The 57,671-nt window shown below is 36.3% G+C and carries 44 protein-coding genes, 14 pseudogenes, 2 riboswitches and 1 other annotated feature (2 of these 61 only partly in view); of the genes and pseudogenes, 16 read left to right on the forward strand and 42 right to left on the reverse strand.

The features are described 5' to 3' along the window. From msrA (JCM21714_RS01545) to JCM21714_RS01560, 4 genes and pseudogenes are all read left to right on the forward strand, one after another. On the forward strand, positions 1-407 hold the end of the coding sequence (msrA, locus tag JCM21714_RS01545) for a peptide-methionine (S)-S-oxide reductase MsrA (protein ID WP_035721173.1). Its footprint begins 559 nt before the window's first position; only the last 407 of its 966 coding nucleotides appear in the window; its start codon lies beyond the left edge, outside the window; it ends in the stop codon at positions 405-407. A gap of 171 nt (positions 408-578) precedes the next feature. Then, positions 579-782, forward strand: coding sequence for a DUF6501 family protein (locus JCM21714_RS01550; RefSeq protein WP_035721176.1), 204 nt, complete (start codon positions 579-581; stop codon positions 780-782). A gap of 99 nt (positions 783-881) precedes the next feature. Then, positions 882-1,454 (forward strand): histidine phosphatase family protein, encoded by a 573-nt coding sequence (locus tag JCM21714_RS01555; RefSeq protein WP_035721179.1) that lies wholly within the window; start codon positions 882-884, stop codon positions 1,452-1,454. A 112-nt stretch (positions 1,455-1,566) separates the two neighbouring features. After that, positions 1,567-1,807: pseudogene (locus JCM21714_RS01560) on the forward strand (ferredoxin family protein). 129 nt (positions 1,808-1,936) lie between these two features. On the opposite strand, the gene JCM21714_RS01565 reads toward JCM21714_RS01560, so the two are convergent. Continuing rightward, complete coding sequence (locus JCM21714_RS01565; protein WP_369403379.1) at positions 1,937-2,116, reverse strand: acylphosphatase; 180 nt, start codon at positions 2,114-2,116, stop codon at positions 1,937-1,939. Between the two features lie 289 nt (positions 2,117-2,405). Here JCM21714_RS01565 and JCM21714_RS22645 point away from each other — a divergent pair, with 289 nt between their 5' ends. Together JCM21714_RS22645 and JCM21714_RS22650 are read left to right on the forward strand one after the other, a co-directional pair. After that, the gene (locus JCM21714_RS22645) at positions 2,406-2,543 is read left to right on the forward strand and encodes a hypothetical protein (RefSeq protein WP_268748271.1); all 138 of its coding nucleotides are present in this window, start codon (positions 2,406-2,408) and stop codon (positions 2,541-2,543) included. Next, a complete protein-coding gene (locus JCM21714_RS22650; protein WP_369403414.1) occupies positions 2,515-3,771 on the forward strand; it encodes an FAD-dependent oxidoreductase in 1,257 nt (418 codons plus the stop codon). The genes JCM21714_RS22645 and JCM21714_RS22650 overlap by 29 nt, the downstream gene beginning before the upstream one ends. Before the next feature lie 420 nt (positions 3,772-4,191). On the opposite strand, the gene JCM21714_RS17930 is transcribed toward JCM21714_RS22650, so the two are convergent. After that, positions 4,192-4,569, reverse strand: a complete 378-nt coding sequence (locus JCM21714_RS17930) for an RNA polymerase sigma factor (RefSeq protein ID WP_052000322.1) — start codon at positions 4,567-4,569, stop codon at positions 4,192-4,194. A 175-nt stretch (positions 4,570-4,744) separates the two neighbouring features. Here JCM21714_RS17930 and JCM21714_RS01580 point away from each other — a divergent pair, with 175 nt between their 5' ends. Continuing rightward, a complete protein-coding gene (locus tag JCM21714_RS01580) occupies positions 4,745-5,878 on the forward strand; it encodes a CAP domain-containing protein (RefSeq protein WP_035721180.1) in 1,134 nt (377 codons plus the stop codon). Positions 5,879-5,929: 51 nt separating this feature from the next. On the opposite strand, the gene JCM21714_RS01585 is transcribed toward JCM21714_RS01580, so the two are convergent. The 5 genes from JCM21714_RS01585 to tenA form a co-directional block, all read right to left on the reverse strand. Further along, positions 5,930-6,661 (reverse strand): YkgJ family cysteine cluster protein, encoded by a 732-nt coding sequence (locus tag JCM21714_RS01585; protein WP_035721183.1) that lies wholly within the window; start codon positions 6,659-6,661, stop codon positions 5,930-5,932. A gap of 85 nt (positions 6,662-6,746) precedes the next feature. Further along, complete coding sequence (locus JCM21714_RS01590) at positions 6,747-7,541, reverse strand: energy-coupling factor transporter transmembrane component T family protein (RefSeq protein WP_035721186.1); 795 nt, start codon at positions 7,539-7,541, stop codon at positions 6,747-6,749. Continuing rightward, positions 7,531-8,976 (reverse strand): ABC transporter ATP-binding protein, encoded by a 1,446-nt coding sequence (locus tag JCM21714_RS01595; RefSeq protein ID WP_035721189.1) that lies wholly within the window; start codon positions 8,974-8,976, stop codon positions 7,531-7,533. Before JCM21714_RS01595 ends, JCM21714_RS01590 begins: the two co-directional genes overlap by 11 nt. A 4-nt stretch (positions 8,977-8,980) precedes the next feature. Next, entirely contained in the window at positions 8,981-9,577 is a 597-nt protein-coding gene (locus JCM21714_RS01600) for an ECF transporter S component (RefSeq protein WP_035721192.1), read from the reverse strand. Beyond that, a complete protein-coding gene (gene tenA, locus JCM21714_RS01605; protein ID WP_035721195.1) occupies positions 9,577-10,269 on the reverse strand; it encodes a thiaminase II in 693 nt (230 codons plus the stop codon). Before tenA ends, JCM21714_RS01600 begins: the two co-directional genes overlap by 1 nt. Before the next feature lie 80 nt (positions 10,270-10,349). Next, a riboswitch (TPP riboswitch) is annotated at positions 10,350-10,457 on the reverse strand. Positions 10,458-10,639: 182 nt separating this feature from the next. Then, a riboswitch (Lysine riboswitch) is annotated at positions 10,640-10,822 on the forward strand. A gap of 136 nt (positions 10,823-10,958) precedes the next feature. Here tenA and dapA point away from each other — a divergent pair. Continuing rightward, positions 10,959-11,858 (forward strand): 4-hydroxy-tetrahydrodipicolinate synthase, encoded by a 900-nt coding sequence (gene dapA, locus JCM21714_RS01610; RefSeq protein WP_035721817.1) that lies wholly within the window; start codon positions 10,959-10,961, stop codon positions 11,856-11,858. A 75-nt stretch (positions 11,859-11,933) separates the two neighbouring features. Here the strand turns inward: dapA and JCM21714_RS23430 are convergent, their stop codons facing one another. The 3 genes from JCM21714_RS23430 to JCM21714_RS23440 are packed head-to-tail and all read right to left on the reverse strand — an operon-like array spanning position 11,934 to position 13,080. Next, positions 11,934-12,485: a M20/M25/M40 family metallo-hydrolase gene (locus tag JCM21714_RS23430; RefSeq protein WP_369403415.1), complete on the reverse strand. Its 552-nt coding sequence runs from the start codon at positions 12,483-12,485 to the stop codon at positions 11,934-11,936. Positions 12,486-12,508: 23 nt separating this feature from the next. After that, positions 12,509-12,838, reverse strand: coding sequence for a M20/M25/M40 family metallo-hydrolase (locus tag JCM21714_RS23435; RefSeq protein WP_369403380.1), 330 nt, complete (start codon positions 12,836-12,838; stop codon positions 12,509-12,511). An 11-nt stretch (positions 12,839-12,849) separates the two neighbouring features. Continuing rightward, positions 12,850-13,080: a hypothetical protein gene (locus JCM21714_RS23440; protein WP_369403381.1), complete on the reverse strand. Its 231-nt coding sequence runs from the start codon at positions 13,078-13,080 to the stop codon at positions 12,850-12,852. A gap of 115 nt (positions 13,081-13,195) precedes the next feature. Between JCM21714_RS23440 and JCM21714_RS01620 the strand changes: the two are divergent. After that, positions 13,196-13,630: pseudogene (locus tag JCM21714_RS01620) on the forward strand (YaiI/YqxD family protein); the annotation flags it as partial. On the opposite strand, the gene JCM21714_RS20350 reads toward JCM21714_RS01620, so the two are convergent. Genes JCM21714_RS20350 through JCM21714_RS20725 form a run of 3 tightly spaced genes read right to left on the reverse strand, consistent with a single transcriptional unit; the run spans position 13,627 to position 14,591 of the window. Next, entirely contained in the window at positions 13,627-13,776 is a 150-nt protein-coding gene (locus tag JCM21714_RS20350) for a hypothetical protein (protein ID WP_162833694.1), read from the reverse strand. The pseudogene JCM21714_RS01620 and the gene JCM21714_RS20350 sit on opposite strands and share 4 nt — an antisense overlap. Before the next feature lie 13 nt (positions 13,777-13,789). Then, positions 13,790-14,305 (reverse strand): alpha/beta hydrolase, encoded by a 516-nt coding sequence (locus JCM21714_RS20720; protein WP_369403416.1) that lies wholly within the window; start codon positions 14,303-14,305, stop codon positions 13,790-13,792. Then, positions 14,271-14,591: an alpha/beta hydrolase family protein gene (locus JCM21714_RS20725; RefSeq protein WP_235182536.1), complete on the reverse strand. Its 321-nt coding sequence runs from the start codon at positions 14,589-14,591 to the stop codon at positions 14,271-14,273. Before JCM21714_RS20725 ends, JCM21714_RS20720 begins: the two co-directional genes overlap by 35 nt. Before the next feature lie 217 nt (positions 14,592-14,808). Here JCM21714_RS20725 and JCM21714_RS01630 point away from each other — a divergent pair, with 217 nt between their 5' ends. Beyond that, positions 14,809-15,084 carry a hypothetical protein gene (locus JCM21714_RS01630; RefSeq protein ID WP_035721198.1) on the forward strand — a complete coding sequence of 92 codons (276 nt, stop codon included), beginning with the start codon at positions 14,809-14,811 and terminating at the stop codon, positions 15,082-15,084. A gap of 61 nt (positions 15,085-15,145) precedes the next feature. Here JCM21714_RS01630 and cysK read toward each other — a convergent pair. From cysK to JCM21714_RS01700, 14 genes and pseudogenes are all read right to left on the reverse strand, one after another. Beyond that, positions 15,146-16,062, reverse strand: a pseudogene (gene cysK, locus JCM21714_RS01635) (cysteine synthase A). Between the two features lie 153 nt (positions 16,063-16,215). Next, complete coding sequence (locus JCM21714_RS01640) at positions 16,216-16,920, reverse strand: LutC/YkgG family protein (protein ID WP_035721200.1); 705 nt, start codon at positions 16,918-16,920, stop codon at positions 16,216-16,218. After that, a pseudogene (locus JCM21714_RS01645) lies at positions 16,907-18,345 on the reverse strand (LutB/LldF family L-lactate oxidation iron-sulfur protein). The gene JCM21714_RS01640 and the pseudogene JCM21714_RS01645 overlap by 14 nt, the downstream one beginning before the upstream one ends. Continuing rightward, entirely contained in the window at positions 18,345-19,073 is a 729-nt protein-coding gene (locus tag JCM21714_RS01650; protein ID WP_035721203.1) for a (Fe-S)-binding protein, read from the reverse strand. Before JCM21714_RS01650 ends, JCM21714_RS01645 begins: the two are co-directional and overlap by 1 nt. A gap of 327 nt (positions 19,074-19,400) precedes the next feature. Then, positions 19,401-21,476, reverse strand: a complete 2,076-nt coding sequence (locus tag JCM21714_RS01655; RefSeq protein WP_035721206.1) for a bifunctional rhamnulose-1-phosphate aldolase/short-chain dehydrogenase — start codon at positions 21,474-21,476, stop codon at positions 19,401-19,403. 126 nt (positions 21,477-21,602) lie between these two features. Further along, the gene (rhaA, locus tag JCM21714_RS01660; protein WP_035721209.1) at positions 21,603-22,865 is read right to left on the reverse strand and encodes an L-rhamnose isomerase; all 1,263 of its coding nucleotides are present in this window, start codon (positions 22,863-22,865) and stop codon (positions 21,603-21,605) included. A gap of 13 nt (positions 22,866-22,878) precedes the next feature. Next, a complete protein-coding gene (gene rhaB, locus JCM21714_RS01665; RefSeq protein ID WP_035721211.1) occupies positions 22,879-24,270 on the reverse strand; it encodes a rhamnulokinase in 1,392 nt (463 codons plus the stop codon). A gap of 171 nt (positions 24,271-24,441) precedes the next feature. Continuing rightward, the gene (locus JCM21714_RS01670) at positions 24,442-25,419 is read right to left on the reverse strand and encodes an AraC family transcriptional regulator (protein WP_035721214.1); all 978 of its coding nucleotides are present in this window, start codon (positions 25,417-25,419) and stop codon (positions 24,442-24,444) included. 17 nt (positions 25,420-25,436) lie between these two features. Beyond that, positions 25,437-26,705 (reverse strand): threonine ammonia-lyase IlvA, encoded by a 1,269-nt coding sequence (gene ilvA / locus JCM21714_RS01675; RefSeq protein WP_035721217.1) that lies wholly within the window; start codon positions 26,703-26,705, stop codon positions 25,437-25,439. 73 nt (positions 26,706-26,778) lie between these two features. Next, positions 26,779-28,797 (reverse strand): beta-galactosidase, encoded by a 2,019-nt coding sequence (locus tag JCM21714_RS01680; protein WP_052000324.1) that lies wholly within the window; start codon positions 28,795-28,797, stop codon positions 26,779-26,781. 123 nt (positions 28,798-28,920) lie between these two features. Then, a complete protein-coding gene (locus tag JCM21714_RS01685; RefSeq protein ID WP_035721220.1) occupies positions 28,921-29,847 on the reverse strand; it encodes a manganese-dependent inorganic pyrophosphatase in 927 nt (308 codons plus the stop codon). Positions 29,848-29,921: 74 nt separating this feature from the next. Then, positions 29,922-31,170: pseudogene (locus JCM21714_RS01690) on the reverse strand (glutamate-5-semialdehyde dehydrogenase). Beyond that, positions 31,163-32,290: pseudogene (gene proB / locus JCM21714_RS01695) on the reverse strand (glutamate 5-kinase). The pseudogenes JCM21714_RS01690 and proB overlap by 8 nt, the downstream one beginning before the upstream one ends. A gap of 53 nt (positions 32,291-32,343) precedes the next feature. Beyond that, positions 32,344-32,564: a binding site (T-box leader), on the reverse strand. A gap of 55 nt (positions 32,565-32,619) precedes the next feature. Then, a pseudogene (locus tag JCM21714_RS01700) lies at positions 32,620-33,700 on the reverse strand (branched-chain amino acid aminotransferase). A gap of 142 nt (positions 33,701-33,842) precedes the next feature. Between JCM21714_RS01700 and JCM21714_RS01705 the strand changes: the two are divergent. Beyond that, positions 33,843-34,577 (forward strand): CBS domain-containing protein, encoded by a 735-nt coding sequence (locus JCM21714_RS01705; protein ID WP_035721223.1) that lies wholly within the window; start codon positions 33,843-33,845, stop codon positions 34,575-34,577. A 70-nt stretch (positions 34,578-34,647) separates the two neighbouring features. Here the strand turns inward: JCM21714_RS01705 and JCM21714_RS01710 are convergent, their stop codons facing one another. Together JCM21714_RS01710 and gltB are read right to left on the reverse strand one after the other, a co-directional pair. Further along, positions 34,648-36,150, reverse strand: a complete 1,503-nt coding sequence (locus tag JCM21714_RS01710) for a glutamate synthase subunit beta (protein ID WP_035721227.1) — start codon at positions 36,148-36,150, stop codon at positions 34,648-34,650. Positions 36,151-36,166: 16 nt separating this feature from the next. Continuing rightward, positions 36,167-40,728: pseudogene (gene gltB, locus JCM21714_RS01715) on the reverse strand (glutamate synthase large subunit). Between the two features lie 137 nt (positions 40,729-40,865). Between gltB and gltC the strand changes: the two are divergent. After that, positions 40,866-41,770: pseudogene (gene gltC / locus JCM21714_RS01720) on the forward strand (glutamate biosynthesis transcriptional regulator GltC). 62 nt (positions 41,771-41,832) lie between these two features. Here gltC and JCM21714_RS01725 read toward each other — a convergent pair. After that, entirely contained in the window at positions 41,833-42,732 is a 900-nt protein-coding gene (locus tag JCM21714_RS01725; RefSeq protein WP_035721230.1) for a 5'-3' exonuclease, read from the reverse strand. A 97-nt stretch (positions 42,733-42,829) separates the two neighbouring features. Between JCM21714_RS01725 and msrA (JCM21714_RS01730) the strand changes: the two genes are divergently transcribed. Continuing rightward, entirely contained in the window at positions 42,830-43,366 is a 537-nt protein-coding gene (gene msrA / locus JCM21714_RS01730) for a peptide-methionine (S)-S-oxide reductase MsrA (RefSeq protein WP_035721233.1), read from the forward strand. A gap of 235 nt (positions 43,367-43,601) precedes the next feature. Then, the gene (locus JCM21714_RS01735; RefSeq protein WP_052000345.1) at positions 43,602-43,892 is read left to right on the forward strand and encodes a PadR family transcriptional regulator; all 291 of its coding nucleotides are present in this window, start codon (positions 43,602-43,604) and stop codon (positions 43,890-43,892) included. Positions 43,893-44,012: 120 nt separating this feature from the next. On the opposite strand, the gene hisIE is transcribed toward JCM21714_RS01735, so the two are convergent. The 8 genes and pseudogenes from hisIE to JCM21714_RS01770 form a co-directional block, all read right to left on the reverse strand. Next, positions 44,013-44,663, reverse strand: coding sequence for a bifunctional phosphoribosyl-AMP cyclohydrolase/phosphoribosyl-ATP diphosphatase HisIE (hisIE, locus tag JCM21714_RS01740; protein ID WP_035721240.1), 651 nt, complete (start codon positions 44,661-44,663; stop codon positions 44,013-44,015). Continuing rightward, positions 44,653-45,412: pseudogene (hisF, locus tag JCM21714_RS01745) on the reverse strand (imidazole glycerol phosphate synthase subunit HisF). Before hisF ends, hisIE begins: the two are co-directional and overlap by 11 nt. Continuing rightward, entirely contained in the window at positions 45,409-46,026 is a 618-nt protein-coding gene (gene hisH, locus JCM21714_RS01750) for an imidazole glycerol phosphate synthase subunit HisH (RefSeq protein ID WP_035721243.1), read from the reverse strand. The pseudogene hisF and the gene hisH overlap by 4 nt, the downstream one beginning before the upstream one ends. Next, entirely contained in the window at positions 46,023-46,616 is a 594-nt protein-coding gene (gene hisB / locus JCM21714_RS01755; RefSeq protein WP_035721245.1) for an imidazoleglycerol-phosphate dehydratase HisB, read from the reverse strand. The genes hisH and hisB overlap by 4 nt, the downstream gene beginning before the upstream one ends. Next, a pseudogene (gene hisD, locus JCM21714_RS01760) lies at positions 46,616-47,902 on the reverse strand (histidinol dehydrogenase). The gene hisB and the pseudogene hisD overlap by 1 nt, the downstream one beginning before the upstream one ends. After that, positions 47,899-48,518: pseudogene (gene hisG, locus JCM21714_RS01765) on the reverse strand (ATP phosphoribosyltransferase). The pseudogenes hisD and hisG overlap by 4 nt, the downstream one beginning before the upstream one ends. Beyond that, complete coding sequence (locus JCM21714_RS20730; RefSeq protein WP_235182537.1) at positions 48,515-48,823, reverse strand: ATP phosphoribosyltransferase regulatory subunit; 309 nt, start codon at positions 48,821-48,823, stop codon at positions 48,515-48,517. Before JCM21714_RS20730 ends, hisG begins: the two are co-directional and overlap by 4 nt. After that, on the reverse strand, positions 48,786-49,640 hold the full coding sequence (locus JCM21714_RS01770) for an ATP phosphoribosyltransferase regulatory subunit (protein ID WP_235182538.1): 855 nt from the start codon (positions 49,638-49,640) through the stop codon (positions 48,786-48,788). Before JCM21714_RS01770 ends, JCM21714_RS20730 begins: the two co-directional genes overlap by 38 nt. Positions 49,641-49,822: 182 nt before the next feature. Between JCM21714_RS01770 and JCM21714_RS23445 the strand changes: the two genes are divergently transcribed. Together JCM21714_RS23445 and hisJ are read left to right on the forward strand one after the other, a co-directional pair. Beyond that, positions 49,823-50,083, forward strand: coding sequence for a PHP domain-containing protein (locus JCM21714_RS23445; RefSeq protein WP_369403382.1), 261 nt, complete (start codon positions 49,823-49,825; stop codon positions 50,081-50,083). A gap of 17 nt (positions 50,084-50,100) precedes the next feature. Beyond that, on the forward strand, positions 50,101-50,646 hold the full coding sequence (gene hisJ, locus JCM21714_RS01775) for a histidinol-phosphatase HisJ (RefSeq protein WP_369403417.1): 546 nt from the start codon (positions 50,101-50,103) through the stop codon (positions 50,644-50,646). Positions 50,647-50,787: 141 nt separating this feature from the next. Here the strand turns inward: hisJ and JCM21714_RS01780 are convergent, their stop codons facing one another. From JCM21714_RS01780 to parE, 4 genes and pseudogenes are all read right to left on the reverse strand, one after another. Then, complete coding sequence (locus JCM21714_RS01780; RefSeq protein ID WP_235182539.1) at positions 50,788-53,625, reverse strand: dynamin family protein; 2,838 nt, start codon at positions 53,623-53,625, stop codon at positions 50,788-50,790. Further along, a complete protein-coding gene (locus tag JCM21714_RS01785; RefSeq protein WP_035721251.1) occupies positions 53,622-54,386 on the reverse strand; it encodes a dynamin family protein in 765 nt (254 codons plus the stop codon). Before JCM21714_RS01785 ends, JCM21714_RS01780 begins: the two co-directional genes overlap by 4 nt. A 178-nt stretch (positions 54,387-54,564) precedes the next feature. Next, positions 54,565-57,018 (reverse strand): annotated as a pseudogene (parC, locus tag JCM21714_RS01790) (DNA topoisomerase IV subunit A). Positions 57,019-57,039: 21 nt separating this feature from the next. After that, positions 57,040-57,671 (reverse strand): annotated as a pseudogene (gene parE / locus JCM21714_RS01795) (DNA topoisomerase IV subunit B); it runs 1,328 nt beyond the window's last position.

Raw genomic sequence — 57,671 nt, forward strand, 5'->3', positions numbered from 1 at the left:
AGTTATCACCTATTCAATATCATGTAACACAGGAAAATGGAACAGAAAGACCATTTGAGAATGAGTATTGGAATAATCAACAAGATGGGATTTACGTGGATATCGTAAGTGGAGAACCCTTATTTACAACAAAAGATCAATATGATGCTGGCTGTGGTTGGCCAAGCTTTACTCAACCAATGAATAAAAATTCGGTAGAAGAAAATTTAGATACATCTCACGGTATGCGTCGTGTTGAAGTGAGGAGTGAGAAGGCAGATTCTCACCTGGGGGGGCATATTTTTGATGATGGACCAAAGGATAAAGGTGGAATGAGATACTGCATTAATTCAGCAGCCTTACGTTTTATTCCGAAAAATAAATTAAAAGATGAAGACCTTGAACAATATCTAACATTATTCGAATAACTTCCCATTAGTAGTGGGAAGTTTTTTATTTGAACTTATAAACGTATTTGCCTTTCATATTATTATAGTATCTCCAAATAAAGTTAACAGTAATTTTATTATGTAAACTTTATAGAAATTCTTGTATAATCGTCCAATAATGTTTATGATATTGGTAAGGAGGGACAATAAATGATACATCAAAATTGGGAAAATAATAAAACCATTAAAAAAGTAAAATGTTTACACACCAATGCTAAAAAATTTAAAGTGAATTCTGTTTTAACCGAGGGAAAAACATATGATGTAAAGAATGAAACAGAAGAGTTTTATTTCTTGATTGATAATACAAATCGCATTGCTGGTTTTAAAAAGGATTATTTTGAACTTATTTAACCACTGTTTATATATTAGAATGATTGGGAATAAATAGTTAATAAACATTGAATGTAAAATAAACTTACTTTTCAAAGATTCTCCATGGGAGCTGATAAAATGAAAAGAATTCTAATAATTCGTCATTGTCATGCGTTAGGCCAACATAGTGATTCGCCTTTATCTAAAAGAGGGAATCAACAGGCATATGAACTGTCAAGAAAGTTAGAACGTTTAAGCTTTCCTATCCATCGTATCATTACGAGTCCATTTCTGCGAACGAAAGATAGCATTAAGCCTTTTGCTATTCGCCAAAATATAACGATAGAAACAGACGATCGCCTAAAAGAACGTTTATTGAGTGAACAACCAATAGATGACTGGATCGATATCTTAGAAGAGTCTTTTCAAAACTTCTATTTTAAACTTCCTGGAGGTGAATCTTCAAGCGACGCATATAAGCGTGCAGAAGAACTGTTAAAAGAATGTATCAATGACGAATTAAATGAGAATATTATTATTGTTACCCATGGTAATTTACTTGCATTAATGCTTAAGAAATTTAATGTCGAGTTTGGATTTCATGAGTGGAAAACACTTACCAAGCCGGATGTGTTTTTAATTGAACGAATTGGTGGAGAATACATTTCAGAACGAATCTGGGAAGAAAATCAGAAACAAGATCTTTTATAGTTAGTGCTATTTCATGAATTAAGATATAATGGTATTCGAAGTTTTTAAAATATGATAGAATATATATGTATAGAGATACATAACGATTAATCGTTGAAGGAGGGGATCAATCTTGGCATTTGTCATTACATCACCTTGTAAAGAAGAAAAAGCAGGGGGAATGCGTTGAAGTTTGTCCTGTAGATTGTATAGAGGAAGGAAAAGATATGTTCTATATCGATCCGGATATTTGTATTGATTGTGGAGCATGTGAAGCAGTATGTCCTGTAGAAGCAATCTATATGGAAGATGAAGTACCGGATAATGAGAATGAGTATATAGCATTAAATCATAAATTCTTTGAAGAAAAATAAAAGTATTAAAAAACCGCTATATTCTAGCGGTTTTTTAATACTTAATTTCAAAATTACGATAATCTTTTTCTGAATCCACTTCGGTTATTTCTATATTTTTAACTTTTGCAAAGAAAGATGGCCCTTTTTTTACTTTCTCGAGAATTGATCAATTTGTAGATCGTTTCCAGCTGCTTCAATTTCAACTGAGCCATTCTTATGGTTTCGCACCCAACCAACTATATCATTTTCTACCGCCACCTGTTGTGTAAAAGCACGAAATCCAACGCCTTGTACTCTGCCTGCAACAACAATATGAATATGTCTCAATTCCATCACCTCTTATCAGAAATACTATCATTAATTATATTCCATTTCAAAAATTTAAAAGAAATGTGCTATTTAACAAATATTCTTAACCTCTTAGGTGAAACTAAATGTAACTTATCTGAAAAGGATGAATATTAAAAATGAAAAAACCAATCTGGTTAGAAACTATCTCACTTCCATCATTTGATACATTAAGCGGGAGCATTACAACGGATATAACCATTGTAGGGGGGGAGGTATAACAGGTATACTTGCAGCCTATTTTTTAAGTGAAACAGGAAGGAAGGTAATTTTATTAGAAAAAAATATTCTAGCAAATGGCACCACTGGTCATACAACGGGAAAAGTAACAGCACAACACGGGTTACTCTATCACGAATTAATAGAACATTTCGGAACTGAAAAATGCTCAAAAATATTATTATAGTCAACAAGAAGCCATGGATATTATGAAACAACTAATAGAAAAATATAACATCGATTGTAATTTTGAATCGCAGCAAGCAATTTTATATACGAATGAAGATGCAAAAGAAAAGAAGTTAGTACTAGAAGCGGAAGCCTATCAAATGTTAGGCATAAAGGGGGGGCATTTAGTGGAATCCATTCCTTTCCCTATTCCTATGAAAAAAGCATTAGTAATGGAGAATCAGGCGCAATTCAATCCCCCCCTTGCATTTACAAAGGTTATCATTGATCAATTGTTGAAAAACAATGTAAAAATTTTTGAAAATACAACAGCTATTGATATTGATAATAACGAAAATACTATTGTTAGAACAGCAAAAGGTTATAATGTTATCTGTAAAAATGTAATCGTTGCTAGTCAGTTCCCATTTTATGAAGGTCAGGCATTCTATAGTACAAGGATGTATCCATCACGTTCCTATGTCTTAGGTTTTACTTCAAAGAATACTTATCCTGGTGGAATGTATTTAGATATAGACCAACCTAAACACTCGATTCGATATGCAAAACATAATGGGGGGGAAGATGTATGGCTATTAGGTGGAGAATCACACAAAACAGGCCAATACCATAAAGAAGATGATGATCCTTATAGCAGCTTAATGAAATATGGTTCCAGGTATTTCTCTATAAAGGAATGGCAATATCAATGGTCTGCACAGGATTTTACAACCTTAGATAAAGTTCCTTATATAGGTGTTTTAAATAATAAACATCCGAATATTTATGTAGCTACAGGCTATCGAAAATGGGGAATGACAAACAGTATAGTTGCTGCACAATTATTAACTGATATCATTACTAAGACGCACAATCCATTTCAACAATTATATCAACCACAAAGATTTCATGCTGATCCTGATTTAAAGAAATTTATAAGTAATAATACAAACGTAGCAAAAGAATTTATCAAAGGAAAAATAGCGAATAAATCTCATGAACAACTAGAACCAAATAAAGCAACAAAAACAAAAATAGATGGTCAAACAATTGGAGTATTTAAAGATAATAACAATCATATCCATGCAGTTGATACCACATGTACACATTTAGGCTGTGAATGTAATTGGAATCAAGTAGAACTAAGTTGGGATTGTCCATGTCATGGATCAAGATTTTCATACGATGGAAAAGTAATCGAAGGTCCAGCAACAAAAGATTTAAAAAAAATTGATTATAAAATTTAAATTCCGTCTCATTATCTTAAGTATACTTACTATTTGAGATAATGAGTTGCGTTTTATTATAGATTCCTATAATTTATATTATGTAAAGTAGATAATTTGCAAAACATGACAACATTCCAGCCCCTACCAAAGAATGGGTATCTAGGAACCGTAGTTGGGGGGGTACGGCAACGATTCGTTCTTTTTCATGTCACAAGACATTATTTTACAAATACAACCCTCAGTTGAAAAAGAAATATCCGTAAGGCGTATCATTGTTTATCCTACAACTGATTCAATTTATCCATCATTTTTTACCTAGATGGATTAGTATAAGTCAACGTAGTATGGATATTTGAATGACCTGCAATATTTGCTATGGTCCATGCTATGGCCAATTGTGAAGAAGTACAATTCTTTTCTTTTGCGATTTCCTTAATTTTAATCGGTTGGTATATATTGCTGATATTCCATTTGGATTAACAGTTTCCTGACGGACCCCCCCAAATAGTAATAATGTACAACCAATCGTAACTTGTCTGGTATTTGTTCAATCGAATTCCGTACCCGCTTTATTTTCTCATTCTCTAACAGTGTTTTGAAGCCTTGTGATTGATAGGTAGAGAGTGCATCGATCATCTTTATAAATGTCTCTTGTGCAAGATCTTCTGCATCCTGCTGATTATGTACCACACTTAACGTTACTTTAAATACATGATGTTTATATCTTTCGATTAGTATTCTTAACGCTTGGTTATTTCCTGATTTAATCATTTTGATTAATTGTTCATCATAAATAGCACTCTCCCCCCCTTTCACTAATCTCCCACTTTTATAGACGAAATGAATTATAAAAGTACTACACTTTTTTAAAAAATTTTTGTCTTACTTGATTTATCTTAGTATGCTTCAAAGTTCAAAGGCGCTATGCTTATATTTATAGCAAAACATGATATAATGAAATAATAGATTATTGGAAGTCAGGAGTGAGGATTTGCCCAAACTAAGAAGCATTCTCTTTTTGTTACTTATTGCTGGCCTTGTTTGGTTTCGTTACGGTGATGACTATCAACAGTCTGGCGTAGGAAATGTTTGGCAGGAGATGCGAAGTGACGTACAAACGGTAAAGAATAGTCCTATTGTGAGCAATGCGATGGAAACTGCTCGTGTTGAGCTCAAACGTTTATATAGACAAATTAGAGGTTTTGCAGAAGATCATACGGAAAATACAAAACTACCTCAAGTGGAATCACCAAAATTAGATCAACCTGAAGAACAGACCTTTTCGATCCATAATATCGAAATAATGGATACAAAGTCGACAGTTGAGTCACAACTTGGTGATGCCAATCGTTCTACCCTTAACGAATATGGAGTGGAATGGCATACGTATCATGAACAATATCGAAATTTCGTAATGGTTGCTTATAACGATGATAATCATGTAATTGGTTTGTTTACCAATCAAGATTTAATTAGTTCCACCAATGATATTAGCTTAGGAACTGAAAAAAGTGTAGTGAATCAGCAACTTGGTGAACCACTCACTGCCATAAAAAAAGGATTTGTTAACTATCAAATTAATGATAATCAGGAACAGGATACGTATTTACTTGAAGATAATTATGTAACGATTTTTTATGATGTTCATCAAAATAACACGGTTGCAGCTATCCAGATTATTACGAAGAATTTAGAAAATAAGAAAAAAGAATATTTTGCTAGCGCAAGTGATGGCTTAGCAGAAGGTTTAGAATATCAGTTGTTTGACTTAACAAATGCTGCTAGAGCTAAGTTTGAAAAACCGTTATTAGATTGGCACGAACCATCAAGAACTACTGCACAAGAGCATAGTCAGGATATGGCGGATGAAAATTATTTCGGACATACTAACTTGGAAGGTCAATCACCTTTCGACCGTCTGGAGAACGACAATATTGATTTTCGTATGGCAGGAGAGAATTTAGCTACAGGACAGCCTAGCAGCATTTTTGCTCATCAAGGTTTAATGAATTCCAAAGGACATCGAGACAATATCCTGCACAATGATTTTCGTTTAATGTCAGTTGGAGTAGCATTTAATCAACAGGCACAACCATTTTATACAGAAGCCTATCTCACAAAATAATGCTTACTATTCAGGTAAGCATTATTTTTATTAATAAATTTTATTAAGCTCTCACCTAAGCTGAACACCCTTCATCCAATTAATTAGCAAATCTTCACGATATAAATCATCGGGATAAGTCACCATGCCTGTATCCTCTTCTTCATATAAATATTGTAAAAATTCATTAAGTGCGCCCATATATTCCTGATAAAGAAATTCATAACTTATTGTTTCTTTGGGCATCACATTTTCTTCACAAACTTTCGGAGTTATATAATTGACGTAAGTTCTGCAAGGCATCGGTCTAATTTCATACGCCAAACATTTATTTTCCTCGGTATCTAACATGACACAAGGTAGCATTTTCTTTTTATAGCTATATTTAAAATCATCATTAACATCCTCAACAGTGTCTAACTCTGATAATTGCTCTTTATAGGTTTTATAATAGCTATCAAAATGTTTCTGTAATGCATGTTTACGTTCTTCTGGGAACTGATTCATTGCTGCTTTCATCATTTTTGCTTCCATCTCATTGATAACTATTGGGAAATAACAGCAAAAGGCACACCCCCCCATCTGACACGTTGGCTGTAAATCTACCATTTCTTCCATCACGATAATTTCATTACTAACTACTTGCAATAATTGCTGATAACTGGCAACTAACTTTTGATCTGTTGTCAAATCTGTATTTGCCAACTGATCGATTACTGTATAAAATTTTTCTTCTTCTATTTGGTATTTCTCATTTAATTGCTGGCATTTATCGATGACTTCCTGATAGTCCATATAACACATTCTCTATTCTCCTAATTTATAAAATTAATATTCTATCGTTGCTTTTCCTATTATAACAAAAAAGCCACCACTTGAGTGGCAGCTTTTAACGCATTCTTACATTATCAATTGGAAATACTGAATAGATCGTGCTTACCCAGAACGAAGTAGCCATAATTGCCAAAATTAAAAAGGTGAAATACAGATCCTTAAGCGAGTATGACACTTGGTAATAGTATGTTCTATCATTAGAAAATTGTTTAGCTTCCATTGCAATTGCCGTGCGATGTGCTCTGCGAATACTTTGGGCTAGTAGTGGAATCGAAAAATATTGTATTCGTTGATAAACACCCTTTATCCCGCTGTTATACGTAACACCTCTGACTTTTAAAGCATTACGTAAGGTTTGAAACTCACTTACCATAATAGGTAAAAGATTGATAGCAGCCATAAAGGCATAGGCATATTTTGGTTTTAACTTTAGTGTTTGCATTGCTGAATAGAATAATAATACTGGTCTCGTTGTTAATGCAAAAAGTAATCCTAATAAACCAAACAATATTCCTCTTAGCCCTAAATGAACACCACGATAAAAACTTTCCTCTGTAATATGAATCAATCCGATTTTATACCAAGTGTTAGTGCCATCACCAAAGAACATCATGGATGTCGCAGAGGAAACAAATATAATTAAAAATGGACTCGACAAAATGCTGATCAATTTAAAGGAATGACCAGTCCATCCGATATATAAGAAACCAAATCCTATCAGCATATAAAATAAGAAATTTGGATTATGGATGAACAATATAGCAACAAACAGAACAATCACCATGACAAATTTAAAGACCGGATGAAGAGCATGCAGCCATGTTTGTCGATAGGTTAATTCAAAGTGCATGTGTACTGTCACCTACCTCTTTCGATAAAAATGAACATGGATATCTTTCTTCGGCTAACTGGCCTTGCTCAATGATCCATTCCTTCGTTGCTAGATGATCAACAATTTGCTGATCATGTGTCACCATCACAATCGTAATACCCTGTTGGCGAAGTTCTTCTAAACAATCTAACATCATAAATGTGTTAATAGCATCCTGCCCAAAGGTAGGTTCGTCCAAGATGATAATATCTTCTGCCATAATGGTTGCTGTCGCTACACTAAGTCTGCGTTTTTGACCCATCGACAATTGATACGGATGAAGTTCACGTACGTGCGCTAATCGATATCTCATTAAATGGTTTTCGATTATAGTATGGTTACTATTCCCTTTATTTTTCAATGAAAAAGCTAATTCATGATACACACTATTCGTTACAAATTGTAGTTCAGGATTTTGAAATACAAAGGCAATTTTTTGATAAATAGGGAGTCTACCGTCAGCAAAATGATAATGTATGGTTCCTTTTGTTTTGATTAATTGCATGATCGTCTGAACCAGGGTACTTTTTCCAGAGCCATTAGCTCCAGTTATTGCTATCCAATCGCCTTTATTAATTACAATATTTTCCACAAATATTCTTCTGGTTTTTTGATAATAACCGCTGACCGATTCTAATTCAATCAATTTTTGATTTGATCTGTTAGTCTGAATTGCTTTGAATGATTTGGAAGCGAGATAATCTGACCATGAGGTCGGATGCCAAATCCCATATTGATCAAAGTCTTGCTTATAATGTTGAAAGACGTATGATGGTGAGTTATCAGCTACGATTTTACCTTGATCATCCAGCATGATCACTCGATCCACGATATCACTGACAAACTCCATTTTATGTTCAATAATCACAATGGTTTGCTCACCCTGAATCGACGTAATCGTATCCCATACCTGCTTGGACCCTTCTACATCTAATAAAGCAGTCGGTTCATCTAAAAATAACACCTGTGGCTGTAATGCTAAGGCACTGGCGATAGCCAGTCGCTGTTTCATTCCGCCAGACAACTGATGAATGGGTGTATGAATATTTTCAAACCTTACATTTACCTTTGCTAGTAAATCATAAATAATTTCAGTCATTTCCACTGCAGGCACTTGGTTATTTTCAAGAACAAAAGCTAGTTCTTCATCTACATATGGCATACAAAATTGAGAGTCAGGGTCTTGAAAAACAATACCATAATTGGACGTAATCTGCAGTTTCTCAGCTTTTAACGGAACTTCAATAATATTAGGTATAAGCCCTGCTAATATCTGAAGTAATGTTGACTTTCCTGATCCAGATGGACCAACAATCAATACTTTTTGTCCAAATGGAATCGATAGTGACAAATCTTTGAACAGGAAGTGATCACTGTCAGGAAATTTGACTCGTAACTTCTCAACTTCTAACATATTCTCACCTTATTTCTTCTTCTAAAGATTGATAATCGTCGGCAGATAACGGACGGATTATTTTTGTTACTCCTGTTTTTTCTAAAGCTTTCACAATATAAAAGGCAAAAACTCCTGTAATGACAATAGCACCAATCAAACGAGCTACAATTAATAAGGTTAAATTCCAAAGTGCTAGTTGATCAATATAACCATAGAATACGTCTAGAAATAAAGAACCAATTGTCGCTCCTATTGCCGCTAAACATGCTATAAACAAGTGATAGCTTTTATACTTAAATAATGCGAAAACGACTTCACATCCAATTCCTTGCACGAAACCATATAGTAATAAGGAAATTCCCCCCCATTGTCCACCAAATAAAAACTCCCCCCCTTGAGCGGCAGCAAGCTCTGCAATTAATGCTACACCTGGTTTTCTAATAATCAGAAAAGCAATTGTCGCTGCCATAAACCACATGCCATAAATTAACTGGTCCACATGAAGTCCAAATACCGACAAAATGTTATACAATGGACCCCATACTTTATAGATGACACTAAATATCAACGCAATGACAATGGTGACTAAAATATCAGTTAACGTAAGTTTTTTCTTCATTATTTCGTCTCCTTCGCCATTGTAGCAAGTGAATACCAATCTTCCTGTCTGTATGCCATTTCCCAGAACATGAACTCGTAATGACTACTGATAAGAAAATGCTCTTTCATTCGATCTTTATCTTTGTCGTTGACTTGTTCTGCTATTTCGTCTAGTCGATTGATTTGTTCTTCTACAAGTGTTTTAAACCAATCCTCTCCATATGCTTCTATCCATTTTTGATACACCGGATGAGCAGGATGACAATGCTTTAATTGTTTCCCGACTTCATAATAAACCCAATAACAAGGTAAGATGACAGCAATTATATCTCCTAAATGTCCTTGGTATGCTGCACGATACATATGTGAGGTATATGCATATGCAGTCGGTGACGGATTAAATTTACGCTTCTCTTCCTTCGTGATTCCAAGCATATCAGTAAATGTACGATGTAAGGATAGTTCTGCTTCATACGTTCCCTGGGCATGTGCTGCCATGCTCTTCGTTACTTCTAATGATTCTGCTTTAGCAGCTCCAAGAGATTGAACACGTGCAAAGTGGGATAGATAATATGAATCCTGTAGCACATAATACTTGAATTTTTCAATCGGCAAGGTTCCATCCCCCCCAATGCCTTGAACAAATGGATGTGCTAAGCTAGCTTGCCAAATTGGATCTGCTTCTTGTCTGATTAACGTAGAAAATTTCATGAAAAAATTCCTCCTAAATACGCAAAAAACCACTATCTATACGCAGACGTAAAGATAGTGGTTATACTTATAAATAAAAGTATCACTTCTTGCCACTTCCCTACGCTGGTATAAACCAGATCAGGTTCTAAGGGTCTTAAAGTAATACTTTAATCTCAGTCTTTATGAAGACACCCCTAGTGGTTTCTCGCTTTATTATTTTATTCCAACTTATCATATCAAAATTTCCCAGTTTGTCAAGAATAATATTTAAAAACTATTATTCTTCCAGCTTTCTTTTTCAGTATATCCTTGCATATAAAACTTTTTTTTGTTATAGTAGAAACCAACATAAAACAATTTCATATAATTTTGCTTCAATTTTAATTGAAGTGAGAATAGAGGTGCAAAAACCATTAGTACATATTCAGAGGTCGAAGGAACCTGTGATGTTTATGGAAAGGGGAATTTGCCGAAGTGATAAAAGATTACCTTCGATTTTATCACTGGTCCATCATTGAAAAAATGTCGGGCTGTCATATAGTGTTGTGCTATATGGAGGGCTATCTCACGCATCTAAACCATGTTAAATCCAAGATGCAACAATGATACCCTCATTGTTGCATCTTTTTAATTTTATATGGTAATGAGATACCTGCTATTCAATAGAAAGTCTAAATTGTTTTAAATCTATGAATAGAGGTGGCTGTATCATGAACTTTGGACGTGTAATTACGGCAATGGTAACTCCATTTGACGTAAATGGAGAAATTAATTATGAAAAAACAGAACGTTTAATAAATTATTTACTACAGAATGGAACGGATGCATTGGTTGTGGCAGGAACCACAGGTGAGTCTCCTACTTTATCAAAAGAAGAAAAACTCTCTTTATTTAAATTTGTGGTTAAAACAGTAAAGCATCGTGTACCTGTAATAGCGGGAACCGGCTCTAATAATACACGCGAATCAATAGAACTAACAAAAAAAGCAGAAACAATTGGGGGGGTGGATGCCATCTTGCTTGTGGCTCCCTACTATAATAAACCAAGCCAAGAAGGATTATTTCAGCATTTCAGTGTGATTGCCGAAACAACAACTTTACCGGTTATGATTTATAATATTCCTGGTAGAACAAGTGTAAATATCGAACCGTCAACCATTATAGATTTAGCTAACATCGATAATATCGTTTCGGTAAAAGAAGCTAGTGGTAATCTTGATGCAATGACAACAATTATTCGCGAAACAGATTCAAGCTTCTCCTTATATTGTGGTGATGATAGTCTGACACTTCCGTCAGTAGCCATTGGTGCGAAAGGCATTGTGTCTGTTTCCTCTCATATTATTGGTAATGAAATGAATGAAATGATTGCAGCTTGTCAACATGGTAATTATCATCGTGCCCAGGAATTACATCACTATTTGTTACCTATTATGCAATCATTATTTATGGCGCCAAGTCCAACCCCCCCAGTTAAAGCAGCTTTAGCGATGACAGGTATCGATGTAGGAAATGTCAGACTTCCATTAGTCCCACTAAATGAACATGAAATGGCATTGTTACAACACGAATTGCACTTTATTCAGAAAAATTATAATGCATGTTAAACATAATAATACAAAATCACGCAGATTTTCATAGCATCTGTGTTTTTAATTACTTAAAATAATGAATGATTACAATTAGTCTTTCCTTTTTGCCAAATCGTCTATTACAGAAGCAAGCAATAGTGTCCTCGGAACTAAAGATTCTATGTCTAAATATTCGCTCTCGCGGTGTGCTCGTCCACCAACAGGTCCGAGACCATCAACAGTAGGAATTCCTAATGCTGAGGTGAAGGAAGCATCTGAGCCACCACCGGTTTCCGTATCCTTAATAAAAATATCAAGTTCATCTCCGACTTTTTTGATAATACGTAACAATTTCTCCGTTTGTTCGTTTTTCTCCATTGGCGGTCGATTAATATCGCCTTCTATCTTGACCTTGGTTCCATCTACATCTATATTTTTGATAATCGTGGCAATTTGTTCTTTAATTTCAGTAACTTGATCTTGTGTACGAAAGCGAACATCGACTTGTGCTGTTGCATGATCTGAAATCGTATTGACGGAAGTCCCACCTTCGATCAGACCCACGTTAACATGAATCCCTTCTTCTTCATCGGTAATCTCATATAATTGAATGATTTTATGTGCTAATTCTTCAATGGCGCTTCTGCCCTTTTCCGGCTCAATACCAGAATGAGCAGCCTTTCCAACTACTTCAACCGTATAATGGCCTTTGCCTCTACGTGCAGAACGATGGCTCCATTCTTACGTGCCGGTTCCATAACTAAAGCATATTTCTTTCCTTCTGCATACCTTTCGATTAATTCCCGAGAAGTAAGAGAACCAACCTCTTCGTCACTCGTAAGCAGGATTTCTACTTGGAAAGCTGAATTTTGTCCGGTTTCAATTAGAGCTTTCATAGCAAAATAAACGGAAACAAGACTGGCTTTCATATCAATGACACCTGGGCCATATGCTCGCTTTCCATCAATTCGAAAGGCTCTTTCCTTAGCCGTTCCTTTTTCAAATACGGTATCCATATGTGTCAGAATTAAAATAGTAGGTTTCGTCTCATCTGTATGTTTTTTTGTATAATTAGATGATTGCCAAACTCTTCTTGTTTAACTTCCTTTATGTCAAAACCAATTTCCTGATATAAAGTTTTCATAACTGTTCCGACGTGGTCCACACCAGCTTTATCATGTGATCCACTATCGATATTAACCAATTTTTCTAACAACTGCAGCATTTGTTCCTGATGGTTTTGTAAATAAGTTTTCATTATATTGTGTCCCTTACTTTCTTTGTATATTAAGAAAATCATACTATAGATTGGATGTTTTTGCTATACTAATCATACCTTATATTATTAGAAAAGGAGATATTCAGATGCAAATTTTGTAGATGCGGATGCATGTCCGGTAGTTGACATTATCGTCGCAGAAGCTAACAAAAAGAATATAAATGTGACATTAGTAAAAAATTATAATCATTTTTCGATGCAAGAGTATCCAGAACATGTTTCCATCAAATATGTGGATGATGGCGCAGATGCTGCAGATTATCGCATTGTCCAGTTGGCAGGTAAGAAAGATCTTGTAATCACACAAGATTATGGATTAGCCTCCTTATGTTTAGAAAAAGACTGTATCGTCCTGCACCATAAGGGCTTTCGCTATACAAAAGAAAAAATGGATCAAATGCTGGAAGAACGACACATAAATGCACAGGCAAGAAAGGCTGGATTACGGACAAAAGGTCCAAAAAAATTTAGCGAGGAACAGAGAGATAGCTTTCGTATCAAATTACGAAAGCTATTAGATGACATTTAATTTTTATCCAAATCTTCCTGCACAATTTCAGCAATTCTGCTTACTTGCCAGCGTTTTGCTGTTTCCTCATTCACTTCATAGACTTTACCAGCTCGTAATAATTCTTTGTTATAAGTGGATTGTACTAACATTTTCACTTTGATCATTGCTTACCTCTCCTTAATTGATATAGCCATTTAACCAATGCAGGCAAGCATTCTTCCATGCATTGGTATATGGATGCTCTTCAGCGAGACCCAATCCATGCCGGCCATCTTGATAGATATGTATTTCATATGGGACATGATTTCCTTGCAGTGCTTCAGCATATTTTAAACTGTTGAATGCTGGAACTGCCTGATCATTAGCTGTCGTCCAAATAAAAGCGGGCGGTGTATCTTGATGCACCATTCTTTCACAAGAATACTTCTCTATTAGTTCCAGACTGGGATTTTCACCTAATAAATTCTGTTTACTTCCCTGATGTGTATGCTGTTCCATGGTGATTACAGGATAACATAAAATTTGAAAATCAGGTCTGGATGAGTAATGAAAATTTTTCTCATTTTTTTTCTCATTTACTGTAGGATCTTCCTCAATAAAATAATTACTAATGGTAGCTGCTAAATGACCACCAGCTGAAAAACCAAGAACTCCTACCTTAATGTTTTCCAGTAAACCCCCATTCCTGTAAATTAGATCGAATCATTCGGATCGCATCTTGTCCCTGATGAATGGATATTTGATCCTCGATCGAAGCAACGGTATATCTTAACACACAACTATGATAACCATGCTTGTTTAGCCAAAGCGCAACAGGCTCTCCCTCGTGATAGGCGCGATTCTGATAACCACCTCCAGGTATTACTAAAACTAATGGTGCATCTGGTTGATCAGCCAATAAATAAGGAGTAATACTTGGACAACTTTGATGCAATGCTTCCGATTCCCAACTTACTTCAGATTTATCTAAAATGAACAATGAAAGCCCCCCCTTTTATTAATTTTTGGCATTAAAGTAATAGATTTAAACGTTTTCAATTTAATATTATAGCATATTATCGATTTCATTTGACTGAAGTTAAGTATAAAAGATTATTTTTTCATCTAATTCTAGGTGAATACCCTATCCCAAGCGGATGTCCCTGCATAGGCTATTATCAAGTGATGAAAGTTATATGCAGGAAGGAGAATTCATCATGCATTATCAACCAATGGCACCTCAACATTTCAGACAATCACACTATCCACAGGAGCGTTTTCTTGGACCATTGGGCTTTGGCCCGCTAGGTGCAGGTTTATTAGGATTTGGCTTAGGGTTTTTAGGGGGGGGAGAATTAATTGACAGACCTCCAGGACCATATCCATATCCGCCATATCCACCTTATTATAACTATCCACCTTATGGTCCACCATTCCCGCCAGGACCAGGTCCGGGACCATATGGACCAGGACCATATTTTGGACCGTTTTAGTCTTAAGTAAAGAAGAAGTGCTCAAATACTAATGATTTGAGCACTTCTTCTTTCTGTTTAATTAAAATAAATGCATGCTTAAATAACGTTCACCAGTATCAGGTGCAATGCACACGACATTTTTACCTTTACCAAGCTTTTTAGCTACTTGTATCGATGCGAATACAGCTGCTCCCGCTGAAGGTCCAACAAAAATTCCTTCTTCAGATGCCAGACGTTTAAATGTGTTCACGGCATCCTCATCCCCCCAATTTGGATGATTTCATCATACACCGAGGTATTTAAGATATCTGGGATAAATCCAGGACTTGTTCCTACTAATTTATGCTTACCAGGTTTACCACCTGATAATACCGGCGAGCCAGCAGGTTCTACCACGGCTATGTGTATGTTCGGTAATTTTTCTCTTAATGTTTCACCAGTGCCTGTAATGGTGCCACCAGTGCCAGAAGTTGCTACAAAACCATCTACTTGTGAATCCATCTGTTCTAATATTTCTAATGCCGTTGTTGTGCGATGAATGTCTGGATTCGCTTTATTTTCAAATTGTTGTGGCATATAGCTGTTTGGAATTTCTTCTACCAGTTCCTTAGCTTTGTTAATTGCTCCTGGCATTTTTTCATCACTTGGAGTTAAAACCACTTTGGCACCATATGCTTTTAGAATATTGATTCTTTCTTTCGTCATATTGTCAGGCATAACTAAAATGGCTTTATAGCCTTTGGCTGCTGCAGTCATTGCTAAACCAATTCCTGTGTTACCACTGGTTGGTTCGATAATAGTAGTATCATCATTTAATATACCTGCTTTTTCAGCCTCAACAATCATATTGTATGCAGCACGATCCTTCACACTTTTCGAAGGATTAAACATCTCAAGTTTAACATAGATATCAGCAGCATCCTCTGGGACGATTCTGTTTAATTTTACTATGGGTGTATTTCCAATTAGTTCTGTTATATTTTGATAAATCTTCATCTGTATACCCCCCCTTCCTAGTACTATTATTGTCATCTTATCAAGGAATCAACAATAAATCCAACGATCCTGCTTATGAACACAATATTATGATTATTAAGCAGTAAAAAACACTTAAGGATTCTATATAATCCTTAAGTGTTTTTGGTGTGTTTATAAATCGTTCACCACGATATATGCTGCTTTAATTGGACCATGGACGCCTACTACCAGATTCATTTCAATATCTGCACTATTACTTGGACCAGTAATAAAGTTTATACATGAGGCAATATCTTCGCCTGCTACTACCTGCTGATGAATGTAATCTGTAGCCTGTGTCATACGTTTGACTATGGTCGATTTTGGTATAATTGCGATATAATTGGCTGGTAATAAACTGACTGATCGTCCTTGACCTTTATCATTCAACAAAACAACAGTGCCAGATTCAGCCAAGGTAATATCACTAAAAGTAATCCCAATATCTGCACGCTCTGCAAATTCTACAGAGGCATCACGATCATGTCGATCCCATTTAAATGAATCTACTTGTGCTAAAAAATTTGAAATGTTCGCTTTATCAAATCTGTTATCGTCAGAATAGACAACTGTTTTGGATTGATATTGTTCCATAACAGACTCAATAGTCGAGGTTAACTGCGACAAATCTGTCTGAAAAAAATCAGTATGAATATTTTGACATTGTTCTTTTAAAACCGTAATCAATTGTTCTCGGTCATAACCAGCTAATACGTTACGTTGTGGACTTACTGACCAAGATGGTTTCTGTACAGGCTTATCAGCAGCGATGCCGCCAATCTTTTCTCTAATATTCGTTAAAAAGCTTTCTCTATTGATAATATTACCTTTTGGCATTTTCTTCACCTCGTTTCACGCGATTTTTAAACCAATCACGAAAACGTTCATTTTCTGGTTTTGGAAAATCCCGTGCATGTGTCCAATGCCTTAGCGGTCCTGGACCTTTTGTAATCATTTGTTTTTTTGCGAATGGAGTCGACATAATGGGCGCCATCTTTGTTGCTACACGATAGAGATTGGCCGAGTTCATGAGTTGTTCAAACCCACGCATCGTAACTCTTTCAGATAAGGAGGATCTTTTCTCATCCTCAACTATTTTACGTCTGTGCATAATCAGCTGTTCGTGTAACGGAATTTTCACTGGACAAACTTCTGTACATGCACCACACAAGGAAGAAGCATATGGTAATTCTTTGTATTCATCATAATCAGATAAAAGCGGTGAAAGCACTGCGCCAATTGGTCCTGGATATATCGATCCATAGGCGTGTCCGCCAACATGACGATAGACAGGACATACATTAATACATGCTGCACATCGTATACAGTGTAATGCCTCCTGAAATTCCGTGCCTAATATTTTTGAACGACCATTATCGACAATTACTAAATGAAATTCTTCCGGTCCATCTGCTTCATCTAGTTGTTTAGGACCTGAAAGAGCAGTTATATAACTTGTTAACTTTTGACCAACTGCCGCGCGAGTTAGTAAACTTACCACAATATCTAACTCTTCCCAACCAGGGACAATCCGCTCCATTCCCATCACAGTAATTTGCGTTTTAGGTAAAGCAGAAACCATACGTGCATTTCCTTCATTAGTAACCAATGCAAAAGAACCTGATTCTGCCACAGCAAAATTACAGCCGGTAATACCTAAATCAGCAGAAAGAAATTCTTCTCTTAATTTTTCACGCGCAAATAGTGCTAGTTCCTCTGGTTTTTCAGATTTTAAATAGCCTAATTTTTCATGAAATACATCTCTTATTTGTTCTTTATTTTTATGCAATGCTGGTGCGACAATATGCGATGGTGGATCATGATCATCAAGTTGTAAAATGTATTCACCCAGGTCTGTTTCAATTACTTCACAACCAATTTCTTCAAGCGCTTCATTCATGGAAATCTCTTCCGTTACCATTGACTTGGATTTTGCGATTTTTTAGCATCTTTTTCTTTAGCTACCTTTTGAATATATTCATTTGCTTCTGCGCCTGTTTCGGCAAAAAAGACATGACCGCCTAATTCCGCTACTTTTTCACTTAACTGGTGTAGATAATAATCAAGATGTTCGATCGTATGACGACGAATTTCTGAACCGAGCGTACGCCATTCTTCCCAATCTCCTAATTCATCCGCCGCTGTTGCGCGTTTATCCTGCAATCTGCCTTGAGCAGACCGAACAGCACCACGCATAAAGTCATCTTCAATCCCTTTGGTTACTCTTTTTTTAAAATCTTTATCTCCAATATGCATCGGCATTATACATCACCTCTGCTATTTAAAATTTCGGCAATATGTTTCACTTTTACTGGGCTTCCGTTTCTTGATAAACGCCCCCCGATATTCATTAAACAACTGCCATCTGCACCAACTAAAATCTCCGCGTTTGTTTCTTCAATATGCTCTACTTTCTCATCTACCATTTGTTCTGAAATATTACTCATTTTAACGGAGAATGTACCACCAAATCCACAACAATCATGACGATTTGGTAAATCTATTAATTTCAATCCCTTTACATTTCCTAACAAACGAAATGGCGCTTCTTTGACACCTAATAAGCGCGTCATATGACAGGATGAATGATAGGTTGCAACCCCTTGATATGCTGCACCAACATCTTCAACACCTAACACATCCACAATAAATTGGGTCAATTCATACGTTTTCTCTTTTAAAGCGATCGCTCTTCTTTGCCACTCTGATCCTTCTTCAAATAAATGAACATATTCATGAATCATGTAAACACATGACCCTGAAATACCGACTACTTTCTCAGCATGTTCAAATGTTTCAATTAAATGTTTCGCTACTTCTACTGTCTCTTTTTGGTAGCCACTGTTATATGCAGGTTGACCACAGCAGGTTTGTGCCTTCGGGAAATCCACTTCACAACCTAAACGTTCTAACAATTCCACCGCTGCTTTGCCTGCATTTACATAAAACATATCCCCCCCGATACATGTGATAAAAAATGATACCTTCATTTTTGTTTACTCCCCCCCTTTTAGGAACACGTCACTACTATTCTTTTATTTTATCATGTTTTCTATAGATAGTAGAATGGATAAACCCTTCAGATTGAAAGGTTTATCCATTTTTTGTTCTTGCTTAGGAAATTATAAAATGTTCTACTGTGGATTATTCGGATTACTTTGTTTAGCCACGTCCAGCTCCGAGCGCCAAAAACTATGCAACTTCACGAATCGCCCTACGATAAGTCATCATCGGTTCGTAAACTCACCGTGATTCCTTTATCTCAGTTGATTCGCTCCAGTCGCTACGTTTTTTAACGGCGCTCTGCGCTTTTGTTCCTATCGTGTAAAGGCTGCTGCTACCCCCCCACCATCTACAGTAACCATACAACCAGTTGTTTTGGCTGATTTTGAAGATGCTAGAAAAGCAATTGATTCCGCAATATCCTCTGGTAATATATTCACATTTAGAATCGTACGTTTGCGATAATGATCTTCTAACTCATCTGTTCCAATACCGTAAGCAGCTGCCCGTTCTTTTTTCCAAGAAGAATCCCAGATTTTCGAACCGCGAATAACTGCATCAGGCAAAACGGAATTTACACGAATACCATATTCCCCCCCACCATCCGCAGCAACGGTACGAGCTAAATGAACTTCTGCAGCTTTTGCTGTGCTATATGCCGCAGCGTTTTTACCTGCATAAATGGAGTTTTTGGAGCCAATGAATACCATATTACCACCAATTGCTTGTTCCTTCATAACTTTAAAGATTTCACGAGATACAAGGAAGAAACCTGTTACAAGTACATTGATGTTCAGATTCCACTGTTCAAGTGTTGTTTCTTCATATGGACTTGAACTGGCAAGACCAGCGTTGTTAACTAAAATATCAATACCACCATATTGTTTGATCGCTTCCTGAATTGCTCCACGAACTTCGTCTTCTTTAGTAACGTCCATTTTTATAGCAAAAGCACGATTCGCACCATATTTTTCATTTACTTGATTCGCTAAATCGTCAGCACCTTCTTTATTGATATCAGCAATTACTACATGTGCCCCCCCATCATCTAAAAGGCGATAAGTTGTAGCTGTACCAATACCACCAGCACCACCTGTTACCAATGCAATTTGACGTGAAAATTCAGATTCTGGCGGAGCTAGGCTTAATTTATAAAGCTCTAATGGCCAATATTCAATTAAATAGGATTCTTCTTCATTTAAAGATATAAAGTTTCCTAGAACTGTAGCACCACTCATTACAGCAATTGCTCGATGATATAACTGTTCACTGACATTTGCTGATTTCCAGTCTTTACCTGTATTCACCATACCTAAACCTGGAATTAGTATAATTCTTGGAGCTGTTTCTACAATCTGATCGCCATCACTTTTATTTCTTTCAAAGTATGCTACATATTCTTCTTTATAAGTAGAAATACCTTCTTTTACTTTTTCCTTAAGTGCATCAACATCACCGGATTGTGGATCCCAGTCAATGAAAAGTGGAACACGTTTGGTGTGTACTAGATGATCGGGACATGCTGCACCAACCTGTGATAAGGACTGTGCATCTTTACTATTCACAAATTCTAGTACACTATCATTATCATTATATGTTGTTAACATCTTTTTCTCTTGGCTTACTTGTCCACGAATAATTGGTAACACTTCTGCTAAAATGTTCTCTCTTTTGTCTGATGATAATGCTTGATACTTAGCTCCACCGAAAAGAACTTGTCCTTCAGATTTATTATTAATATAGTCTTCTGCTTCATTAATAATCTCTATCGTCTTATTATAGCTTTCTTTAGAAGTTTCTCCCCATGTTACCAGACCGTGTTTTTCCATGATTACTAATTCAGCATTGGGATTATTTTGAACACCTTCTGCAATCATTTTAGACAGTTTAAAACCTGGTCGGATATATGGTACCCATACAAAACGATCACCATAAATCTCTTTTGCGATTTCTTTTCCATTATCCGCGCATGCAATACTGATAATTGCATCCGGGTGGGTATGGTCTACTTGTTTAAAAGGCAAAAAGGCGTGTAAAAGTGTTTCGATTGATGAACGCGGATGTTTTGCGCTAATCATACAATGTGATAAATAATCTACCATATCTTCATCGGACATATCATCACGTTCTAGAAGCGGACGTATATCATCTAATTTTAAACCTGTAAAGTTTTGAGATTTCATCGTAGCTAAATCAGAACCACTACCCTTCACCCACATAACTTCAATATTGTCACCTTTAAAATCTTTCTCCATTGTTTTGGATGAGGTATTTCCTCCACCAATATTTACGACAGATCGATCAGTTCCTAGTAAATTTGAACGGTATACCAAAGATTCTAATCCATCATTTTCTGTAATTTGACTATCATTCCATTTGTTTTGAACCAATGAAATTCCTCCTCTTAATATTTGTTTAGTTTTATTTATTTGGTTGTTTCTGTTTTAATTATACAATAAAACAAAAATAAATCAACATAAACAAATGTATTTACATATTTTTATTTTTATATGTTATTAGCTATTACGTTTAGATAATACATTTCTTTCATATTCCTTTACCTCATCCAGCCATTTTTCCTGAACAGGAACTCCCATCTGTTCGCAATAATAGTCCCAAATTGCTCCAAATGGATAGGTTTTAAACTCTTCTAATAATGCTAAGCGATCTGTGAAATTACCTTCTTCTTGTAGTTTTTTCAAATGATCATTTGGCATCAGCAATGCATAGAGCAATGACTTAATCATGTTTCTCGTACCAATTGTCCATGCTGCGACTCGGTTAATGCTGGCATCAAAGAAGTCTAATCCGATCATAACTTTATCAAGTGCGTCATTACGTACAATTTCCAGTCCAATCTCACGTAATTCATCGTCCAAAATAATCACATGATCACTATCCCAGCGAACTGGACGTGACACATGCAGAGCAATGCGATCATTAAATAAAAGCATAGCAGAGATTTTGTTAGAAACCATTTCAGTTGGATGATAGTGTCCTGTATCTAATAAGCATAATTTATTATTTTTTAAAGCATACCCCATATAAAACTCATGAGAGCCTACGACATAAGCTTCAGAGCCGATACCAAATAATTTACTTTCTACTGCATCAACATTTAATGTTTCATCGACATCAGCAGCAAAAATTTCATCTAAAGATTCTTTTAAACGTTTTCGTGGTGTTAAGCGATCACTTGGTATATCTTTATACCCGTCCGGAATCCAAATATTAGTTAAGGCAGGTTGGCCAAGCTCTTCTCCAAAATATGCTCCGATTTTTCTTGACTGGATGCAATGCTGAATCCAGAAATCACGTACTTCTTTATCTGGATGTGCTAAAGTAAATCCATCCTTTGCTTTTGGATGCGAAAATAAGGTTGGGTTAAAATCAAGTCCTAACCCATGTTCTTTCGCCCAATTCACCCATTTTTCAAAGTGCTGCGGTTCTAATTCATTACGATCCACAAATTTCCCATCGGTTTCTGCATAGATAGCATGTAAGTTTATTTTATGCTTTCCAGGAATCAATGATAGTGCTTTTTCTAAATCACTTCTTAACTCTTCTGGAGTTGTTGCCTTGCCAGGATAATTACCGGTTACTTCGATTCCACCTGAAAGTTCCTGATCAGTTTCTTCAAATCCACCAATATCATCGCCTTGCCAACAGTGGATCGAAATTGGAACTTGTTTTAGTTTTTGAAAGACATCTTCTACCGACACACCCCCCCATTTTTCATACTGTGCTTTTGCATTTTCAAAGTTTTCTTTTACACTCATCTTCTTCACCTCATTATGAAAATTTTTGAATATCAAAGGATTGATTGATAATTTGCTTTGATTGTTCTAATGATTCAATCTGTCCGGACGCAATCATTTGTGCTAACAGATTTCCAATTGCTGTTGCCTCACTTGGACCTGTATAAATTTCCTTTCCTGACACTGCTGCTAGTTTCTCATTCATATAATTATTTTTACTACCTCCACCAATAATATGGATAGATGGATAGTGCTTACCTGATAATTCTTCAATCTCTTTTGCTGTTTGAAAGTAGCTCGCTACTAAGCTATCAAAAATACATTTGGCGAATTCGCCTGCCGACTCTGGCACTTGTTGATTGGTTTCCTGACAATAAGCCTGTATCTCGTGCTTCATGCTCTTAGGACTGAGAAAACGGTTATCATTAACGTTAACAGTGGAAGAGAAGTTCTGTTCCTGATAAGCCAGATCAACAAAATCCGGGAAGTCATATTCATTTTCCCACTCACGCTTCACTTCCTGAATTATCCAAAGTCCCATTATATTCTTCAGAAAACGTATGTTTTTATTAGCGCCACCTTCGTTCGTGAAATTGTATTCAAATGCTTTTGCTGTACTAATTGGCTGAACGTGCTCCACACCCATGAGTGACCATGTTCCAGAACTAATATAGATGGTATCTTGTGCAGGAACTGCCATGACTGCTGAAGCGGTATCGTGTGTCCCTGGAAGCACAACATCAAGATTTACACCTAATTCATTTTGTAACTCATCGGTTAATTTACCGATCGATTGCATTGGATTAACAGGTTCTTGAAAAATATGAAAAGGAATATTCAGCTTTTCGAGAAAATCATGTTTCCACTGTATTGTTTTCGCATGCAATAATTGCGTTGTTGTCGCATTGGTATATTCATTGGTGATTTTCCCTGTCAAAAGGTAATGCAGATAATCAGGAATCATGAGAAAATATTCAGCCTTTTGTACGAGTTCAGGCTGTTCTTTTTGAAGCGCCACAAATTGATAAATCGTATTAAACGGCTGAAATTGAATGCCGGTTTCTGCATAGATTTCCTTTTGATCAATTTTTTGAAAGACTTCCTCCATCACCCTTTCTGTTCGGTGATCACGATAGGCAACAGCATCTGTCAGTCTATTTTTCTGTTGATCAAGCAAAACGAAATCTACTGCCCATGTATCGATTCCTATGGTTTCCGGTTGATATTTCTCTGTACTTTTTTGAATACCATGCTTAATTTCCTGAAATAGTCCATCAATGTCCCAGCACAGGTGACCATTCTTTTCTTCCATTTTGTTTTCAAAACGATGTATTTCATCGAGTATTAATCGGTTATTCTCCAGATATCCTGCAATCACTCGACCACTGGATGCTCCGATATCAACAGCTAGGTTACATTTTTGCAAATCCTTCACTCCTTATTGAAAGCGATTTATATATTAACTATACAAGAGGATATGCAAATAGATAATATCGAAAATTATCTTTTTATTGTCCTTTTTTGCGAAGTTAGTATTTTAAATATATGAACTATCCATCATCATTACAATCTTTCGAGATTAAAAAACAGCTAATCGTTAGGATTCGATTAGCTGTTTTTTATAGGCCTTAGGTGTATTACCATATTTTTGTTTGAATAAACGGTAAAAGTAACTAATATTTTCATATCCAACTTCTTCAGCAATGGCACGCATGGACAGATCACTGTAGATTAGCAGATTTTTAGCTACCAGTAGTCTTTTCTCCTGAACAAGATCTTTAAAATTTTGCTTCGTTAATGCTTTAATTTGCTTACTAATCCAGTATGCCGTTTGATGACATTGTTTTGCTAACGATTGTAAATTAGCATCTTGATAATGTTCTTCTATGTAACGAAATACTTCTGTTAAAAAGGCATGCTGACTGGTTTGAAGTGTATCCTCTTGTGTTAGATTTTGTTCTTCGATTAATTCCAGTATTAATAAGCCCATTTGAAATTTAATTTTAGACTGCGATAAAATGGAATCGAACATCATTTCTTTTAATAAATCATTCATAATGGCTTGGATTCTTTTGGAATTGGCTACTGGATAATAAAGAAATTGTCCTGTTTGATTGTAGTCAAACATACTATTCATTAAAAACTGTAGCATTTGACTTTGGATAAAACCAGTTGATAGATTTGATAGTATATAATCAAAAAAAGCTGGATGGATAATAAAGTTAATGACAATATCTTCTTCACTGCAGGCAGATAACTCATGTTCAATATACTGGTTTAGTAAAAGAATATCGCCCTTTTTTAAATGAATCGGCTGTTTTGCCACTTTTTGATGAAAAGTGCCGTGAAATACATAATTCATTTCAATATAATCATGCGAATGCTTCGGAAAGTTTATATATCGAGGATGCTTCCGTATCATGATCAAATCATCTTTCAGAAATTTATCACTCTGGATGACAAAATCAGATGTACGATTCGTATATATCTTCTTATTAATTGCCTGATCTCCTTCTAAAATAGCACGTTCTTCCTCGGTTTCCTCCAATAACTTCTCATGTAAGATAGCATCCACACACTACACACCCATTTTTAGATTAATAGTTGAAATAGTTGTTCATCTTTATTGATTTCGATATAGGTGAATCTTTTTTCATTCATTCGAGCTATAATTTGATGATAATCTTCCGCCTTTTGTAGTTCAATACCGACAAGAACCGGTCCTTTATCCCGATTATTTTTCTTTGTATACTCAAAACGGGTTATATCATCATTTTTACCTAGTACTTCATCTATAAATTCTCTCAAAGCTCCGGCACGTTGTGGAAAATTAACAATAAAGTAATGCTTAAATCCTTCATAGATTAAAGAGCGTTCTTTGAATTCTTGCATCCGGTCAATATCATTATTTCCACCACTTATAATACATACAATAGTTTTCCCCCCCTTAATTTCATCTCGATAATCGTCAAGTGCTGCAACAGGCAAAGCACCAGCTGGTTCAGCAACAATCGCATTTTCATTATATAATTTTAATAACGTTGTACATAGCTTACCTTCCGGCACAGTTATGATATCATCAATGAATTGTTTTGCAATATCAAACGAAATATCCCCCCCTACTCTTTTGACACTGGCACCATCTACGAATTTATCAATTTTATCTAATTTCACGACTTCGTCTTTATCTAAGGAAGCTTTCATGGAAGCTGCTCCTTGTGGTTCTACCCCCCCGATAATCTTTGTATCAGGACTAATACTATTAATGTATGAGCCAACACCGGAAATTAAGCCTCCGCCACCGACAGACATAAAAACATGTGAGATTGGTTCTTCCATGGCATCTAATATCTCGAGACCAATTGTTCCTTGTCCGGTAATCGTTCTGGTATCATTGAATGGATGGATAAATGATGCTTGACGTTCGTTGCAGTATTCCATTGCCTGTTCAAATGAATCATCATATGTATCTCCGATTAAACGGATTTCAACAAAAGGTCCACCAAAAAATTCAACACGATTTACTTTTTGACGAGGTGTTGTACTAGGCATAAATATTACACCTTTTACCCCTAACGCTTTACAGGAATAAGCTACGCCCTGTGCATGATTGCCTGCACTGGCACAAACGACTCCATTAGTCAGTTCTTCTTGCGTCAAACCTTGCATTAAGTTATATGCTCCACGAATTTTAAAAGAGCGTACAACTTGTAAATCTTCTCTTTTTAAATATACATTACAATCATATTTTTCTGATAAAATAGGATCTCTTTGCAGTGGCGTTTTAACCACTACATCTTTTAAAACTTGATTAGCTATGATAATATCTCTAACTTGAATTGGATTAACTTTTGTACTCATATTATGAACCCTTCCTACTTCAATTATTAGATTTATACTAACATAAAGAAGTAGAATAGAAAATATTTTTTACTCAATTTTCATAGGCTAAAATTGCGACATCCGTATTTTTCACTGTAATTTGTTCTGTCATTTGCCGATTGTTGAGACAATCTTGATACGTGATGCCTTCTTTTAAATCAATTATTACTGGATCATTGTTATGATTTAAAATAAATACATACGTTTTATCCTCCTTTATCCGTTCGACTATTTCTACATTTTTTGGAGCTTTTAATGGTGATTCAATTTCCACTTGTTGGAGAATACCATTGAAAAGCTGGTCCAGATAATCGTTGGATGGGTTTGTGCCGATATAAATAGTACTACCTTTCCCGTAACGGTGAATGGTCACAGCAGGGGAATTTTCATACCAGTTTTCTTTATAGGTAGCTATCGCCTTAGCACCTTCTAACTTGATGATATCTGCCCATGTATCGACCTGATATTTTTCTCCATTTGCTACAATCGTATTTTTTTCCTCATCAGCCATCGGAGCGAACTCTTCAACAGTTAATCCTAGTAATGAACGTAATGGAGCAGGATAACCTCCAAGGTGGATATGATCCTGTTCATCTGAAATTCCGCTAAAGAAACTAACAACTAATGTGCCACCTTGTTTCGCGAAATCTTCTAAATACTTTTCTTGCCCATTTTTGATCATATATAACATTGGTGCTACTACCAATTGATAATTTGATAGATCACCAGTTGGTTCAACAAAATCAACCGCGATATTTTTTTCATAAAATACCTGGTAATACTTATAAACTTGGTCTAAATAAGATAACTTATTATGTGGTTTACCTTCTAACTCAACCGCCCACCAATTTTCCCAATCAAAAACAATCGCAACTTTTGCCTTAGAACTAGAACCTACAACACCATCCAGTTGTTTTAATTCATTACCTAATTGTTTTACTTCCTGGTAGGTACGATTATTCGTATTACTGGAATGTGGCACCATTGCACCATGAAACTTTTCCGCTCCTGCTCTGCCTTGACGCCATTGAAAATACATGACGCCATCACCGCCGCGAGCAACCGTGGAATAACTCCAAAGCCTCATTTCACCCGGCTTCTTGGTAAGATTAATATCTCTCCAGTTAACATGTGATGTTACCTGCTCCATTAAATAGAACGGTTGGCCATTTTTCAAGCTTCTCATCAGATCGTGATGCATCGCATGTCGAAATGGCTTATCTTCTCTTGGATCAGGATAGGAATCCCATGTTACTAGATCCATGTCTTTTGCCCATTCAAAGTAATTGAGCGGTTTAAATTCATACATGAAATTAGTAAATACAGGAACATCTGGTGTAACCTCACGCAAAATCTCTTTTTCTATCTTATAAAGCTCAAAAATGGAATTATTCATAAAACGTTTGTAATCAAGCTTTTGACTTGGATTATAAAAAGTCGGTAAATTTGCAGGAAATTGAATTTCATCCCAGTCATTGTAGCGCTGACTCCAAAAATTGGTACCCCCCCATTTATCGTTTAAATTATCCACCGTCGCATAACGTTGCTTTAACCATTCCCTGAATGCTTCTAAACTCTCACTACTATAACATTCTGCTAAATGACAGCCATATTCATTATTGATATGCCACATTTTTAACGCTGGATGATCTTGATAGCGACTGGCCATTTCTTTAACTAATTGCTTTACTGCATAACGATAACGCTTACTGTTTGGTGAATAATGCTGTCGTGATCCTACTTGATATGGTACACCATTTTCTTTAACAGCTAGTACTTCTGGATATCGCTTCGATAACCAGGCAGGTGGAGAAGCTGTTGCAGTAGCTAAAGCTACGCCAATCCCATGACTATGTAATATATCTAAAACTTTATCTAACCAGTTAAAGTCAAATTTTCCTTCTTCTAATTCTAATACAGACCAGCTAAAGATTGCGACAGAAACAAGGTTAACTCCTGCTTCCTGCATCAATTTGGCATCTTCTATCCAGACTTGTTCATTCCATTGTTCCGGATTGTAATCGCCACCAAATGCGATGTGAGGCATTACTTCATTTATTTGTTTAACCATTAAATACACTCCTCACTTACTAAATTATATTTATTAAATAACAAATATATCTTATATGAATCCGCTATCATATTCAACAAAAACTCCCGTGGAAATTTATTTCCCCGGGAGTTTTTTGATATATTAAAATACCTTTTGCAAATTAGGAATTACTTGTTTCTTACGTGATACAACACCTTTTAAAGTAGCAGTTTTATTATCCAATGTTACATCGAAGGCTTTTGCTACTTTTTCTTCTGCTTCTCCGACAGCAAGAACAACCGAATCATTATTTAAGATATCTGTAATTAATAACACGAATAATTTAAGACCTTTTTCTTCGACTGTTTTTTCGATCACTGGTTCAATTTCATTACGAAGTGCTAATACATCATCAATATCCACTGTGTTTACTTGTGCTATTTCTACTTTATTACCATTCATATCGAATTCTTTTGCATCAATCGTAATTAATTCTTTTGCAGATTTATCACTTAGATCTGCACCAGATTTCAACATTTCTAAACCATATTTTTCGCTGTCTACGTCAGCAATTTCTGCTAATTCTTTAGCAGCTTCGACATCTTGGTCAGTACATGTTGGAGACTTGAATAATAAAGTGTCAGAAATTACTCCTGATAACATAAGACCTGCGATTTCCTTTTTAATCTCCACTTTATGTTCCTTATATAGTTTGTTTAAAATAGTGGCCGTACAACCAACTGGCTCTGCACGATAAAATAATGGTTCAGCTGTTTCAAAATTAGCAATGCGGTGATGATCAATAACTTCTAAAACTTTCACTCGATCAAGATCTTCTGCACTTTGCTGACGCTCGTTATGATCTACTAAAATCACCTGGTCCACTTCGTCAGATACATTCTCAACCATCCGTGGAGCAGATTGATTAAACTGATCCAAAGCATATTGTGTTTCATTGTTTACCTCACCTAAACGAACCGCTTCGACGTCTTCCCCCCCTAAAGCACGTTTTAACTCTGCATAAGCGATAGCAGAGCAAATCGTATCCGTATCAGGATTTTTGTGTCCAAAAATTAATGTGTTTGCCATAATTCATACTCCTCTTATTACCATATATATATTTCAATCCCATTATACAGGAATTGATTTAAAATAAAAATAAATTACTTAATTTGTCCGTTTCCATGTAACAGATATTTAGTGGATGTTAATGCTTCAAGACCCATTGGTCCCCGTGCATGAAGTTTTTTGTGTGCTTATTCCGATTTCAGCTCCAAATCCAAATTCGAACCCATCTGTGAACCGAGTTGACGCATTATGGTAAACAGCAGCTGCATCGACTTCATTCATAAATGCGATAACATGATCCTCATTCTCTGAAATAATCGACTCAGAATGATGGGTACCATAGCTATTAATATGATCAACTGCTTCCTGAAGCGTATTAACCACTTTTATTGCAATAATATGATCCAAATATTCCGTTTCATAGTCTTCGTTCGTTGCTTCAATTATCTGATCCCCCCCTTTGGAAGCAGTGAAGTTATCTCCATGTATTTCCACATTTGCATTTTGCAAGGAGGAAATTAAATCAGATAAGTGCTTTTCTGCCCAACGCTTGTCTACAAGAATCGTTTCAATAGCATTACATACCGATGGACGTTGGGTTTTTGCATTTATTGCAATCTCAATTGCCATTTCTTTATTGGCAGTTTCATCAATAAACAAGTGGCAATTACCAGCACCTGTTTCAAGGACGGGAACAGACGCATTTGCAACAACAGCATCTATCAAATTCTTGCCACCTCGTGGAATTAATACGTCTAAATATTTGTTCAATTTAAACATTTCAGATGCTGTTTCACGACTTGTATCTTCGATTAATTGGACCGCATCATCTGGTAAATCGGACTGTTTCAAGGCATCATGAATTACTTTAACCAGTGCTGTATTCGAATAGATAGCGGAAGAACTTCCTCTTAAAAGCACCGCATTGCCAGTTTTTAAACAAAGACTTGCTGCATCTATCGTAACATTTGGACGTGCTTCATAAATCATGCCGACAACACCAATCGGTACACGAATCTTTTGAATTTTTAAGCCATTTGGTCGTGTCCATTCTTCTAAAATATCACCAATTGGATCGTTTAAGTCGATTAATTGCAATAATGCATCTGCCATATCATCGATCCGTTGCCCATTTAAAATTAAGCGATCTATTAATGATTCATGTAACCCTTTTTGTCTACCTTGTTCAATATCACGTTGATTTTCCTCCATGATATAACGTTTTTGCTTTCTTAACTCATCCGATAATAGTTTCAGTGCTCCGTTCTTTTGCAACGTTGATGTTGTCGCTAAAGCAGTTGTTGTTGCATGTACCAGTTTCGCTTTTTGTAATAAATCACTCATACTTAAACGCCTCCTTAATTGATAAAACAAGCCGATCACGATGAATTGCCTCAGGTCTTTTACTCTCTGAATGACTCATTGCAATCTCACTAAACTCGCCTTTAGACTTGATTAACTCTTCTGAAGAATAGTTCACTTGTCCTTTAGCAATGATTTGATCGTTATATACGACATCCACCACCGCACCTATTTGAAAATCGCCATCTACCCACTTGATTCCAGCTGGTAAAAGACTTTTACCATGATACAAAATAGCATCACACGCACCTTTATCAACGTGGAGCTTACCAGAAACTTCCGAATGAAAGGCAATCCATTGTTTCTGTTTATGATACATATTGGTAAGTTCTTCACCAATATATGTGCCATCCCCTTGGTTTTCCATAATTTTAACGAGCTTGTCTTCCCCCTTCACCAGTCCCGACAAACACACGCACACCTAGTGATAGAGCTGTTTTAGCTGCTAGTAATTTTGACTTCATCCCACCAGTTCCAAACTTAGAACCTGATTCATGCTTGGTTTGCTGTAAAATTTCCGCTGTTAATGCAGGTAACCGATCATATTTTTGGGCTGTTGAATCTGTTTTTGGATTTTTATCATATAATCCATTAATATCTGTTAGCATGATCAAAAAGTCTGCATGTACTAAACCACTTACCAAAGCAGATAACATGTCATTATCACCAAATGTTAACTCATCAATAGATACCGTATCATTTTCATTAATAATTGGCAGTGCGTCTCTTTTTAACAATTCTGTTAGTGTTGAGTATACATTACTGTATTGTATTTCATTACTGAAGACATCCTTAGTTAAAAGAAGCTGAGCTGTCGTCATACCATATTTCCGAAAAGCATCTGTATATGCCTGTACAAGTAATCCCTGACCTACTGCTGCTGCCGCTTGTTTCCCAGAGACAGTAATTGGCTTATCGGATATCCTAAATCAAAAAAACCAGCAGCTACAGCACCTGAGGATATTAGAATTACCTCATAATTCAGTTTTTTTAATGCGGCGATAGCTGCTGCATGTTCTTGTAACTGCAGCAAATCTAAACCACCATTTCTATTAGTTAACGAACTGCTTCCTATTTTTACGACGATTCGCTGTTTTGCCATCTCATTCACGCCTTCAATTTATTCGTATAAAAAAAGACCTTCTCATCCTTCTGATAAAGGACGAAAAGAGTCTTTCCGCGGTACCACCTTATGTTGATCACATCATCTGTTGTGATCCCCCCCTTAACTCTTTAACGCAGAGTAACGATTAAGTTTATCTTAACAGCTCTTAGAATAGGTTCATTCGTGTATAGGGTGCTGGAACTTCTCAGCCTTTGAGTTCCAATCTCTTCTCACCATTTCACAAACTACTGGTTCTCGTCATTACTTTTATTTATTCTATTGTTATTATAGAAAATAGTGACACGAATCTCAAGTTTTTCTTACTCTTAATACTTAACTTTTACAATCCAGTTAAATGGATCCTTCTCTACACCATATTGAATACCTGTTAACGTATCATACAATTTTTTTGCAATCTCTCCTGTTTCGCCATTATTGATATACATCTTTTTACCTTCCCAGGTAAGTTCCCCAACTGGTGAAATAACAGCTGCAGTACCGGAACCAAATGCTTCTTCTAATTCGCCGTTTTGATAATGCTCATACAATTCTTCCATTGTAATTTTACGTTCGGTTACAGGTATATTCCAATGCTTCAATAATTCAATAACAGAATTTCTGGTAACCCCTTCTAAAATACTGCCGTTTAATGCAGGGGGGGTCACAATTTCTCCTTTAATTTTAAAGAAGACATTCATACTTCCTACTTCTTCAATATACTTTTTCTCGACACCATCTAACCATAATACCTGGGCATAACCTTCGCCAGCAACTTGTTCCTGGGCTTTTAAGCTTGAAGCATAGTTCCCCGCAGTTTTTGCCTCGCCTGTTCCGCCTTTAACAGCACGAACAAAATGATTTTCAACAGCAATTTTTACAGGGTTTATACCTTCTTCATAATACGCACCAACTGGTGATAAAATCACGATGAATTGATATGTAGCTGAAGGAGACACCCCCTAAATATGGCTCAGTAGAGATAATAAATGGTCTTATGTATAGAGATGTTCCAGGTGCATTCGGTACCCAATCTTGTTCAATATGAACGAGATGTTTTATTGCATCGATCGCAAACTCTTCATCAATTGCCGGGATGCACATTCTTTCATTCGACCGATTTAGCCGTTCCATATTTTTATTTGGACGGAATAATTGAATTTTATCTCTTTCTGTACGATATGCTTTTAACCCTTCAAATACTGTTTGTCCATAGTGAAAAACCATCGCAGCAGGATCCAACTCAAGGGCTTGATATGGTACGATACGTGGATTATGCCAACCCTTCTCTGGATTATAATCTTGAATAAACATATGGTCTGTAAAATATTTTCCGAAAGAAAGCTGGTCTGACTGAGGCTTTTCTTTTGGTTGTTCGTTCTTAATATACGTAATTGTGTACTCTGACATAAAAAGACTCCTTATTTGTATGAATTCTATACATTATTGGCAAAATAATAACGTGTAACTTCTATTTTATTACTAAACGAGTATCTCTGACAACCGTTATTTTTGAAAGATTTTCAAACAATTAAAGGGGGGGCATTATACTATGGCATATGAATTATCGACACGATTTGAAGCAGCATTTAATCAAATACATGAAAAATTATGTGATTATGCTCAGGAAGATAATAATTACGCTTCCTTTACAGAAGTATTAACTAAAGCAAAATTCAAACATCAGGGCATCGATCAATATTATGATCTTCTAAAGCAGTGCAGTAAATTACGAAATGCTTTGATTCACAGAAAAGTAAAAGAAGATTTCTATATTGCAGAACCTCACGAAGAAATTGTAAAGGAGTTAGAAACCCTAGCTAAACTTTTAGCCGAACCACCATCTGCAGTGTCTATTGCATCCCAACCTGTAGAATTCTTCTATCTGGATACACCAGTTATAAAAGTGATGGATTGTATAAAAGAAAAAGGTTATTCTCAATATCCAGTATACCATAAGCAGAAGTTTATCGGGCTCCTGACGGATGGTGATATAGCAAATTGGTTTGCCACAAACCTGGATACTTCTAGTTTATCATCTGAAGCTACAATTGGGGGGGATATATTTAAGATTGAAAAAAAAGACGATACCATCATTACAGCGGTAAAGTCGAGTGTCGTGGACATTGAAAGTCTATTCAGAAAGTACGTAGAGAAAAATCAAAAATTAGAAGCAATTATTATTACAGAAACAGGCAGTGAAGCAGAGTTACCTGTTGGCATTATCTCTTCCTGGGATCTGATTCGTCTGAAGAACTATTCATTTCCATTATTAAGACATACATGAATATTTGGGATACTTTTTTTTGCGAATTTAAGGATATAAATCAACATGTGATTTATATCCCTCAGTTTTCTTACATATTTGCTACGGATGGTAATGCAGTTTCACCCATCAAATATGTGTCAACATGGTGAGCTACTTCTCTTCCTTCGTTAATCGCCCAAACAATGAGACTCTGACCACGTCTAGCGTCACCTGCTGCAAAAACATGCTCCACATTGGTACGAAAATCACTATATGCAGCTTTGACACGATTTCTTTCTGTCTTTACATTAAATGCTTCTAATACGGGTTGTTCCGCTCCTTCAAAACCAATCGCGATTAATACAAGTTGTGCTGGCCATACTTTTTCTGTTCCTGGAATTTCTTCAAAAACAAACAGCCCATTTTCATCCCGTGTTTTTTTCATTTGAATCGTATGCAATTCTTTTAACTTCCCATTTTCGTCATTAACAAATTTCTTAGTCTGAATCGTATATTCCCGAATATCCTCACCAAATTTCTTTTTGGCTTCCTTATGTGCATATTCTAAGCTATAGACTTGTGGATAGGCAGGCCATAGATTTTCTTCTGACCGTTTGATTGGTAATTGTGGGTGTTTTCCAAATTGAACGATGCTCTTAGCACCTTGACGAAGAGCAGTTGCGATACAATCTGCACCAGTGTCCCCACCGCCAATAATGATAACATCCTTACCACTTGCATCTAGTTCCGCTTCAACCTGTACACTATTATCTAATAAATGTTCTGTTGATCGTGTTAAATAATCCATTGCGAAACGAACACCCTTACCTTCACGTCCTTCAATAGGCAGATCACGGTGTTTCTGTGCACCTGTACATAGAATAACCGAATCAAATTGATCTTTAATTTCTGCTGCTGAAATGTCTTTACCGACTTCTGTATTTAATACAAATGTAACTCCTTCATCGCGTAGTAACTGCACGCGACGTTCTACCACATCTTTATCTAATTTCATATTGGGAATACCATATGTTAATAAGCCGCCTGCACGATCTGCACGTTCATATACTGTTACGTGATGTCCTGCACGATTTAATTGATCCGCTGCCGCTAACCCAGCTGGTCCTGATCCTATAATCGCTACTGATTTATCAGTCTTGAATGATGGAACACGCGGCTGTATCCACCCTTCTTCAAATCCTTTATCAATAATTTTTTGCTCTATGTTTTTAATGGTTACCGCTGGATCATTAATCGCTACCGTACAAGAACCTTCACATGGTGCCGGACAGACTCTGCCAGTAAATTCGGGAAAGTTATTTGTTTTTAATAAACGCTCTAATGCTTCTTTCCATTTCCCTTTGTATACCAAGTCATTCCACTCAGGAATTAAATTATAGACGGGACAACCTGAAGTTACCCCCCCTTCTATATCCATGCCAATATGGCAAAAAGGCGTACCACAATCCATACAACGTGCTCCTTGTGTTTTTGCTACTTCGTCTGAGAAAGGAGCAGAGTACTCTTTCCAATCTTGAATCCTTGTTAACGGATCACGCTCATTTGCCGTCTGTCTTTCATAATCCATAAAACCTGTTGCTTTCCCCCCCATACCATCTGTCTCCTTTCTATTTTGTCACCATCTGTTGTTGATTTACTTGTACTGTCATCTTGTTATCTTTTTTAGCCATAAATGCTTCAAATCGAGCGTCGTCCACTGACAAACCTTGCGATTTAAACCATTCGATTTGTTGAAGCATTAATTTATAATCAGTTGGAATTACCTTAACAAATTTAGCTACTTCCTCTTCCCAATTTTGTAAGGTTATTGCCGCCTTATCACTATTGGTATATTCATGATGATTGATAATTAAATCTTTTACTTCTTCTATTTCCTTTTGATCTGTTAACGATTCAAATTGTACTAATTCATCATTACAAAGACGAATAAATCTTTCTTTATTATCTGTCTTAACATAGGCAACTCCACCCGACATACCTGCTGCAAAGTTTTTGCCTACATTCCCTAAAATCACGACACGACCACCAGTCATATATTCACAACCATGATCTCCTACACCTTCCACAACAATACTGGCACCACTATTACGCACTGCAAAACGTTCCCCCAGCGTAACCCTGAATATATGCTTCCCCCACTTGTAGCACCATAGAAGGAAACATTGCCAGCGATCACATTGTTGCCAGGATCAATCGTTGTTTTTTCAGAAGCACGGATAATTACTTTTCCACCAGATAATCCTTTACCCACATAATCATTTGCATCCCCTGTTACAGTCAATGTCATACCTGAAGGAATAAAAGCACCAAAACTTTGTCCTGCTGAGCCTCTGAAATGTAGATTAATTGTATCTTCGGGTAATCCTTTATCACCATATTTTTTTGAGATTTCACTTCCGACTATAGTACCAACCACTCGATCCGTATTTCTAATTGAGAAAGATGCTTCTAAAGCTTCTCCTGTATCGATCGCGTGCTGAACAGCAGGTAAAATATATTTTAAATCTAGTGAATGTTCCAATTTATGATCTTGTTTTGTAGTATTAGTACGTGTACCTTCTACTTGATACAATAACGTTGATAAATCCAGATGCTTTGCTTTCCAGTGTGTCTTTGCACGTTCAGATACTTCTAATACATCTGTTCTGCCAATCATTTCTTCTATTGTTCTGAAACCAAGCTCTGCCATTATTTCGCGAACTTCCTCAGCAATGAATTTCATATAATTGACAACATGATCCGGATTACCTGTGAATTTCTTGCGTAACTCAGGATTTTGTGTTGCAACCCCCCCTACTGGGCACGTATCATTATGGCAGACTCGCATCATAACACATCCGATCACTACTAACGGTGCCGTCGCAAACCCATATTCCTCTGCCCCAAGTAATGCAGCCATTACGACATCCTTACCTGTTAATAATTTTCCATCTGTTTCTAAAACTACTCTATCTCGTAAGCCATTTAACATTAAAGTTTGATGCGCTTCTGCTAGCCCTAATTCCCAAGGTAATCCAGCATGTTTTATACTTGTTTTTGGTGAAGCACCTGTACCTCCGTCATAACCGACAACAGAGATGACATCAGCATTTCCTTTTGCCACACCTGCAGCGATAGTACCTACACCTGATTTTGCAACTAGTTTTACACTTATTCGTGCATCTCTATTAGCATTTTTTAAATCATGAATTAATTGTGCCAAGTCTTCAATAGAATAAATATCATGATGTGGTGGTGGTGAAATTAAGTCTACACCTGGTGTGGAACTACGAACATCTGCAACCCATGGATATACTTTCATTCCTGGTAATTGACCACCCTCACCCGGTTTAGCTCCTTGCGCAATTTTAATCTGTAACTCTTGTGCATTCACAAGATAATGACTGTTAACACCAAAACGTCCAGATGCTACCTGCTTAATCGAACTGGAACGTAAATCACCATTGGCATCTTTTGTAAAACGAGCAGCGTCTTCGCCACCTTCCCCCCCACTATTACTCTTTCCACCTAAACGGTTCATTGCAATAGCAAGTGCTTCATGAGCTTCTTTACTTATGGAACCAAAGGACATGGCACCTGTTTTAAATCGTTTTACGATCGAATCTACTGACTCTACCTCTTCGATAGGAATACTGCTTGCACTTTTAAAATTAAATAAATTGCGTAAAAAGCAAATACGTTCTTCATTAGAAGTTTTAGAGAATTTTTTAAATAAATTATAATCGCCTCTTCGACATGCCCATTGTAACGTATGAATCGTTGTTGGATTATAGGCATGATGTTCCCCGATCTGACGCCATTGGAAGTCACTTCCTGATTCCAGAGACTGCTCGATCGCTTTTTTGTATCCTTCATGATGACGTTTCTCTGTTTCTTCCTGAATAACATCTAATCCAATTCCATCAATTTGGGAAGCAGTACCAGTAAAATGTGTTTCGATTACTTTTTTGCTAATACCCACTGCTTCAAAGATTTGAGCTCCTCGATAGCTTTGGACGGTGGAAATACCAATTTTAGACATTACCTTGATAATACCTTCAGTTGCCACATAGATAAATTTCTCCTGCACTTGCGCTAATGTCATTTCTAACTCATGATTTAAAATAGCTTGATTGTAAGTTTGATAGACGAGGTAGGGATGAATCGCATCGACGCCATAACCTAACATTGATGCAAAATGGTGAACTTCTCTTGCTTCACCTGTTTGGGCGATAATGCTTACCTTTGTACGAAGCCCTTCACGAACTAAATATTGATGCAAGCCACTTACAGCTAAAAGGATCGGAATCGCCTTTTGATTTGCATCCATCTCTCTGTCACTCAAGACGATGATATTACTACCTGTTTTAATAGCTGCTTTTGCTTTCACAAAAACTTCTTCCAGAGATTTTTTCATATCATTTGTAAATAATGTTTCGATAACTTCAGTCTGAAAATCTTCTATTTGGTTTCTTTCTAATTTATCCAGTTGAGAATTAGATAGAATTGGTGATTCTAATCGAATGCGTCTGGCATGAGTGTTCGCAGGATGAAGGATATCTCCCTCTCCACCTATCCATGTCAGCATCGATGTTACTAATTTCTCACGGTAAGCATCTAACGCAGGATTGGTGACTTGAGCGAATAGTTGTTTAAAGTAATTAAATAGACTCTGTGGTCGCTCCGATAGAACCGCTAAAGGCACATCATTCCCCATTGCTCCTATCGGGTCTTTTCCACCCTCAATTAACGGCACTAAGTATTTTTCAATATCTTCCGTTGTATATCCAAACGCCTTCTGTTTTTGTAAAAGTTGTGGATCTAAATAATGCTCATTTTCTGCTTTTACTTCTAATGGCACTATCTGTTCCTCTAGCCATTCTTCATATGGGTGAGCATTTGCAATCTCATCTTTAATTTCTTTATCAGAAATAATACGTCCTTCTTCAATATCAAGTAACAGCATTTTACCCGGACTTAAACGTTCTTTTAATAATATATTTTCTTCCTCATAATCAATTACACCGACTTCAGATGAGTAAATAATATAATCATCTTTTGTCACATAATAACGAGCAGGACGTAACCCATTACGATCCAATATAGCACCTATTTGTTTACCATTAGTAAAAGTAATAGACGTTGGTCCGTCCCAAGGTTCCATCATCATGCTATGATATTGATAAAATGCACGCTTTTGGGCATTCATATGAGGATTATTTTCCCATGGTTCTGGAATCAGCATCATCGCTGCATGAGCAGGCTTGCGTCCTGCTAATGTGAAAAATTCTAATGCATTATCCAATGTAGCCGAATCACTGCCTCCACCGTTAATGATTGGTAATACTTTATCTAAATCATCTCCAAATACTTCAGAAACAAATTGTTGTTCTCTAGCCTGCATCCAATTCACATTTCCACGCATCGTGTTAATTTCACCGTTGTGTATTAAATAACGATTAGGATGTGCTCGTTCCCATGAAGGAAACGTGTTGGTACTAAAACGTGAATGGACAAGCGAGAATGCAGATACAAAAGCTTCATCTTGTAAATCAAGATAAAATTTATCTACCTGGTCAGGAGTTAATAAACCTTTATAAACGATCGTTCTTGTTGATAAACTTGGGAAATAAAAACGAAACCCTCTTTCATTTGCCCAATGTTCTGCTTGTTTTCGAATGATATATAATTTTCTCTCGAATGCAAGTTCATCTTTTATTTCATTAGCTGCCTCAATAAATACTTGTCGAACATTTGGTAACGTATCAATCGCACCTTTACCAATGTTCGCTGGGTCAACCGGTACATCTCTCCAGCCGAGTAATTGTTGTCCTTCTTGTTTAATCAGCTGATTAATTTTATCGATCGCTTCTCTTTGTTCCTCTTTATTTTGAGATAAGAACAACATACCCACACCGTATCTTCCTACAGCTGGTAGTTGAAAGTCTTTACATTCTCTTCTAAAATAAGAATCAGGTATTTGTACCATGAGTCCAGAACCGTCGCCTGTAAGTGGATCACTGCCTTGTCCACCGCGATGTTCTAATTTGCATAACATGTCCAAGCCCTTTTTTACGATTTCATGTGTTTGTTTTCCTTTAATATGCGCATATAAGCCAATACCGCAAGCATCATGTTCAAAATCTGGATGGTATAACCCTTGGGCACTAGGCAAATCTTGATATGTCATATATGTCGCCCCCATTCAATATATACTTTTAAGGTGTCTAATATCATTGTAAGTCCTATCATTAATCTAAACAATATATAATAAATATGAAATTGATCTAATTATGATATATATATATATATTATGAGGTGAAGCCGTTGGAGTTACGTCAATTACGCTATTTTGTAGAAGTAGCAGAACGTGAACATGTATCAGATGCAGCTGCCGAGTTACATGTTGCGCAATCTGCTATTAGTAGACAAATAGCCAATTTAGAAGCAGAGCTTGGTGTCCAGCTCTTTGAAAGAGAAGGAAGAAATGTACGTTTGACTCATATTGGAAAAATATTTTTGACACATACCAAATCAGCATTAAAAGCAATTGATCATGCTAAAAAACAAATAGATGAATATATTGATCCGGAACGTGGATCAATTAAAATTGGCTTTCCTACCAGTTTAGCAAGTAACTTATTACCGACTGTTGTTTCTGAATTCAAAAAAAAACATCCAAAAATTGGATATCAATTACGCCAAGGTTCTTATAACTTCTTAATTGAATCGGTTGAAAATCGGGAAATTGATCTCGCCTTTTTAGGTCCTGTGCCAACAGAACATCCGGATATAATAGGTGACATTCTATTTACAGAAAATTTTTATGCACTCGTTCCCAATTCACATCCATTAGCAGAACAGAGCAGCGTGAACTTAAGAGACTTACACGAAGAAACTTTTGTTTTATTTCCCGAGGGATATGTCTTGCATCAATTGGTGATAGATGGTTGTAAACAGGCAGCTTTTCGCCACGAGTATCGTCACAAGGGGGGGAAGATTTAGATGCGATTAAGGGGTTAGTCGCAGCAGGTATTGGTATCACATTATTGCCGGAAAGTGCTTTTAATGATTTAAATCCATATTACAGTGCAAAGGTTGCGATCCAAAATCCAGAGTTAAAACGCACCGTAGGAATTATCATTCCAAAAAACCGAAAACTTGCACCATCAGAACAAGTTTTCTACGAGTTTATTAAAGAATTCTTTTCGATTTTACAAAGATTTCAATAAACGAAAGAAAGAGGAACTAACGAATAGGTTAGTTCCTCTTTATGATTGTTCACAAGCATGTCTTATTCACTTACTTTGGATTTTTGCAACTTACTTAGCCATCGTTCAGGATTTTTAAATTCTAATTCGTCTAATAAAAAGCTATGGACCATACAGTGATCCGCATTCCATAAAGCATCTTCGATCGAAAACGTTAATGGTACTTCTGTAAATATTTCTGCTAGTTTGCGAGAGATTGCAAGATCCTCTGCATACTGAACCAATTTATTTTGCATCCCTTTCGTAAGACTAGCCCTGTCTTCTAACATGTTATCGATCGTTTGATATTGTTGAAGAAGTTTTAATGCTGTCTTTTCACCTACTCCTTTAATTCCAGGATAATTGTCAGAGGAATCACCCATCAAACCTTTCAACTCAATAATTTGTCTGGGCGTCAGTCCTCTTTTTTCATAGAAATTATCGATATCAAACACTTCGTAATTGCCTTGGCCTTTTCTCATAATAGCAATATTGATTTGTTCATCCACAAGCTGTAACATATCCTGATCACCAGTTACCACTGTCACTTCATGATCTGCCTGCAGTTGTTTAGCCAGTGTACCGATACAGTCATCTGCTTCATACCCTACAACACCTACATTAGGAACTTGAAAGGCAGAAACAATGTCTTTTGCTAAGTCAAACTGTGGAATTAACTCCTCTGGTGGTGCATCCCGGTTTGATTTATAACCTTTGTACATATCATTTCGAAAAGTCTTACTTCCCATGTCCCAGCAACAAATAACATGTGTAGGCTGAAATGTTTCGATGGCATTGCAAAAATAATTTAAAAATCCAAATAATCCGTTTCTGGGTATTCCTTTACTATTAATCATGAAATTACCAGTAAAAGACGTTGCGAAAAATCCCCTAAATAACAATGCCATCCCATCTATAATTAAAACCTGTGATTTATTTGTCATTCCAGTCACCTTCTAAGTTTTATTAATTCACTTCTTTATACGTAATTAGTATAATAAATGCTTAACTAAGATTTTGCAATATAAAGGAGAAAGATTGATGAAGAAAAGATTAGAAAAAGCAACATTTGCTGGGGGATGTTTCTGGTGTATGGTGAAGCCGTTTGATCAATGGGATGGTGTAGAAAGTGTTATTTCAGGTTACACTGGAGGACATGTCGAAAATCCTGTTTATGAAGAGGTTAAAAAAGGAACAACAGGACATTATGAAGCTATTCAGATTACGTATGAGCCAGAAAAAATCAGTTACCAACAAATATTGGATTTATATTGGCCACAAATCGATCCAACGGATGATGGCGGGCAATTTCATGATAGAGGGGGGGCTCAATACCGGACAGCAATCTTTTATCATAATGAAAAACAAAAAGAACTTGCGATAGATTCCAAAGAGGCATTAGAAGATACAAATAGATTCCAAAAAGAGATTGTTACAGAAATTTTACCTGCAGATACCTTTTATCCTGCAGAGACATATCATCAAGAATTTTATAAGAAAAATGAAAAGGAATATACATTAGATCGAGAACAATCCGGCAGAGACGAATTTATTGAGAGATATTGGGAGTCTTTGTAGTTCCCTCAAAAGTAGTTGCTGATATTTTTAATAGTAAGTAAAAGATAAATTGCCAAAGATTAATTAGTATGCCGAAATGGAGGCATACTTATTTTATTGACCTTCTATGTCATGGCATGATATAGTCATAACATGATATATGTAACGATATGATACAGTCGTAATATGATATATATCACGATACGGCATATTAGGAGTGAATAACTTGGAAAAAGTGATAAAAAAATACCTTCCTATGACCGAAACAGCATTTTATATCCTACTTTCGCTCACAGAACCGAGGCACGGTTATGGCATTATTAAGCGTGTGGAAGAAATGACAAATGGCCGGTTAAAGCTCGGATCAGGTACAATTTATGGAACATTAACAAAAATGCAGCGAGATCAGATCATTACTATCTATGCTGATGAAAAGCGCAAAACAATCTATGAAATCACTCCACTAGGAAAACAGCTCATTCATTTGGAAATCAAACGTTTAAAAGAAGTCTTTACCAATGCATTAAGATATGAGGAGGATTTTTGATGACAATAAAAAAGGTAAAATGGTTGTGTGCTATAAAATAAACCAGACCGATTTTAAAAAATCTAAATTTTTTTATATAAACAAAAAACACCCAGAGCAACTGAGTGTTTTTTGCGGTTATTACCACTTTTTAATTTCCTCACGATCGCCTTTACTGTTCCCTTTTTTCGCAAAGCGATTAGACAGTTCTTGCTTAACATTCTCTAAGGATACACCCTGATTGGCCATCATGACAAAGGTATGGTAAAGCAAATCACTTACTTCGTTTGTTAGTTCTTCTTTATCATCATTTTTAGCGGCGATTACTACTTCACCGGCTTCTTCGATCACTTTCTTACCAATTTTATCGACACCTTTGTCATATAAATAGTTCGTATAGGAATTTTCTACACGTTCTGTTTTACGTCCCTCTATTTCTTTCATCACATGTTCTATAATCGAAGCGTCAAAATTAGATTCTCTTTCTGCCACTCTATTAAAAAAGCATGAAGTTTCCCCCCCCGTATGACAAGCCGGACCTGCTGGGATTACCTGAATGAGCAGTGTATCCTGATCACAATCTAAATCGATTGACTGGACCTCTTGTGTATTACCAGATGTGGCACCTTTGTTCCATAATTCTTCTCTTGATCTTGAATAGAACCATGTTTGTTTTGTTTCTAATGTTTTCTGATAGGCTTCTTCATTTACATATGCTAGCATTAACACTTCTTTTGTATAATAATCGGTTACAACTGCTGGTACTAATCCTTTTGAAAAATCAGGTTTCACGAATATTCACTCCTTGTAGTTTGCATTGATCTTTTACTTGTTTTATCGAAAACGTATTTTCATGAAAAATAGATGCAGCTAACCCCGCCGAGACATCTGTTTGTTTAAAGACTTCTGGGAAATGTTCTGGTTTACCAACTCCACCTGAGGCGATGACAGGTATTCTCACTGCATTCACAACGGTCTCTGTAAGTTTAAGATCAAACCCATTTTTTACGCCGTCTGTATCAACACTAGTGAGCAAGATTTCTCCTGCTCCTCTTTTTTCAGCTTCTTTTGCCCATTCTATTGCATCTATTTCTGTATCCTTACTGCCACCGTGGGTCATTACATGCCATGTATCACAAACGTGTTTTGCGTCAATCGCTACTACGATACATTGTGCACCAAAGCGATCCGATGCTTCCGTTATAAGTGACGGATTGGTCACTGCAGCTGAATTCATACCAACTTTGTCTGCTCCAGCTTTTAATAGACGATCGACATCCTCAATGGTACGTACGCCGCCCCCCCACTGTAAAAGGGACAAAAACCTCTTGAGCCGTGCGTTTTACAATATCAATCATTGTTTGTCTACCTTCATTTGTCGCGGAAATATCTAGAAAAATGATCTCATCTGCGCCATCTCGGGAATAATTCGATGCCATGTCAACTGGATCACCTAATTCACGTAATCCAACAAAATTAGTGCCTTTTACCACTTTTCCTTCTTTTACATCAAGGCAGGGTATAATTCGTTTGGCAATCATGCGTATTGCCCCCTATCCACTTTCGTTTCTTCCATAAATACTTTTAACAAATCGACGCCAACCTCGCCACTTTTTTCAGGATGAAATTGCATCCCATATATCTGACCATTTTGGACAATGCCTGGAACCGTTGACCCATAATCAGCAGTAGCCACTATATATTTTTGATCAGTACGAGCTTGAAACGAGTGTACAAAATAGACATGCTTATCTTGAAACGATGCAAATGGTTGATTGTTGTTTTCAATCTGTAATTGATTCCAGCCAATATGTGGCAAAATATATTCCGTTTCGATTTTATCAACTTCTCCAGGAATTAGACCTAATCCATCAGAAATACCATTCTCGTAGCCTTTTTCAAATAATAACTGCATTCCTAAGCAAATTCCTAAAAAAGGCTTTTGTTTTGCCAACCGGCGAAGTGGCTTTAATAGATTTCGTTGATTTATTTCTTCCACCGCTGCCTGAAAAGATCCAACACCAGGTAAAATAATATGTGTTGCTTGTTCTAAACGCTCCATTGAGTCTGTGATTTCCACTTCATACCCTAAACGTAAGAAAGCCGTTCTCACACTTGCGACATTACCCATACCATAATCTACAATTGCTATCATTCGATTAACCCCCCCTTTGTAGAGATAACCTCTTCAATATCAGGATTAACTCGGACTGCTTCACCTAAAGCGCGGCCTAACGCTTTAAAAATGGCCTCAATTTTATGGTGTGTGTTATCCCCCCCATATAATACTTTGGCATGAAGCGTAATCGCTGATTGAAAAGCAAAAGCTTGTAGAAACTCCTGTACTAATTCTGTATCAAAATTACCTAATTTTTCATTAGAAAATACGGCATCAAATACAAAAAATGGTCTACCACTTATATCTAACGAGACAAATCCTAACGCTTCGTCCATTGGTACGTAAGCCGTTCCGTAACGATTGATTGACTTTTTGTCCCCTAATGCTTCCCGCACTAACTGACCAAGTACAATTCCAACATCCTCGACGGTATGGTGACTATCGATGTGCAAATCACCTTCTGCTTGAACTGTTAAGCCAATACGACCGTGACGAGCAAATGCATTTAGCATATGATCAAAAAAGCCAACACCTGTATCAATGCTTACCTGACTCGGATCATCTAAATTAACAGCTACCTCAATTTTCGTCTCTAACGTTTCTCTCTTTTTAGTCGCAGTTCTCATTATTTCTCCTCCAAACGTTTACTTATCGCCAGGCCATGACCTTCCAATTGTTCTTGATTAGCAATATTGATTACATCCTGTCCAGCCTCAGTTAGCGCTGACTCGGAATAATATAGATAAGTAGTTTTCTTGACAAAATCATCAACAGATAATCCGGATGAAAAACGTGCGGTTCCAGATGTTGGCAATACATGGTTGGGTCCTGCATAATAATCTCCCAGTGCTTCTGGTGTATAATGACCTAAAAAGACGGAGCCTGCATTTCTTACTTTACCTAAATAACTTAATGGATCAGTAACCTGGATTTCTAAATGCTCAGGGGGCAATTTTATTAGACAGAACAAATGCTTCATCTAACGTGTCCACAACAACACTAGCACCTTTTTCTTTAAGAGATGCTGCTGCGATCTCTTTTCGAGGAAGAACAGCACATTGTTTTTCAAGCTCCTCATCAACTGCCTTAGCAAGTTTATTAGAAGTTGTAATTAAAAAGGAACGTGCGGTTTCCCCCATGTTCCGCTTGTGCAATTAGATCTGCTGCAATGTAAATAGAATTAGCAGAATCATCCGCAATAATTGCTACTTCACTTGGGCCTGCGATCATATCAATTCCGACATCTCCATAGACTAATTTCTTAGCTGCTGCCACATAAGCATTACCTGGTCCAACGATTTTATCAACCTTAGGAATGGACTCTGTACCATACGCTAATGCAGCAATAGCCTGCACGCCGCCAACACGGTAAATAGCTGTAACACCAGCAATATCTGCTGCGACAGCAGGATAGGTGCAAGTTCTTCCCCCCCATCTTTAACAGGAGTTGTCATATATACTTCTTCCACACCTGCAAGCACTGCAGGAATAGCATTCATCAATACGGATGAAGGATAAACAGCGGTTCCGCCTGGCACATAAATACCTACTCGCTCTATTGGACGAAATAATTGCCCAGAAATGATATGATTATCAGCCTGCATCATTCGCGAAGCACTTAATTGTTTACGGTGAAAATCGCGGATGTTATCTGCTGCACGCTGCAACGAACGTATTACTTCATTATCGACTTTGTCCCAGGCAGCCTTCCGCTCTTCTTCTGAGACAATAAATGAGGCAGGTGCTTTACCATCAAACTTTTCAATATACTTATTAACAGCCTTATCCCTTTAGCTTGCACCTCTGCAATAATTTCACTGGCAGCTTGTAAATACTGTTGCTGTTCCTGATTATTTGTTTTTCCGGGAGCAGCTTTTGTTAGAAACTCCTCCATCGATAATAAAGAAATCATCGTTGTTTTGCTCCTTCCTTGAATCGTTCTATCACAGGAACTAATTGTTCTCGTTTAATTTTTAAAGAAGATCGGTTAGCAATCAGTCGTGCACTAAAAGCCAAAAATTCATCTTCGATCACAAGTCCATTCTCCTTCAACGTATTTCCTGTTTCAACAATATCAACAATCGCATCTGCTAATCCTAGAATAGGTGCTAATTCAACAGAACCTTCTAGTTTAATAATATCAACCGATTCTCCTTTTTCTTTAAAATACGTTTTTGTAATATTAGTAAACGTACTGGCAATTCGTTTCTTTTGATCTGGCCATTGATAATCCTTTTTGGTTGCTAAAGCCATGCGACATTGACCGAATGGAAGCGGGAATAGATTATACACATCTGGTTGATGTTCAATAATAATATCTCCACCAACGACCCCAATATCTGCAATACCATTCTCTACATATGTTGTTACATCAGGTCCTTTCGCAAAGAAAAAGAAAAAATCTTTAGTTTCAATTTGCAACTTTCTTCCTTTGTCCAGCAATGTTCTACCTCATAACCTAGGCCTTCAAAAAAGTTCAAAAATTGTTTTTCTAAACGTCCTTTAGTAAGTGCTATTACTGGTTTCATTTCTCAACCACCTTATACTGACTGTTCTCTTCCACGACTTGATAGATTTTCTGATAGACTGATTTATTTCGTAACTCGTATTGGATATCTACCACTTGTTCATCAATTTCCGTTCTGAATTGTTCTGCAACCGCATGTGTGGCAGGTGTGGCAAGAATACATATTTTTTCTGGCTCTGGTTCTGCTACCATATGTTTTGCTAAAGTATCAACATCAAATGCTAAACCAACTGCTGAAGTATTTTGGTCAAATTGCTCATATAAGCGATCATATCTGCCCCCCTGAGAAACATGTGGAACCATCATTTGTTAAAAATCCTCTAAACATGATTCCATCATAATATGGTAAATTCTTAACACGACCCAAATCAACAATCACTTCGGAAACACCTGCTGACTCTAATAAATCGATTAATTCCTCGATATGACATAAGATTTCTAACAAATCCTGCCGGTCTGACCAGCGTTCACGGTACATGTCAATCATTTCTCTCGATCCATAGGCATCAATAAGCGCTACTAATGGTTCAGCTAGTTCTCGATGACCTGCTTTTTCGACAATTGATTTGACAAGATCGGATCGCTTATCATGCATCGCATTTAATAAAGCTAATTCTGATTGTTTATCAAAATGATAAGTTGCAATAAGCGCATCAAAAATTCCAGTATGACCTAATTCGATCACATATGCTTTAATATTTAAGTTTTTAAGATAAGCTATTGCAGTAAGCAGGCTTTCTGCTTCACTTAAAAAACGATCAGCATGAACGATCTCTATTCCTGCCTGTCTACTTTCTGTTTCATCTTTATCAAAACGAAATACACTTCCTTGGTAAGACCATTTCTGTTCAGAAGGATGTTGTCCAGAAATCGCACGGGCTATAGCTGCTGTCCAGTCCGGACGTAATACTTCGATTTCTCCTTCACCGTTAAACCATTTCAGCATCGAACATAAATCCATTCCAGCCATTTCATTGGTAAATGTACTCGCATATTCAACGACTGGCGTCGAGATTGTTTTGAAGTTTCGCTTTTTTGTTACTATTCGAAAAATCTCTGACGCTCGCAAGCGATTAGAGATTTGTATACCTGTTTCATCTTGACTTCCAGCTGGTAAAAACATATAATTCACGTCCTATTTCACTTTATTAATTTACCACTCTACCGTGGTAAAGCGTTTATTTATGTATTAACCCTATCATAAAACATATTTATCTGTCAATCCATACTTTGCAATTTAATCACGACGGTTTACAATAGAATAAACTGTTGTGATTAAAAAATAGCTTAGAAGGAGTTTTTCTTATGTTAATCAAAGGAGATTATCACGTCCATACACCTTTTTGTCCACATGGTTCAGCTGATGCGGTTCAAAATTATATTGAAGAAGCAATAAAAAAAGGATTAACCGAAATTACTTTTACAGAACATGCTCCACTGCCAGTTAACTTTATCGACCCAACACCACATCAAGATAGTGCTATGAATTGGAAAGACATCGATAACTATATAGATACAATTAACGCTGCAAAAAAACATATCAATCCAAAATTACTATCAATCTAGGATTTGAAGTTGATTATATCGAAGGATATCAAGAAAGCACCACTACTTTTCTTAATGAATATGGGCCATCTATAGATGACGCTATATTGTCCGTTCACATGCTAAAAAATCCTGTCAATCAGTATGTATGTATTGACTACAGCAGTGAGGAATTTTCAAATATCATTCAACAATTTGATAGTGTGGAAGCTGTTTACGATAAATATTATCAAACATTAGAAAATGCTATATTAGCTGACCTCGGTCCATATAAACCAAAACGAATCGGTCATTTAACATTAATTCAAAAATTCCAAAGAAAATATGCTGTCGACCTAAGCTATCACGCAACTATTGATTACATACTTAATCTGATCCAGCAGCATCAGTTCGAGTTAGATATTAACACGGCAGGTCTTTACAAAGAGGATTGTCAGATGCTTTATCCTCCTGAAGATATTGTCAAACAAGCAATTGCAAAAGGAATCCCTCTTAAACCCGGATCAGATAGCCACGAATCCAAAACCATCGCAAGAGGATTCGACATCATAAATAAATTTTTCAAGCACAATAATCAATTGTAATTAAACTAAACTGCGAAGTAAATGGACTGAGCTTTTGCCTAGCATTTATCAAACTTTCAAAATTATCACTTGTTCGCAGTTTATATCTACTAAGGATATATTTCAAATCGGGTTATCATGTCGGGTTTTTGTGTGTATCGCTTAGCCTATTTTTTTATCCGCTAAGACCTCTTCTAAATAGTGATGTATATTTTCTAACTGGTCTTTGTTTTTTTCCTGATCCGCTATTCCATCAATTACCTGTCTGTAATAGTTATCAACCTCAACTAAGTAATTATCCCATACTTTTTGCTCATAATCATGCCATTGTGATTGATAAAATTTCATTAAATCTTGTTCCATTTGACTGATTAGCTCCTGCCATCTGGCAATTAGATAATCAGATACCTGTTCTTCTAACTGCTTTCTAACATTATCAGCAAAAAAAGATTTCGTATCTTTATAAGTCTGCGTCCACTTTGATACCAGGGACTGATCAGCATGTATTTCTTGTAAATCAATTTCCGGTGGCATAAATTGAATATCCTCATACTGTGACAAAGAAAAAACAGTATCAATCTCTTTTAGCTGACGATCCATATCCGTCTTCATTGTCTGCATCGCTTGATTCCAACTTTGTTCTATTCGTATAACGATTGCTTCATATTCATGCTTTGAGCGAACAGAAATCGTTTTAAACAACTTATCAAGGGCATTTTCTAATTGTTTTTTTCCATTTTTTCCACTAGATTGAATCGCACCAGGATGAATATGGTCTTTCCAAAGATCTGTAAACTGAATCATGAAACGCTGTTTCGCATAAAAACTTTGTTTGGTTAATTTTTGAGCCACCATATCAAAATAAATTTTATTCTTTCTTTGTTCAATTTTAGTTTCTATTTCTAGCTTATTTTGTTTATTTTTTTCGATGAGACGCTCTTTTTCTTGTTGGTCACTATTTATCATGGATAACCAGCTCGATACTAAACTATTGGCGCGAGCTAAATCAATATAAATCGAGCGCATTGACATTTGGGCTAACTCTTCCTTTACAAAACGATAAAAGTTTTCCTCGAATTGGGGAAGTCCGGTATGCTCATCCTTATGTTCTACCGCCTGCTTACTAGACACAGGGAATATTTGAGGATCTTTAATATCAAATCGTTGTAATTCAGAACGAACATAATCGACAACCATAGTCTCTTCCTGTTCATTTTTAGCTAAGTCAATCGCATTTATCATGAAGAACATTTTATCTAATTCAAACGCATCTTTGACACTGCCTAGCCGTTCTAAAAACTGCTGATCCGGCTTAGAAAATGGATGGTTAAAATAGGTCACAAATAATATGGCGTCTGCATCTTTAATATAAGAAAAAGCTAAATCTGTATGTCTAGCATTTACAGAGTCAGCGCCAGGTGTATCCACTAAGGTAATATGATTTTTGGTCAACGGACAATCATAGAAAAGCTCCATTTCTTTGACAAAACAAGCAATCGTTTCATCACGGATGTATCGTTGAAAATCCTCAAAACCAACCACATAAGATAAGCCGATGCTTTCCTTCATTTCTGAATACCCTTGATATAATGCTGCAAGAAAAGACCTATGCTGATCCGGAATATCTAATTTTGCTAATTTTGTTTTCTTAATCCAGCTGTAGGCATCATTTAAGAATTGAAAATCTTTTTCAGTAATATCGTTGATATCCGCTAACAATTCTTGTTCCTGTTTAAAAATAACTAGTACTTCCTTATGGCGATAGCCGGTCCTTACCGGACTTATTTTATTGATAGCTGCTGTAGTTGGATTAGGTGAAACAGGTAATATTTTTTCTCCGATAAGTGCGTTAGCAAACGAGGATTTTCCTGCACTAAAGGCACCAAATAATGCAATTGTAAAATGACGATCTGTTAATCTTTCTTTTTTTTGACCGATTTCCTGTCTTATCGAATCCAAGCTCGTAATTGGTTCAATAAGTTGTTGAGCTTTATTAGCATCCATTAACGTTTGTTTATACGATAACAAGGATGTGGTCGACGCTTCTTCCTTTTTATTTACTATTTCTTTTTTTTCTATATTATTATTTACTATAATCGCACTTACATCAATCATCCGATCTACTTTTCGTTCCTCTAACTTCTTATCAATTAAGCTTATTGCTTGTTCATTACCAATAGATTCTCTATTATTTATAGCTTCTAGCTCATTTTTATAATCGATAAACTTATTTTTGTATTTCTTTATTTCGATTTGTATTTCGTTAAAACGTTGATAACGCGCTACGTATAATTTGTTTTCTTTGATTTTTTCTTCTATTGGGTTTAGTACATTATTTTGTACTTCCTGCCATTTATTTTTGTAATATTGACGATATAACTTTTTAACAGAAGCGGCTACTTGATCCGTGTACACTAATAGATATTCTCCGTTGACAGTAGCACCATCTTCCATTAATGAAAGAAAATCCTCTGGCTTGAAGTTTTGTTCAAAGACAGCATCTGTCAAATTAACAGCTAAATAGGAGCTTAAAAATTCCGTAACTTTATCCCGCAACTTCCACTCCAGACTAGACTCCACTTTTTCTTTTAAAGTCGCATAAAAATCTAGTAATCGCTGATGACGTTCATCATTTATTTTTTTGACATTACGAAATAATCCTACTTTAAATTTTGGTTGATAGGATTCTAATAAAACTTCAGCTTTTTCACGAATTTCAAAAGGTACAAGCTGAGCATTTTTTGCAGTTTGTTCGACAATATACATGTATTCCTGCTCGATACTGTCACGCTCATGTATCAATAAATCATATCGATTTTGGACGACCTCATACGAATCGTTCGGCAATTCAATATCATCTATTTTTTCTTCTAACTCCTCTATTGCTTCATCGAAATACTTTTGCTCCTCCTGAATACTAGACTGTACTGTGAAATTTATTCCTTCTACCAACGTTTCTTGTAATATAGAAGAGTGGGCTTCTTTTACCAACTTATTCACACACGCTTGAAAAGCAGTAAATTCATTAATTCCATTCGACTCATCAACATAGATGTATAAAATACACGCTTAGGCTGAATATTCCATTGTCGAAATACCGTTTCTAAACTTTCTTGAAATGCTGTAAAAGATATTTCGGATTCATCATGCTTATCCATTTGATTAATAATCACATAGTATGGCTTGTGCATCGAATCAATTTCTTTTAAAAATGTAGCATTAACTTCAGACTGAACATGATTATAATCCATGACATAAAATAAAACATCAACTTGATGCAGAGCGGATTCCGTTATTAACCGATCCGCATCATTTACTGCATCAATTCCAGGCGTGTCCATAAGTGTGACACCAGCAGGTAAATCCTCCATGTTCTTATAGATTTCGATTTTTTTAACCTGGTCTCCATCTCTGCACAATTGATGTAGTTGTTCCAAGGGCGGAAGAGTCTTCATTTTAATTGCTTCCTGATGATTAAAATGAACGAGGACTTGTTCTATCCCTTGTTTTATTTCAACAATGTTGGCACTGGTTGGAATCGGGCTTTGCGGAAGAAGATTCTCTTTCATCAAATGGTTAATTAACGTTGATTTACCTGCAGAGAAATGACCGCTAAAACAAATATGAATCATATCTTGCTTTAATTTAGCATAATAATCTAAAATCTGAGTCAGATATTTTTCTTCGTTTTTATCTTTATAAAAATGGTATAAGTCTGCTAATTGCTGTTTATCTATAGCTTTATTACTCGTTGTTAACATCATTTAAACTCCTTGAATGGATTATTCTATAATTTTATTATACTTATTTTTAGCTAATATTGCTATATGTATAGGAACCAAATGGTGATAAAGATACGTTAATTAAGAAAAATGTAGTTCGATTAAGAGTACAAAAGTTGCTTTGCACAACAAAAAAGAACTACATTATCACGTATTCCTATGTGGTTTGCTCAAATACTTTTCTAAGACTTGGTTTTTTGTGGATATTAATAACATCACCTGTAAGATCCGTATCAATCACATAGGATCCATTACTATATCGATCACTTAGAGGAAGTTCCATCGGTTTTACGTGATGGTGTTCTCCTTTTGTCGTCATTAATTCAAAGACATCATTTGTCTCAACTAGCTCCATTCCAACAATACGATGTGGCTTTGATTTTAGCTCTCGCAGCATGACTAATCCTTTCTTAGCCCGAGATGATTTCTCAAAACGATCGATCGACATACGTTTACACGCACCACGTTGTGTGGTTATAAATATTTGACGCTTCTCTTGTAATTCATCCATTAAAATTCCATTTACAACATATTCATCTGTTTTTAGCTGAATCGCCTTCACACCAGCTGCTCTTTGTCCGATTACAGATATTTCAGATTCATGATACCATAGACCGTATCCTTTATTGGTGGTAATAAATACATCCTGATTTCCATCCGACAGTAACACATTAACTAACTGATCTTCTTTTTTAGATTCAATGCAATCAGTGGTTTTGCATAACGCTGTGAATAATACAAATCTAACGTACTTTTCTTTACCATACCAAGCTTTGTGAAAAAAACGAGATATTGATCTTTTGAAAACTCTCGAATTGCTATTGTTTTAATGATTTTTTCCTCTTTATCAATCGAAGCGATATTAGACAAATGTTGACCAAGATCTTTCCAACGTATGTCTGGCATCTGATGCACAGGTATAGGGATGTATCTTCCTTTACTTGTAAACAAAAGAAGATGATCCGTCGTATTTAATTCAAATAATGAAATTAAATGGTCATTATCTTTCATGGTAAAGTCATCATTCGTTGATGCTGTATACGATCTTATACTCGTGCGTTTAACGTATCCTTGTTCTGTTACAGAGGTAATCACTTCCTCACTAGCAATTGTGACTTCCACGTTAAATTTTAATTCTTCAATTTTTTCTTCAATTTTGGTACGACGGTTCTCTGCATAAAGCTTTTTCATCTGTTTTAAATCTTTTTTGATAACCGTTAATAGTTTATTTTCGTCTGCTAAAATTGCCTGATAGCCTTCGATCGCTTTTTGCAATTCTGAAGCTTCTTTTTCTAAAGACGTAATATCTGTATTTGTAAGACGATATAATTGCAGATTTACAATCGCTTCAGCCTGTGTTTCTGTAAACCCATAAGCATTTATAATGTTTTTCTTTGCATCTTGTTTGTCGTTTGATGCCCTAATCGTTTTAATTAACTCATCAAGAATCGAGACTGCCTTGATGAGACCTTCGACAATATGTGCTCTTTTCTCAGCTTTATTTAAATCAAAACGTGTTTGGCGAGTAACGACTTCTTTCTGATGACCTATATAGGCATCAATCATTTGTGTTAATCCGAGTAATTGTGGCGTTTTATCTTTAATCGCTACCATATTAAAGTGATAAGTAATTTGTAGATCTGTATTTTTATACAAATAGTTTAATACTCCTTGACTATCTGCTTCTTTTTTTAATTCTACTACAACACGCAAACCGGTTCGATCCGTCTCGTCACGCACTTCCGCAATTCCTTCTACTTTGCGATCTAAACGTAATTCATCCATGCGCTTCACGAGCACCGCTTTATTGACTTCATAGGGTATCTCATCGATAACAATCATATCGCGATTACCCTTCAGAGGTTCAATGTTTGCTCTGCCACGTACACTACTTTGCCCTTTCCAGTCTCGTAAGCTTTTTTCAATCCATCATAGCCCTGAATAATACCACCTGTAGGAAAATCTGGTCCTTTAACAATTTCAAGTAACTCTTCAACGGTTACGGTTGGTTTATCCATTCGCTTGATAATAGCATCGATCACTTCTGCTAAGTTATGAGGAGGTATTTCTGTCGCATAACCTGCAGAAATCCCCCCCGTAGAACCATTAATTAAAAGGTTGGGAATTCTTGCAGGTAATACCACAGGTTCCTCATTCGTGTCATCGAAATTAGGAATATAATCTACAGTTTCTTTATCAATATCACGAATTAATTCGGATGCAATAGCAGAGAGTCTCGCTTCTGTGTAACGCATCGCTGCAGGCGGATCACCATCCACACTACCATTATTACCATGCATTTCAACTAATACATTGCGAAGTTCCATGTCTGACTTAAGCGCACCATCGCTTCATACACAGACGAATCCCCCCCATGCGGATGATAATTACCTATTACTGTACCAACTGTCTTAGCAGATTTACGAAATCCTTTATCATGGGTGTTTTTCTCTTCATGCATCGCAAATAGGATACGGCGTTGTACGGGCTTTAGCCCATCTCGTGCATCTGGCAACGCACGATCCTGAATAATATATTTACTATAACGTCCGAATCGATCTCCCATCACGTCCTCTAGCGGGAGATCTAAATACTTCTCTTCTGCTGCCAACGATATTCCTCCTAAAATGCATTAATTTTGTATATTTTCATTATCTATAATATTTTCATTTTCTTCCAGACTAAATTGAACGTTAGCTTCAATCCATTTACGACGAGGTTCCACCTTATCACCCATCAATGTACTGACCTGCGTTCAGCTCTAGCCAAATCATCAATGGTAACGCGGATGAGTGTACGAGTTTCAGGATTCATTGTTGTCTCCCATAATTGATCTGCATTCATTTCACCAAGGCCTTTGTAACGCTGTAATTGATAACCATTTTTAAATTTTTTGGTAACGTCTGCTAATTCATCTTCTGTCCAACAATACTCAATTTGTGCTTTCGTTCCTTTTCCTCTTGAGATTTGATATAAAGGAGGTAATGCAATAAAAACTTTTCCTGCTTCAATTAATGGTCTCATATAACGATAAAAGAAAGTAAGTAATAATACCTGGATATGTGCGCCGTCTGTATCAGCATCCGTCATGATAACGACTTTATTATATTGTACATCTTCTAAGGCAAATTCAACGCCTACTCCTGCACCAATTGTATGAATAATTGTGGAAATTTCTTCATTTTTCAAAATATCGACTAATTTTGATTTTTCTGTGTTAATTACTTTTCCACGTAAAGGTAAAACAGCTTGAAATTTTCGATC

The organism is Gracilibacillus boraciitolerans JCM 21714, from assembly GCF_000521485.1.
Classification (GTDB): Bacteria; Bacillota; Bacilli; order Bacillales; family Amphibacillaceae; genus Gracilibacillus; species Gracilibacillus boraciitolerans.

Excerpts from the sequence above, each read along its gene's own strand:
- JCM21714_RS01595 (WP_035721189.1), bottom strand. The coding sequence starts at position 8,976 with ATGTTAGAAGTTGAGAAGTTACGAGTCAAATTTCCTGACAGTGATCAC.
- JCM21714_RS01590 (WP_035721186.1), bottom strand. The coding sequence starts at position 7,541 with ATGCACTTTGAATTAACCTATCGACAAACATGGCTGCATGCTCTTCAT.
- JCM21714_RS01585 (WP_035721183.1), bottom strand. The coding sequence starts at position 6,661 with ATGTGTTATATGGACTATCAGGAAGTCATCGATAAATGCCAGCAATTA.
- JCM21714_RS01680 (WP_052000324.1), bottom strand. The coding sequence starts at position 28,797 with ATGGTTAAACAAATAAATGAAGTAATGCCTCACATCGCATTTGGTGGC.
- JCM21714_RS01770 (WP_235182538.1), bottom strand. The coding sequence starts at position 49,640 with ATGTTTTTACCAGCTGGAAGTCAAGATGAAACAGGTATACAAATCTCT.
- msrA (WP_035721233.1), top strand. The coding sequence starts at position 42,830 with ATGAAGAAAAGATTAGAAAAAGCAACATTTGCTGGGGGATGTTTCTGG.
- tenA (WP_035721195.1), bottom strand. The coding sequence starts at position 10,269 with ATGAAATTTTCTACGTTAATCAGACAAGAAGCAGATCCAATTTGGCAA.
- hisH (WP_035721243.1), bottom strand. The coding sequence starts at position 46,026 with ATGATAGCAATTGTAGATTATGGTATGGGTAATGTCGCAAGTGTGAGA.
- JCM21714_RS01640 (WP_035721200.1), bottom strand. The coding sequence starts at position 16,920 with ATGCCAAAAGGTAATATTATCAATAGAGAAAGCTTTTTAACGAATATT.
- ilvA (WP_035721217.1), bottom strand. The coding sequence starts at position 26,705 with ATGAGTACAAAAGTTAATCCAATTCAAGTTAGAGATATTATCATAGCT.
- JCM21714_RS01725 (WP_035721230.1), bottom strand. The coding sequence starts at position 42,732 with ATGACAAATAAATCACAGGTTTTAATTATAGATGGGATGGCATTGTTA.
- JCM21714_RS01735 (WP_052000345.1), top strand. The coding sequence starts at position 43,602 with ATGACCGAAACAGCATTTTATATCCTACTTTCGCTCACAGAACCGAGG.
- JCM21714_RS01550 (WP_035721176.1), top strand. The coding sequence starts at position 579 with ATGATACATCAAAATTGGGAAAATAATAAAACCATTAAAAAAGTAAAA.
- JCM21714_RS01555 (WP_035721179.1), top strand. The coding sequence starts at position 882 with ATGAAAAGAATTCTAATAATTCGTCATTGTCATGCGTTAGGCCAACAT.
- JCM21714_RS23435 (WP_369403380.1), bottom strand. The coding sequence starts at position 12,838 with ATGGATACCGTATTTGAAAAAGGAACGGCTAAGGAAAGAGCCTTTCGA.
- rhaA (WP_035721209.1), bottom strand. The coding sequence starts at position 22,865 with ATGAGTGTAAAAGAAAACTTTGAAAATGCAAAAGCACAGTATGAAAAA.
- JCM21714_RS01705 (WP_035721223.1), top strand. The coding sequence starts at position 33,843 with ATGGCATATGAATTATCGACACGATTTGAAGCAGCATTTAATCAAATA.
- JCM21714_RS01685 (WP_035721220.1), bottom strand. The coding sequence starts at position 29,847 with ATGGCAAACACATTAATTTTTGGACACAAAAATCCTGATACGGATACG.
- JCM21714_RS01630 (WP_035721198.1), top strand. The coding sequence starts at position 14,809 with ATGCATTATCAACCAATGGCACCTCAACATTTCAGACAATCACACTAT.
- JCM21714_RS01710 (WP_035721227.1), bottom strand. The coding sequence starts at position 36,150 with ATGGGGGGGAAAGCAACAGGTTTTATGGATTATGAAAGACAGACGGCA.
- JCM21714_RS20350 (WP_162833694.1), bottom strand. The coding sequence starts at position 13,776 with ATGATCAAAGTGAAAATGTTAGTACAATCCACTTATAACAAAGAATTA.
- JCM21714_RS01785 (WP_035721251.1), bottom strand. The coding sequence starts at position 54,386 with ATGTTAACAACGAGTAATAAAGCTATAGATAAACAGCAATTAGCAGAC.
- hisB (WP_035721245.1), bottom strand. The coding sequence starts at position 46,616 with ATGAGAACTGCGACTAAAAAGAGAGAAACGTTAGAGACGAAAATTGAG.
- JCM21714_RS20730 (WP_235182537.1), bottom strand. The coding sequence starts at position 48,823 with ATGATGGTTCCACATGTTTCTCAGGGGGGCAGATATGATCGCTTATAT.
- JCM21714_RS23440 (WP_369403381.1), bottom strand. The coding sequence starts at position 13,080 with ATGAAAACTTATTTACAAAACCATCAGGAACAAATGCTGCAGTTGTTA.
- JCM21714_RS01650 (WP_035721203.1), bottom strand. The coding sequence starts at position 19,073 with ATGAAGGTATCATTTTTTATCACATGTATCGGGGGGGATATGTTTTAT.
- JCM21714_RS01600 (WP_035721192.1), bottom strand. The coding sequence starts at position 9,577 with ATGAAGAAAAAACTTACGTTAACTGATATTTTAGTCACCATTGTCATT.
- JCM21714_RS23445 (WP_369403382.1), top strand. The coding sequence starts at position 49,823 with ATGTTAATCAAAGGAGATTATCACGTCCATACACCTTTTTGTCCACAT.